At 63.4% G+C, this 55,776-nt stretch carries 54 protein-coding genes, 2 tRNA genes and 1 pseudogene (2 of these 57 running past the window's edge); 30 read left to right on the forward strand and 27 right to left on the reverse strand.

The genetic code is table 11. The features are described 5' to 3' along the window. Positions 1-256: the end of an NADP-specific glutamate dehydrogenase gene (gene gdhA / locus H040_RS19850; protein ID WP_027918257.1), read on the forward strand. The gene continues 1,085 nt to the left of window position 1, outside the view; the window shows 256 of its 1,341 coding nt (coding positions 1,086-1,341); the start codon falls outside the window, past its left edge; it ends in the stop codon at positions 254-256. 122 nt (positions 257-378) lie between these two features. Here the strand turns inward: gdhA and H040_RS19855 are convergent, their stop codons facing one another. From H040_RS19855 to H040_RS19870, 4 genes are all read right to left on the reverse strand, one after another. Beyond that, positions 379-876, reverse strand: coding sequence for a GreA/GreB family elongation factor (locus H040_RS19855; protein ID WP_027918258.1), 498 nt, complete (start codon positions 874-876; stop codon positions 379-381). Positions 877-959: 83 nt separating this feature from the next. Then, positions 960-1,313 carry a hypothetical protein gene (locus tag H040_RS19860; RefSeq protein ID WP_027918259.1) on the reverse strand — a complete coding sequence of 118 codons (354 nt, stop codon included), beginning with the start codon at positions 1,311-1,313 and terminating at the stop codon, positions 960-962. Between the two features lie 139 nt (positions 1,314-1,452). Then, positions 1,453-3,306: an Lnb N-terminal periplasmic domain-containing protein gene (locus H040_RS19865; protein WP_027918260.1), complete on the reverse strand. Its 1,854-nt coding sequence runs from the start codon at positions 3,304-3,306 to the stop codon at positions 1,453-1,455. Positions 3,307-3,377: 71 nt separating this feature from the next. Next, positions 3,378-3,866 carry a DUF3015 domain-containing protein gene (locus tag H040_RS19870; RefSeq protein ID WP_027918261.1) on the reverse strand — a complete coding sequence of 163 codons (489 nt, stop codon included), beginning with the start codon at positions 3,864-3,866 and terminating at the stop codon, positions 3,378-3,380. Between the two features lie 251 nt (positions 3,867-4,117). Here H040_RS19870 and H040_RS19880 point away from each other — a divergent pair, with 251 nt between their 5' ends. The 5 genes from H040_RS19880 (at position 4,118) to H040_RS19900 (ending at position 8,901) form a co-directional block, all read left to right on the forward strand. Next, positions 4,118-6,556 (forward strand): Lon protease family protein, encoded by a 2,439-nt coding sequence (locus tag H040_RS19880; protein ID WP_027918262.1) that lies wholly within the window; start codon positions 4,118-4,120, stop codon positions 6,554-6,556. A 162-nt stretch (positions 6,557-6,718) separates the two neighbouring features. Then, positions 6,719-7,057, forward strand: a complete 339-nt coding sequence (locus H040_RS19885; RefSeq protein ID WP_027918263.1) for a PA4575 family protein — start codon at positions 6,719-6,721, stop codon at positions 7,055-7,057. 108 nt (positions 7,058-7,165) lie between these two features. Further along, entirely contained in the window at positions 7,166-7,654 is a 489-nt protein-coding gene (locus H040_RS19890; RefSeq protein WP_003247486.1) for a TIGR00645 family protein, read from the forward strand. A gap of 238 nt (positions 7,655-7,892) precedes the next feature. After that, positions 7,893-8,198, forward strand: a complete 306-nt coding sequence (locus H040_RS19895; RefSeq protein ID WP_027918264.1) for a DUF6482 family protein — start codon at positions 7,893-7,895, stop codon at positions 8,196-8,198. Between the two features lie 85 nt (positions 8,199-8,283). Then, complete coding sequence (locus tag H040_RS19900) at positions 8,284-8,901, forward strand: FKBP-type peptidyl-prolyl cis-trans isomerase (RefSeq protein ID WP_027918265.1); 618 nt, start codon at positions 8,284-8,286, stop codon at positions 8,899-8,901. A 157-nt stretch (positions 8,902-9,058) separates the two neighbouring features. Here the strand turns inward: H040_RS19900 and H040_RS19905 are convergent, their stop codons facing one another. The 3 genes from H040_RS19905 to H040_RS19920 all read right to left on the reverse strand — a co-directional run bounded on the left by H040_RS19905 (position 9,059) and on the right by H040_RS19920 (position 10,879). After that, complete coding sequence (locus tag H040_RS19905; RefSeq protein WP_027918266.1) at positions 9,059-9,304, reverse strand: PA4570 family protein; 246 nt, start codon at positions 9,302-9,304, stop codon at positions 9,059-9,061. An 81-nt stretch (positions 9,305-9,385) separates the two neighbouring features. Further along, positions 9,386-9,727: a zinc ribbon domain-containing protein YjdM gene (locus tag H040_RS19910; protein ID WP_027918267.1), complete on the reverse strand. Its 342-nt coding sequence runs from the start codon at positions 9,725-9,727 to the stop codon at positions 9,386-9,388. Positions 9,728-9,910: 183 nt separating this feature from the next. Next, a complete protein-coding gene (locus H040_RS19920; RefSeq protein ID WP_027918268.1) occupies positions 9,911-10,879 on the reverse strand; it encodes a polyprenyl synthetase family protein in 969 nt (322 codons plus the stop codon). 244 nt (positions 10,880-11,123) lie between these two features. On the opposite strand from H040_RS19920, the gene rplU reads away from it, so the two are divergent. The 5 genes from rplU to H040_RS19945 all read left to right on the forward strand — a co-directional run bounded on the left by rplU (position 11,124) and on the right by H040_RS19945 (position 14,813). Further along, positions 11,124-11,438, forward strand: coding sequence for a 50S ribosomal protein L21 (gene rplU / locus H040_RS19925; protein ID WP_003247466.1), 315 nt, complete (start codon positions 11,124-11,126; stop codon positions 11,436-11,438). A gap of 37 nt (positions 11,439-11,475) precedes the next feature. Continuing rightward, a complete protein-coding gene (gene rpmA / locus H040_RS19930; RefSeq protein ID WP_003247464.1) occupies positions 11,476-11,733 on the forward strand; it encodes a 50S ribosomal protein L27 in 258 nt (85 codons plus the stop codon). Positions 11,734-11,921: 188 nt separating this feature from the next. Next, a complete protein-coding gene (cgtA, locus tag H040_RS19935) occupies positions 11,922-13,151 on the forward strand; it encodes an Obg family GTPase CgtA (protein WP_027918269.1) in 1,230 nt (409 codons plus the stop codon). Positions 13,152-13,236: 85 nt separating this feature from the next. Continuing rightward, on the forward strand, positions 13,237-14,355 hold the full coding sequence (gene proB / locus H040_RS19940; RefSeq protein WP_027918270.1) for a glutamate 5-kinase: 1,119 nt from the start codon (positions 13,237-13,239) through the stop codon (positions 14,353-14,355). Then, positions 14,352-14,813 carry a CreA family protein gene (locus H040_RS19945; protein ID WP_027918271.1) on the forward strand — a complete coding sequence of 154 codons (462 nt, stop codon included), beginning with the start codon at positions 14,352-14,354 and terminating at the stop codon, positions 14,811-14,813. Before proB ends, H040_RS19945 begins: the two co-directional genes overlap by 4 nt. 141 nt (positions 14,814-14,954) lie before the next feature. Here the strand turns inward: H040_RS19945 and mksF are convergent, their stop codons facing one another. From mksF to mksB, 3 genes are read right to left on the reverse strand one after another with little or no spacing between them, the layout of a single operon-like run. After that, on the reverse strand, positions 14,955-17,786 hold the full coding sequence (gene mksF / locus H040_RS19950; RefSeq protein ID WP_027918272.1) for an Mks condensin complex protein MksF: 2,832 nt from the start codon (positions 17,784-17,786) through the stop codon (positions 14,955-14,957). Beyond that, a complete protein-coding gene (mksE, locus tag H040_RS19955) occupies positions 17,783-18,490 on the reverse strand; it encodes an Mks condensin complex protein MksE (protein WP_027918273.1) in 708 nt (235 codons plus the stop codon). The genes mksF and mksE overlap by 4 nt, the downstream gene beginning before the upstream one ends. Then, positions 18,480-19,757: an Mks condensin complex protein MksB gene (mksB, locus tag H040_RS19960; RefSeq protein ID WP_027918274.1), complete on the reverse strand. Its 1,278-nt coding sequence runs from the start codon at positions 19,755-19,757 to the stop codon at positions 18,480-18,482. The genes mksE and mksB overlap by 11 nt, the downstream gene beginning before the upstream one ends. A 301-nt stretch (positions 19,758-20,058) precedes the next feature. On the opposite strand from mksB, the gene H040_RS19970 reads away from it, so the two are divergent. Together H040_RS19970 and rimI are read left to right on the forward strand one after the other, a co-directional pair. After that, positions 20,059-20,847, forward strand: coding sequence for a hypothetical protein (locus H040_RS19970; RefSeq protein WP_027918275.1), 789 nt, complete (start codon positions 20,059-20,061; stop codon positions 20,845-20,847). Beyond that, positions 20,844-21,299 (forward strand): ribosomal protein S18-alanine N-acetyltransferase, encoded by a 456-nt coding sequence (rimI, locus tag H040_RS19975; RefSeq protein ID WP_025337640.1) that lies wholly within the window; start codon positions 20,844-20,846, stop codon positions 21,297-21,299. The genes H040_RS19970 and rimI overlap by 4 nt, the downstream gene beginning before the upstream one ends. Positions 21,300-21,353: 54 nt before the next feature. Here the strand turns inward: rimI and H040_RS19980 are convergent, their stop codons facing one another. Continuing rightward, positions 21,354-22,511: a hypothetical protein gene (locus H040_RS19980; protein WP_027918276.1), complete on the reverse strand. Its 1,158-nt coding sequence runs from the start codon at positions 22,509-22,511 to the stop codon at positions 21,354-21,356. A 67-nt stretch (positions 22,512-22,578) separates the two neighbouring features. Here H040_RS19980 and H040_RS19985 point away from each other — a divergent pair, with 67 nt between their 5' ends. Beyond that, positions 22,579-23,163: a D-Ala-D-Ala carboxypeptidase family metallohydrolase gene (locus H040_RS19985; RefSeq protein WP_027918277.1), complete on the forward strand. Its 585-nt coding sequence runs from the start codon at positions 22,579-22,581 to the stop codon at positions 23,161-23,163. On the opposite strand, the gene H040_RS19990 is transcribed toward H040_RS19985, so the two are convergent. Beyond that, positions 23,103-24,017: a LysR substrate-binding domain-containing protein gene (locus tag H040_RS19990; RefSeq protein ID WP_027918278.1), complete on the reverse strand. Its 915-nt coding sequence runs from the start codon at positions 24,015-24,017 to the stop codon at positions 23,103-23,105. The two genes, H040_RS19985 and H040_RS19990, sit on opposite strands and share 61 nt — an antisense overlap. Positions 24,018-24,204: 187 nt before the next feature. Here H040_RS19990 and H040_RS19995 point away from each other — a divergent pair, with 187 nt between their 5' ends. After that, the gene (locus H040_RS19995; RefSeq protein WP_027918279.1) at positions 24,205-24,816 is read left to right on the forward strand and encodes a LysE family translocator; all 612 of its coding nucleotides are present in this window, start codon (positions 24,205-24,207) and stop codon (positions 24,814-24,816) included. 64 nt (positions 24,817-24,880) lie between these two features. Here the strand turns inward: H040_RS19995 and H040_RS20000 are convergent. Together H040_RS20000 and H040_RS20005 are read right to left on the reverse strand one after the other, a co-directional pair. Then, positions 24,881-24,957, reverse strand: a tRNA-Met gene (locus tag H040_RS20000). 95 nt (positions 24,958-25,052) lie between these two features. Beyond that, the gene (locus H040_RS20005; RefSeq protein WP_027918280.1) at positions 25,053-25,985 is read right to left on the reverse strand and encodes a FecR family protein; all 933 of its coding nucleotides are present in this window, start codon (positions 25,983-25,985) and stop codon (positions 25,053-25,055) included. 181 nt (positions 25,986-26,166) lie between these two features. Here H040_RS20005 and H040_RS20010 point away from each other — a divergent pair, with 181 nt between their 5' ends. The 6 genes from H040_RS20010 to H040_RS20030 all read left to right on the forward strand — a co-directional run bounded on the left by H040_RS20010 (position 26,167) and on the right by H040_RS20030 (position 33,404). Further along, positions 26,167-27,378 carry an MFS transporter gene (locus tag H040_RS20010; protein WP_027918281.1) on the forward strand — a complete coding sequence of 404 codons (1,212 nt, stop codon included), beginning with the start codon at positions 26,167-26,169 and terminating at the stop codon, positions 27,376-27,378. 189 nt (positions 27,379-27,567) lie between these two features. Continuing rightward, entirely contained in the window at positions 27,568-27,711 is a 144-nt protein-coding gene (locus H040_RS27520) for a hypothetical protein (RefSeq protein ID WP_165837390.1), read from the forward strand. A gap of 86 nt (positions 27,712-27,797) precedes the next feature. Then, positions 27,798-28,958, forward strand: coding sequence for an MFS transporter (locus H040_RS20015; protein ID WP_027918282.1), 1,161 nt, complete (start codon positions 27,798-27,800; stop codon positions 28,956-28,958). Positions 28,959-29,115: 157 nt separating this feature from the next. Continuing rightward, complete coding sequence (locus H040_RS20020) at positions 29,116-29,742, forward strand: DNA-3-methyladenine glycosylase family protein (protein ID WP_027918283.1); 627 nt, start codon at positions 29,116-29,118, stop codon at positions 29,740-29,742. 150 nt (positions 29,743-29,892) lie between these two features. Continuing rightward, positions 29,893-30,945: a bifunctional DNA-binding transcriptional regulator/O6-methylguanine-DNA methyltransferase Ada gene (gene ada, locus H040_RS20025; protein WP_027918284.1), complete on the forward strand. Its 1,053-nt coding sequence runs from the start codon at positions 29,893-29,895 to the stop codon at positions 30,943-30,945. A 56-nt stretch (positions 30,946-31,001) separates the two neighbouring features. Then, on the forward strand, positions 31,002-33,404 hold the full coding sequence (locus tag H040_RS20030) for a DUF3772 domain-containing protein (RefSeq protein WP_027918285.1): 2,403 nt from the start codon (positions 31,002-31,004) through the stop codon (positions 33,402-33,404). Between the two features lie 587 nt (positions 33,405-33,991). Here H040_RS20030 and H040_RS20035 read toward each other — a convergent pair. The 3 genes from H040_RS20035 to H040_RS20045 all read right to left on the reverse strand — a co-directional run bounded on the left by H040_RS20035 (position 33,992) and on the right by H040_RS20045 (position 37,419). After that, the gene (locus H040_RS20035) at positions 33,992-35,422 is read right to left on the reverse strand and encodes an aldehyde dehydrogenase family protein (protein WP_027918286.1); all 1,431 of its coding nucleotides are present in this window, start codon (positions 35,420-35,422) and stop codon (positions 33,992-33,994) included. A gap of 13 nt (positions 35,423-35,435) precedes the next feature. Continuing rightward, a complete protein-coding gene (locus H040_RS20040) occupies positions 35,436-36,935 on the reverse strand; it encodes a purine-cytosine permease family protein (protein WP_027918287.1) in 1,500 nt (499 codons plus the stop codon). A gap of 94 nt (positions 36,936-37,029) precedes the next feature. Next, complete coding sequence (locus H040_RS20045) at positions 37,030-37,419, reverse strand: YybH family protein (protein WP_027918288.1); 390 nt, start codon at positions 37,417-37,419, stop codon at positions 37,030-37,032. 269 nt (positions 37,420-37,688) lie between these two features. Between H040_RS20045 and H040_RS20050 the strand changes: the two are divergent. The 8 genes and pseudogenes from H040_RS20050 to H040_RS20090 all read left to right on the forward strand — a co-directional run. Beyond that, positions 37,689-37,886, forward strand: a pseudogene (locus tag H040_RS20050) (CorA family divalent cation transporter); the annotation flags it as partial. Between the two features lie 200 nt (positions 37,887-38,086). Continuing rightward, a complete protein-coding gene (gene ycaC, locus H040_RS20060) occupies positions 38,087-38,707 on the forward strand; it encodes an isochorismate family cysteine hydrolase YcaC (protein ID WP_010951959.1) in 621 nt (206 codons plus the stop codon). Between the two features lie 94 nt (positions 38,708-38,801). Beyond that, positions 38,802-39,620, forward strand: coding sequence for a polyphosphate kinase 2 (gene ppk2, locus H040_RS20065; RefSeq protein ID WP_027918290.1), 819 nt, complete (start codon positions 38,802-38,804; stop codon positions 39,618-39,620). A 35-nt stretch (positions 39,621-39,655) separates the two neighbouring features. Further along, positions 39,656-40,855 (forward strand): monovalent cation:proton antiporter-2 (CPA2) family protein, encoded by a 1,200-nt coding sequence (locus H040_RS20070; protein WP_027918291.1) that lies wholly within the window; start codon positions 39,656-39,658, stop codon positions 40,853-40,855. Between the two features lie 36 nt (positions 40,856-40,891). After that, positions 40,892-41,989, forward strand: a complete 1,098-nt coding sequence (locus tag H040_RS20075; RefSeq protein ID WP_027918292.1) for an AI-2E family transporter — start codon at positions 40,892-40,894, stop codon at positions 41,987-41,989. 13 nt (positions 41,990-42,002) lie between these two features. Then, positions 42,003-43,517, forward strand: coding sequence for an efflux transporter outer membrane subunit (locus H040_RS20080; RefSeq protein ID WP_027918293.1), 1,515 nt, complete (start codon positions 42,003-42,005; stop codon positions 43,515-43,517). After that, complete coding sequence (locus tag H040_RS20085; RefSeq protein ID WP_027918294.1) at positions 43,514-44,605, forward strand: HlyD family secretion protein; 1,092 nt, start codon at positions 43,514-43,516, stop codon at positions 44,603-44,605. The genes H040_RS20080 and H040_RS20085 overlap by 4 nt, the downstream gene beginning before the upstream one ends. After that, the gene (locus H040_RS20090; protein ID WP_027918295.1) at positions 44,595-45,605 is read left to right on the forward strand and encodes a DUF2955 domain-containing protein; all 1,011 of its coding nucleotides are present in this window, start codon (positions 44,595-44,597) and stop codon (positions 45,603-45,605) included. Before H040_RS20085 ends, H040_RS20090 begins: the two co-directional genes overlap by 11 nt. Before the next feature lie 117 nt (positions 45,606-45,722). On the opposite strand, the gene H040_RS20095 is transcribed toward H040_RS20090, so the two are convergent. Beyond that, complete coding sequence (locus tag H040_RS20095; RefSeq protein WP_027918296.1) at positions 45,723-47,444, reverse strand: SulP family inorganic anion transporter; 1,722 nt, start codon at positions 47,442-47,444, stop codon at positions 45,723-45,725. A gap of 350 nt (positions 47,445-47,794) precedes the next feature. Between H040_RS20095 and H040_RS20100 the strand changes: the two genes are divergently transcribed. Then, the gene (locus H040_RS20100) at positions 47,795-48,085 is read left to right on the forward strand and encodes a hypothetical protein (RefSeq protein ID WP_256208049.1); all 291 of its coding nucleotides are present in this window, start codon (positions 47,795-47,797) and stop codon (positions 48,083-48,085) included. Positions 48,086-48,179: 94 nt separating this feature from the next. Here the strand turns inward: H040_RS20100 and ychF are convergent, their stop codons facing one another. The 9 genes from ychF to H040_RS20150 form a co-directional block, all read right to left on the reverse strand. Then, the gene (ychF, locus tag H040_RS20105; protein ID WP_027918298.1) at positions 48,180-49,280 is read right to left on the reverse strand and encodes a redox-regulated ATPase YchF; all 1,101 of its coding nucleotides are present in this window, start codon (positions 49,278-49,280) and stop codon (positions 48,180-48,182) included. A gap of 22 nt (positions 49,281-49,302) precedes the next feature. Further along, on the reverse strand, positions 49,303-49,887 hold the full coding sequence (pth, locus tag H040_RS20110; protein WP_009686183.1) for an aminoacyl-tRNA hydrolase: 585 nt from the start codon (positions 49,885-49,887) through the stop codon (positions 49,303-49,305). Positions 49,888-49,968: 81 nt separating this feature from the next. Beyond that, the gene (locus tag H040_RS20115; protein ID WP_027918299.1) at positions 49,969-50,568 is read right to left on the reverse strand and encodes a 50S ribosomal protein L25/general stress protein Ctc; all 600 of its coding nucleotides are present in this window, start codon (positions 50,566-50,568) and stop codon (positions 49,969-49,971) included. A gap of 120 nt (positions 50,569-50,688) precedes the next feature. Further along, complete coding sequence (locus H040_RS20120; protein ID WP_003247410.1) at positions 50,689-51,630, reverse strand: ribose-phosphate pyrophosphokinase; 942 nt, start codon at positions 51,628-51,630, stop codon at positions 50,689-50,691. Between the two features lie 48 nt (positions 51,631-51,678). Beyond that, positions 51,679-51,753 (reverse strand) — tRNA-Gln (locus H040_RS20125). A 20-nt stretch (positions 51,754-51,773) separates the two neighbouring features. Further along, on the reverse strand, positions 51,774-52,634 hold the full coding sequence (gene ispE, locus H040_RS20130; protein WP_027918300.1) for a 4-(cytidine 5'-diphospho)-2-C-methyl-D-erythritol kinase: 861 nt from the start codon (positions 52,632-52,634) through the stop codon (positions 51,774-51,776). Positions 52,635-52,638: 4 nt separating this feature from the next. Next, entirely contained in the window at positions 52,639-53,256 is a 618-nt protein-coding gene (lolB, locus tag H040_RS20135; RefSeq protein WP_027918301.1) for a lipoprotein insertase outer membrane protein LolB, read from the reverse strand. A 4-nt stretch (positions 53,257-53,260) separates the two neighbouring features. After that, positions 53,261-54,973: a tetratricopeptide repeat protein gene (locus tag H040_RS20140; protein ID WP_027918302.1), complete on the reverse strand. Its 1,713-nt coding sequence runs from the start codon at positions 54,971-54,973 to the stop codon at positions 53,261-53,263. Positions 54,974-55,501: 528 nt separating this feature from the next. After that, positions 55,502-55,776: the 3' end of a hypothetical protein gene (locus H040_RS20150; protein ID WP_027918303.1), read on the reverse strand. Its footprint extends 700 nt past the window's final position; the window shows 275 of its 975 coding nt (coding positions 701-975); its start codon lies beyond the right edge, outside the window; it ends in the stop codon at positions 55,502-55,504.

Here is a 55,776-nt window from a genome sequence, read left to right on the forward strand (position 1 = left end):
CCTGTACGCCCCGGGCAAGGCATCGAATGCCGGTGGCGTGGCGGTGTCGGGGCTGGAGATGTCGCAGAACGCCATGCGCCTGCTGTGGACTGCCGGTGAAGTGGACACCAAGCTGCACAACATCATGCAGTCGATTCACCATGCTTGCGTGCATTACGGTCAAGAGGCCGATGGCAAGGTCAACTACGTCAAGGGTGCGAACATTGCCGGCTTCGTGAAAGTTGCCGATGCCATGCTGGCTCAGGGCGTGGTCTGATCCGAAGGCCTGGGGGCCGCTTCGCGGCCCATTCGCGACACAAGGCCGCTCCTACAGAAGTACGCGGCCCCTTGTAGGAGCGGCCTTGTGTCGCGAAAGGGCTGCAAAGCAGCCCCAATGGCCTAGACACTACCCCAGATTTCGAGCACTTCGATCATCTGATCCCCCGCCGGCCGCCGCCACAGCACTTCATCCCCAGGCCCGGCGCCAAGCAACGCCCGCCCTAGCGGCGACCCCCAGTTGATCATCCCGCGCCCGGCATCCGCCTCATCCTCGCCCACCAGCTGCACCACCTGCTCCTGGTCATGCTCGTCGACGAACCTGACCCGGCTACCTATCTGCACCTTGCTGCGCGATGTCGCCGCCGGCACCACCTGCGCGCTCTGCACTCGCGCGCTGAAATAGCGTAGGTCCCGCTCGGTATCGGCCAGGCGTTGCTTGTCACCGCGCTCGGCCTGGGCCTGCAACGCGCTGCGCAAGGCATTCAGCTCGCTCACGCGTTGTTGCAGCTGGCGCAGGCCGCTGGCGGTCACGTAATTGGGCTGGTCGCTGACGCGCCGCTCTACCGGCTGATCGGCCTGGGCGGCGGCCTGGTCTTCGTTGACGAATGCTCGGCTCATGCAATGGCCTCCTTGTACAGGAGACCAGCATGGCAGGCTGGCGGTTTCAGTGGATGTCAGTTTGCGACGCAGGCATGTTGGAATCAGCGGCGGTAGGCGCGGGCGGCGCCCAGGTCTTTCTCCTGCTGCCATTCGCGGTCACGCTCGTCCCAGAAGCGCTCGTGGTACTGGCGCTGCTCCTCGCTGTTCTGCATCGCGTGGCATTGGCGGAACCCATCGTCCCAGCCGGTTTCGTACTGGCGATTGTGCAGGTAACGCGGTACGTCTTTCTTGAAGTCGCCAACCATCAGGCCAGCCGCTTGGCGGCCGCTGCTGCAACCATCCTGGTAGCCGTCGGCGTAGGCGGGGGGGTAACCGTGGTTGACCATCTGATCGTGGGTGGTTTCGCAACCCGCCAGCAACAACGCAATGCACAAGCCGAACCAGTACCGCGACATGACCACCTGGACCTTTGGGGAGATACCGCAAAGTCTAGGTGGCGATTTGTCGGCGAGCTGTCAAAACAGTGTCAAAGAGTCGGTTGGTTCACAGTGCTGTTGTTGTGCCGACTTGCCCGCGAAAGGCCGCAAAGCGGCCTCAATAGTGATACCACTTCACTTCGAGCATCACTTCATTCTGCGCTGTCGCCAGGTGGCTGAACTGGCGCGAAGCACTTAACCTCAGCCCCAGGTTCTGGCTGATCTCCCACTGCTGGTTCAGGCTCACACTGCGCCGCACCTCGCCATTGGTGAAGTAATCACCCTTGGCTTCCAGCGTCATGTTGCCCAGGCCGTTGCGCCACAGCAACCCACCGTTGAACCCCGTCGCCGGGGCGATGAACTGGGCGAAGTCGTTGTGGTGTTCGACCCGCAGCGTGCCCAGGGCAAAGCCCAGCAAGCCATCGGCCAGTTGCCAGGTGCCGCCGGCGCCGCCGTTTACATGGCTCACCAGCACCTCGTCGTCGTGTTTGCCAGGCACCCGCTCCAGGCCTCCGGCTACTTGCCAGGACCAAGGCTTGAGCAACGCGTTGCGCGGCGTCAGCGAGCGGATAGTGGCCAGGTCCAGGCGCTGTACCTGCCAGTCGTTGCCTTCGTATTGACGCACCTTGAGCTGCAGAATCTCGATCTGCGCGCCCAGCGGGAAGCCATAGGCGTTGTCGTTGAGGTCGTGGTAGGCCATGCGCAGGCCATATTCGGCGTAGGCGCGGTCTTCACGGGTACCGACGCCCAGCTGCCAGGTGCGCGAGTCATGGCCGTCCTCGGGCAAGCCAGGGCGCTCGATCTGCAACGCTGGCGGCGGGTTGCTGTTGATCGCCCGCAGCAGCTCGAAGCTGCGCTTGGCCTGGCCAGGGTCGCGCTCCTGGCCGTTGGCCCGGTAGCGTTCCAGGCGGTAAGCGGCATCCTGCACCAGCGCCTGGCGCTCGCGGGGCAGGGCTTTGAAATCGGCACTTTGCAATTGCGCGGTATCAGCACTGACGGCCAGTACCTGGCGCTTCTCGTCATGGTCCAGCGGCTCGGCCCGGGCCAGCAACTCGCGTTCGCGTGACGGGCGGTAGGTTTCGCTGGCGACCAGGCCAGACTGCTTCACCGCTTTTACCGTGTCGGTGGGGATGGCGGTGAGCGGGAACTGTGAGGTCAGGTCCAGGCTCGGCCGCGCCACTTGCAACAGCTCCAGCAGCCGGTAGGAGCAGTTTTCGTCGAAGAAGAAATAATCGAACTGGATCTGCTTCAGTTCCCAGACGTGCTCGACCATGCGCCCGGTTTCTTCCGGCGTCAGGTCCAGCTGGTATTCCCACAGGTCGCGGTTTTCCAGGCTGCGGTACTCGGAGAGCTTTTCCTGGTAAGGCATCAGCGCGAACAGGCCTGGGTAGCCACCCATCAGGCCCTTCCAGGCATACAGGATGCTGTTGTCGCTGCCTTCGATGTAGGCGCCAAAGTTGATTGCGTAACTCAGCAGCGTGGTGTCGTCGCTGCGGGTGGTGGACTGGTCGATGCGCAACAGGGTATGGCCGAACATCGATGACGGGCTGTTCAGGTAGGCCGCCGGGAAAATCAGCGCCGCGCTGTGCGGGTCGATCGACTGGTACCAGGTCTTGAATTCCTGGCAGTCCGGCTGCGGCAGGCCTTGCAGGCCGAGCTGTTCACGCAGCCAGCGGGTGCGCGCGGGGAATACGCACTGGGCGTGCTTGTCACCCAGGCTGGCAGGTGCATACAGCGCTTCGACGGTGGCCTTGAGCTCCTGGTCGGGATGGTGCGCACCGTCCTCGGCGAGGAAGAAGGCGTCATCGTCCACATAGCTGCGCCAGCCACCGAGCTTGGCGGTTTCATAGTGGCCCAGGGCAATCCAGTAAGGGGTATTGGCCAGTTGCTGGATACGGCCTGGGTCCAGCACGGGCATGGCATGTACGGGGGCGCAGGCACACAGCGCCAGGGAAGCGAGGCGTTTGAGCATATCGGGCAACTACTTCTTGACGATGCCGAAAAAGGCGAAACCCGCCCCGTGAGGGGCGGGAGCAGCTGCACTCAGGCCTCGGTAGCGTATTTGGCCAGGCGTGGGTCGTTCTTCAGAACAGCCAGGGTGTTGCTGTGGACTGTTTCGGCAGTCACGTCGGCGCTGTTGAAGATCTGGTTGAAGTGCTGGTGGGTGACCGAGGCGAAGTAGCCGCGATCTTCCGGCGCCACACCGAGGACCACGGCGTAGGTGGTCAGGGCTTCGCCCTGGCCCATGGCCATGTCTTCGGACAGCTCGTTCATCATGCCGTTCATGGCGAACCAGGACTTGCCGCCGTAGGTCAGCGAAGCCTTGGTGGAGCAGCCGTTGGTACCGGAGGTCATGCCGAAGGTGGCGTTACCGGAGGTACCGTTGGTGGTGGAAGCCAGGAAGTGGGCCGGCGTACCGCGCTGGCCTTCGAACAGCATGTTGCCCCAGCCGCAGTTCGGGCCGCCCGGCGCTTCAGCGAGGGCGTTGAGCGAGACCACGGTGAACAGAGTACCCAGAAGAATCCGTTTCATAGCATTGTTCTCTTTGTCTTAACCAAGGGTCAGGGTTGTCTGGCAACGTGTTGCCAGGTCGGGAAAGCGTTTCACCCACCCGCGCAGCTTGGAGTTTAGGCATGATCTAAAGGTTGCGTTGTTGATTGCGAAAAATTTGCTTGTCCATGTCAGCGTCGCAGCTGCGACATAAAGTCCCGTGGAGCCTTGCAAGGCGCGCGCGGGCAGCGCCAGAATGCTCCGTATCTGCCCCGCCGAAGTAAGGAAACCCAATGCCCGATCCTGTCGCTGCGCGCCTGCGTCTCGCGCCTGAAGCCCTGACCCGGCGTTTCTCCCCCGAGCAGTTTGCCTTTACCAATACCGACGATCTGGAGCCGTTTCGCGGAGTCCTGGGCCAGGAGCGTGCTGTCGAGGCCCTGCAGTTCGGCGTGGCCATGCCGCGCCCTGGTTACAACGTGTACGTCATGGGCGAGCCAGGCACCGGTCGCTTCTCGTTCGTCAAGCGCTACCTCAAGGCCGAGGGCAAGCGCCAGCAAACCCCGGCCGACTGGCTCTACGTCAACCATTTCGACGACACCCGCGAGCCGCGTGCACTGGAGCTGCCTTCGGGCAGCGCGGCCGAGTTCATCAGCGACATGGGCGGGTTGATCGACAACCTGCTGTCAACCTTCCCGGCGGTGTTCGAGCACCCGTCTTACCAGCAGAAGAAGGGCGCCATCGACCGCGCCTTCAACCAGCGTTACGACCGTGCCCTGGATGTGATCGAGCGCGCCTCGCTGGAAAAGGACGTGGCCCTGTACCGCGATGCCAGCAACGTCGCCTTTACCCCCATGGCCGACGGCAAGGCGCTGGACGAAGCCGAATTCGCCCAGTTGCCAGAAGAAGTCCGCGAGCAGTTCCATGAGGATATCGCCCTGCTCGAAGAGCGCCTCAACGAGGAACTGGCCAGCCTGCCGCAATGGAAGCGCGAGTCGAACAACCAGCTGCGTCAGCTCAACGAAGAAACCATTACCCTGGCCTTGCAGCCATTGCTGGCGCCGCTGTCGGAAAAGTACGCCGAGAACGCGGCGGTCTGCGCCTACCTGCAATCCGTGCAGCTCAACCTGCTGCGTACCGTGGTCGAACAGCTGGTTGAAGACAGCAAGACCGACGCTGCTGCGCGCAAGTTGCTCGAAGAGCAGTACGCGCCGAGCCTGGTGGTCGGCCACCACGCTGACGGTGGTGCGCCAGTGGTGTTCGAGCCGCACCCGACCTACGACAACCTGTTCGGCCGCATCGAATACAGCACCGACCAAGGGGCGCTGTACACTTCCTACCGGCAGTTGCGCCCTGGCGCGTTGCACCGCGCCAATGGCGGCTTCCTGATTCTCGAAGCCGAGAAGATGCTGGGCGAGCCATTCGTCTGGGACGCCCTCAAGCGCGCCCTGCAATCGCGCAAGCTGAAAATGGAGTCGCCGCTGGGCGAGCTGGGGCGTGTCGCCACGGTCAGCCTGACGCCGCAGATGATCCCGCTGAACGTCAAGCTGGTGATCATCGGTTCGCGCCAGCTGTACTACGCGCTGCAGGATCACGATCCGGACTTCCAGGAGATGTTCCGGGTGCTGGTCGACTTCGACGAAGACATGCCGATGGTCGACGAGAACCTCGAGCAGTTTGCCCAGCTGCTGCGCACCCGCACCAATGAAGAAGGCATGGCACCGCTGACCAGCGATGCGGTGGCGCGCCTGGCCACCTACAGCGCACGCCTGGCGGAAAACCAGTCGCGCCTTTCGGCACGCATCGGTGACCTGTTCCAGCTGGTCAGCGAGGCCGATTTCATCCGCCAGCTGGCCAGTGACGAGATGACCGACGCCGGTCACATCGAGCGTGCGCTCAAGGCCAAGGCCACTCGCACCGGGCGTGTCTCGCAGCGCGTGCTCGATGACATGCTCGCCGGCATCATCCTGATCGACAGCGAAGGCGCGGCCATTGGCAAGTGCAACGGCCTGACCGTGCTGGAAGTCGGCGATTCGGCGTTCGGCATGCCAGCGCGCATTTCCGCCACCGTCTACCCGGGCGGCAGCGGCATCGTCGACATCGAACGCGAAGTCAACCTCGGCCAGCCGATCCACTCCAAGGGGGTGATGATCCTCACCGGGTACCTGGGCAGCCGCTATGCCCAGGAATTCCCCTTGGCGATTTCCGCGAGCATCGCCCTGGAGCAGTCCTACGGCTATGTCGATGGCGACAGTGCCTCGCTGGGCGAAGCGTGCACGCTGATCTCGGCGTTGTCGCGCACGCCGCTCAAGCAGTGCTTCGCCATTACCGGTTCGATCAACCAGTTTGGTGAAGTGCAGGCGGTGGGTGGGGTCAACGAGAAGATCGAAGGCTTCTTCCGCCTCTGCGAGGCACGCGGCCTGACGGGCGAGCAGGGGGTGATCATTCCGCGCGCCAACGTCGCCACGCTGATGCTTGACGAGCGCGTGCTGCAGGCAGTGGAAAACGGCATGTTCCATGTCTATGCCGTAAGCCAGGCTGACGAGGCGCTGAGCCTGCTGGTGGGCGAGGAGGCCGGGGTGCTGGACGACAAAGGCCAGTTCACCGAGGGCAGCGTCAATGCCAGGGTGGTCGAGCGCCTGCGTGAGATTGCCGAAATGATCGGCGAGGAAGAAATCGAGAAGGCAGAAAAGGAACGCCTGGAAGAGGTGATTGCCCAGGCCAAACCGGCCTGAGTCAATAAAACGGCGCTGGCGGCCATGTGCTACCGTTCAGCGCCGGTTTTCCATCTTTTTGTGCTGTTCTTCTATGCTGGAACTTAAGGACGGTATCAGGGTTCAGGATGGAAACAGCCTGGTTTTCAGGCTGAACAGGGCTTATTGGAGGGGGACGCGGCCATGCGCAACCTCAGCCTTACTCGCCAGTGCCTGGGCCTGGTGACCCGTATCGAATGCAGCATCCGCCCACTGGCCGGCGACAATGGCATGTGGACCTTGCTGTTTGCCGCCGGCATGGCCGGTGAACAACCATCGGCGATCAAGGCCCAAGGGCCGTTCCATGGGCCGATGGTTGCCGAGTCCGTGCTCAGTGCCATCGTCGACAGCCTGACCCTGCATGGGTACCAGGTAGCCGATGATCCACAGATCTGGTGCCTGCACTTGCAGGCTCAGTTGCGCCGGATCAACGGCGAGCGTTGTCGGAACCTGGGGGATTACCAGTTCCACCCTGAAACCTGAATACACATTCCTGGCGGTGCGGCATCCAGCCGCAGGCTTTTGCTGTCACAGGTGGCTGGCTATACTCGCGGCCGATTTTCCAGTCACCTGACGAGTCCAAAACCCTCCATGGAACGTATTCTCGAAAACGCGATGTATGCTTCGCGCTGGCTGCTCGCTCCCATCTACTTCGGTCTGTCCCTGGGCCTGCTGGCCCTGGCGCTGAAGTTCTTCCAGGAAGTTGTCCACGTCCTGCCCAACGTCTTCGCCCTGAGCGAGGCCGATCTGATCCTGGTCATCCTGTCGCTGATCGACATGTCGCTGGTTGGCGGCCTGCTGGTCATGGTGATGATTTCCGGCTACGAGAACTTCGTGTCGCAGCTGGACATCGACGAGAGCAAGGAGAAGCTCAACTGGCTGGGCAAGATGGACTCTTCGTCGCTGAAGATGAAGGTAGCCGCTTCGATCGTGGCGATTTCTTCCATCCATCTGCTGCGGGTGTTCATGGATGCGCAGAACATCTCCACCGATTACCTGATGTGGTACGTGATCATCCACATGACCTTCGTGGTCTCGGCCTTCTGCATGGGCTACCTGGACAAGCTGACCAAGCACTGACGGCTGGCGCACTCCTTGTAGGAGCGGCCTTGCGTCGCGAAAGGGCCGCAGTGCGGCCCCGGCTATCTGTTGCGAAGTTGAAAAACCGGGCTGCTGCGCAGCGTTCGCGACACAAGGCCGCTCCTACAGGGCGTGCGCAACGTCGAACTGACGAGCGGCGTCAGGAATGCCTTGTGCAATTTCTGCATCCGTACAAAAAATGAGCACTCATGCGTGGTTCCCAAAGCGAGGTGCTCTCATGAACCTGCATCAGCTCAATACCGAGGCCAGGGCCGGCCATGTCGACGAAGTGAACCTGATCGCCATCGAAGGCGGCGACTACCTCCTGGAGGCCCGGGTCAAAGGCCATCCCCATCCCCTGTCCGATACCCGCGGTGAACGCTTGCGCGTGCACTCGGTGGAGGATGCGCGCAAGCTGCTGCAGACCATCCCGATGGTGTCGATGAACCTCGTGCACTGGTCGGTGCAGGACGAGATGTGCGGCATGGGCACGCACCCGCAAGAAGACCTGAAGGTGCCGATTTCCCAGCGTTCGGCCTGGTAGCTGCTCGCGGCGCCCCAGTGTGCTAGGCTGCTCGCCCTTTTCATCAAGGGCGCGGCTGCACTGCGCCCTGCAGTGGAGCACGATAATGTCCGAACTCAACCTGTCTACCGACGAAACTCGCGTCAGCTACGGCATCGGCCGTCAGCTGGGCGGCCAGCTGCGTGACAACCCGCCACCAGGTGTAAACCTGGAAGCCATCCTGGCCGGCCTGACCGACGCCTTCAACGGCGCCGACAGCCGCGTCAGCGAAGCCGACCTGTCGGCCAGCTTCAAGGTCATCCGCGACCTGATGCAAGCCGAAGCTGCCGCCAAGGCTGAAGCCGCTGCTGCCGCTGGCAAGGAATTCCTGGCCGAGAACGCCAAGCGTGACGGCATCACCACCCTGGCTTCGGGCCTGCAGTTCGAAGTGCTGACCGCAGGTGAAGGCGCCAAGCCGACCCGCGAAAGCAACGTGCGTACCCACTACCACGGCACGCTGATCGACGGCACCGTGTTCGACAGCTCCTACGACCGTGGTCAGCCGGCTGAATTCCCGGTTGGTGGCGTGATCGCTGGCTGGACCGAAGCCCTGCAGTTGATGAACGCCGGCAGCAAATGGCGCCTGTACGTGCCAAGCGAGCTGGCCTACGGCGCTCAAGGCGTAGGTAGCATCCCGCCGCACAGCGTGCTGGTGTTCGACGTCGAGCTGCTCGACGTTCTGTAATACCGCTGGGGCCGCTTTGCGGCCCATTCGCGGGCAAGTCGGGGCGCCGAACCGCCGCTCCCACAGGTATCGCACAAGGCCTGAATCCTCTGTGATACCTGTGGGAGCGGCGGCTCGGCGCCCCGACTTGCCCGCGAAGAGGCCGGCGCTGCCAGCCTCAATTCCAGTCTGATCCCCCAGGGCGCAACGCCCGCGCATAGCAGAACAGAAACAAATTCCGCACCAGCTCCTTGAGCACCACTGGCTCACTCGAATTCAGCCCGTCCAGATCCAGGTCTCCCTGGTCGCGCAGCTCGTCCAGTGCTTCTTCTTCGAGCACCGCGCACACCTCACCGGTTTCCCGGTGGAGGATGCGCAGGTAAGGGTGGGGGCGGTCCAGCCAGGCGTCGATCAGATAAGTCATGGCTATTCTCCTTGGAAAGCGGTTCCAATGAGAATAATTCTTATTATCAGAATAGCAAGCGCCAATTGGCGGATTTTGTAATCAGACCTTACGCACGAATTCCGACTTCAGCTTCATGGCGCCGATGCCGTCGATCTTACAGTCGATGTCGTGGTCGCCGTCGCACAGGCGGATGTTCTTGACCTTGGTGCCGACCTTGACCACCAGGGACGAGCCCTTGACCTTGAGGTCCTTGATCACGGTAACGGTATCGCCATCCTCCAGGACGTTGCCGACCGAATCCTTCTTCACCACGTCATCGCTGGCGGCTTCGGCTTCGCCATTGGCCGACCACTCGTGGGCGCACTCCGGGCAGATGAGCTGGGTGCCATCCTCGTAGGTGTATTCGGAGTTGCATTTTGGGCAGGGAGGCAGAGTGCTCACTTCGGATCCTTAAAACAGACGGGCGGTTAAAAGCCCACATTGTATGAGGTTTTGCGCTCGAAGTGTTTTTGTCCGGACAAAAGCTTCGCGGGCAAGCCCGCTCCCACAGAATCTGCGCGGCCATCGAGGCTTGTGCAGTGCCTGTGGGAGCGGGCTTGCCCGCGAATAAGGCGATTCGGTCTGTCAGTGAGTACGCGCGACGGCAAACTCGCTCAGCTCGACCAGCGCATCCCGGTATTCGCTGGCTGGCAGCACTTCCAGGCAAGCGATGGCACGCTTGACGTAGTCACGCGCCAGCTCGGCGGTGTACTTCAGGGCGCCCGAAGCCTCGACGGCTTCGCGAATCTGCTCCAGGTCCTCCAGGCCACCTTTCTGAATCGCCTTGCGCACCAGTGCAGCCTGTTCAGGCGTGCCTTCACGCATGGTGTAGATCAGTGGCAGGGTAGGCTTGCCTTCGGCCAGGTCATCGCCGACATTCTTGCCCAGGGCTTCAGCATCGCCTTCGTAGTCGAGCAGGTCGTCGACCAGCTGGAAGGCCACGCCCAGGTGGTCGCCAAAGGTGCGCAGGGCTTCGCGCTGCTCTTCGCTGGCTTCGGCCAGCGCTGCGGCGCTGTGGGTCGAGGCCTCGAACAGCATCGCCGTCTTGCCGCGGATGACGTCCATGTAGACCTCTTCGGTGGTGCTGGCATCGCGTACCCGCGACAGCTGCAGCACTTCGCCCTCGGCGATTACCCGGGTGGCCTTGGAGAGGATCTGCATGACCGGCATCGAGCCCAGTTCGACCATCATCTCGAACGAGCGCGAATAGAGGAAGTCGCCTACCAGCACGCTTGGCGCGTTGCCCCACAGCGCATTGGCGGTGGAACGGCCACGGCGCATGCCAGACATGTCGACCACATCGTCGTGCAGCAGGGTGGCGGTGTGCAGGAATTCGATGGTCGCGGCCAGCAGGCGCAGGTCGGCGCCCTCGCGGCCCAGGGCCTTGCCGCACAGCAGGACCAGCAGCGGACGCAGGCGCTTGCCCCCGGCAGAGGTGATATAGTCGCCGATCTTCGATACCAGCGGCACGCGCGAGGTCAGCTGCTTCTTGATGATCTCGTCGACGGCGCTGAAATCTTCAGCTACCGCGCGGTAGAAGGTTTGGGGTTGCATCGGCTGCTCCAGTGAGGTTGCGCGGCATGCTAGGTCGCGGGTTCCGGTGTGTCAAGGCGCGGTGCCGGCCGCCCGGGGCCGGGACTTGCAAGCAAAACCTGGGTTGCGTACAATCGCGCACCCTAACTTCCTGGGCAGCACCTGCCTTACGCAATTGCACAGGGCCGTTCCAGCCCCATGCAGCCATGCCAGCCAATACTCATCATATAAAGCGCTGGGTGAGCAGGATTATCGGAGAAATACCATGTCTTACGCAGTAATCGTTACCGGCGGCAAGCAGTACAAAGTCGCTGAAGGTGAATTCCTCAAGATCGAAAAACTGGAAGTCGCCACTGGCGAATCCGTGACCTTCGATCGCGTTCTGCTGGTTGCCAACGGTGAAGAAGTCACCATCGGCGCACCAGTCGTCGCCGGCGCTAAAGTGGTTGCCGAAGTCGTTTCGCAAGGCCGTCACGACAAGGTTCGCATCATCAAGTTCCGTCGTCGTAAGCACCACATGAAGCGTATGGGCCACCGCCAGTGGTTCACCGAGATCAAAATCACCGGTATCCAGGCTTAATCGCCCGGTTCCCCTGAATTTATTTGGAGATTGAACCATGGCTCACAAGAAGGCTGGTGGTAGTACTCGTAACGGTCGCGACTCAGAATCGAAACGCCTTGGCGTGAAGATGTATGGCGGCCAGGTTATCAAACCAGGCAACATCATCGTCCGTCAGCGCGGCACCGAATTCCACGCTGGCTACGGCGTTGGCATGGGCAAGGATCACACCTTGTTCGCCAAGATCGAAGGCGTGATCAAGTTCGAGAAGAAAGGCGAGTTCATGCGCCGTTACGTGAGCATCGTCGCCGCTTAATCGCGACGTCGCTCCAGAAGCCCCGTCATGCGACGGGGCTTTTTCGTTTGTGGTGAGCCTCTTGCAAAGCTGTTTGTATGGGCTGCCGGCGTGGGTTTCTTCGGTCGTACGGGGCCGCCGCGCTCATTTTTGCAAGAGCCTCAGGTTTTTCAGTATTCAACTCGCCCGCAGGCGAGAGGCGGTTTCCAATGAAGTTTGTTGACGAAGTATCCATTCGGGTCAAAGCCGGTGACGGCGGTAACGGTTGCATGAGCTTCCGCCGCGAGAAGTTCATCGAGAACGGCGGCCCCAACGGCGGCGACGGTGGTGACGGTGGCTCGGTGTACATGGTGGCCGACGAAAACCTCAACACCCTGGTCGACTATCGCTACACCCGTCACCACGAAGCCCAGCGCGGCTCCAATGGCGGCAGCACCGACTGCACCGGCAAGAAGGGCGATGACCTGTTCCTGCGCGTACCGGTCGGCACCACGGTGATCGACGCCTCGACCCAGGAAGTGATCGGTGACCTGATCACCCACGGGCAGAAGCTGATGGTCGCCCAAGGTGGCTGGCACGGCCTGGGCAACACCCGTTTCAAGTCCAGCACCAACCGTGCGCCGCGCCAGACCACGCCAGGCAAGCCGGGTGACCAGCGCGACCTGAAGATGGAAATGAAGGTATTGGCCGACGTTGGCCTGCTGGGCCTGCCAAACGCCGGCAAGAGCACCTTCATCCGTTCGGTTTCGGCGGCCAAGCCGAAAGTGGCCGACTACCCGTTCACTACCCTGGTGCCAAACCTGGGCGTAGTCAGCGTCGACCGCTGGAAGAGCTTCGTCATCGCCGACATCCCTGGCCTGATCGAAGGCGCTTCCGACGGTGCCGGCCTGGGCATCCGCTTCCTCAAGCACCTGGCGCGTACCCGCGTGCTGCTGCACCTGGTGGACATCGCCCCGCTGGACGAAAGCAGCCCGGCCGATGCCGCTGAAGTGATCGTCAACGAGCTGACCCGCTTCAGCCCGTCGCTGGCCGAGCGTGAGCGTTGGCTGGTGCTGAACAAGGCGGACATGGTCATGGACGACGAGCGTGATGAGCGTGTTCAGGAAGTGATCGATCGCCTGGAGTGGGAAGGCCCGGTCTACGTGATCTCGGCTATCTCCAAACAGGGCACCGACAAGCTCAGCCACGACCTGATGCGCTACCTCGAAGACCGCGCCGACCGCCTGGCCAATGACCCGGCCTACGCTGAAGAGCTGGCCGACCTCGACCGGCGCATCGAAGACGAAGCCCGTGCCCAGCTGCAGGCCCTGGACGACGCCCGTACCCTGCGTCGCACGGGTGTCAAGAGCGTGCACGACATTGGCGACGACGACGATGCCTGGGACGATGATTTCGAGGACGACGAAGACGGCCCGGAAATCATTTACGTGCGCGACTGATCGGTTGCAGTACACTAAACGCCGCTCTCAGGAGCGGCGTTTTTGTATCCACGGTATCTACAGATTCGACATAGGTTGGAAGAAGATGCGAAGCAAGGTGACGGGCGCCAAGCGCTGGGTCGTGAAGATTGGCAGTGCCCTGCTGACCGCCGATGGCAAGGGCCTCGACCGCAGCGCCATGGCCGTATGGGTCGAGCAGATGGTCGCGCTGCGTGAAGCAGGCGTGGAGTTGGTACTGGTCTCCTCCGGGGCCGTGGCTGCCGGCATGAGCCAGCTGGGCTGGACTTCGCGACCGAGTGCGATGAACGAGCTGCAGGCGGCGGCCTCGATTGGCCAGATGCGCCTGGTGCAGGCCTGGGAATCGAGCTTCGGCGAGCATGGCAAGCACACCGCGCAGATCCTCCTGACCCACGATGACCTGTCCGACCGCAAGCGTTACCTGAACGCCCGCAGCACCCTGCGTACCTTGGTCGACCTGGGGGTGGTGCCGGTGATCAACGAAAACGACACCGTGGTCACCGACGAGATTCGTTTCGGCGATAACGATACCTTGGCCGCGCTGGTGGCCAACCTGGTGGAAGCCGACCTGTTGGTGATCCTCACCGACCGCGACGGCATGTTCGATGCCGACCCGCGCAACAACCCAGAAGCCCAGCTGATCTACGAAGCCCGCGCCGACGACCCGTCACTCGATGCCGTGGCCGGTGGTACCGGTGGTGCACTGGGCCGTGGCGGCATGCAGACCAAGCTGCGCGCCGCGCGCCTGGCAGCTCGTTCCGGTGCTCACACGATCATCATCGGTGGTCGCATCGAGCGCGTGCTGGATCGCCTGAAGGCCGGCGAGCGCCTGGGCACGCTGCTGTCGCCCGAGCGCGGCATGCTGGCGGCACGCAAGCAGTGGCTGGCAGGCCACCTGCAAACCCGCGGCACCCTGGTGCTCGACGCCGGTGCCGTGCAGGCGCTGCGCGAAGCGCACAAAAGCCTGCTGCCGGTCGGCGTGAAGACCGTGCAGGGCAGCTTCCGCCGTGGCGAGATGGTGGTTTGCGTCGGCCCGGATGGCGTCGAGGTAGCCCGTGGCCTGGCCAACTACAGCGCGCTGGAAGCGCAGAAGATCATCGGCCAGCCGTCCGATCAGATCGAGGCTGTGCTGGGCTACATCGCCGAGCCGGAGCTGGTGCATCGCGACAATCTGGTGCTGGTATGAGCCTGCTCAAGCGGGCGCTCGCCCTGGCAGTATTTGCCCTGCCGATGCTGGCTGGGGCCGAGGAGATCGGCCAGGTTTCCACTGTGTTCAAGTTCCTTGGGCCGAACGACCGCATTGTGGTCGAGGCCTTCGACGACCCCAAGGTCGAGGGTGTGACCTGCTACCTGTCGCGGGCCAAGACCGGCGGCGTGAAGGGTGGTTTGGGGTTGGCGGAAGATCGCGCGGAGGCTTCGATTGCCTGCCGTCAGGTCGGGCCGATCAGCTTCAAGGGTGATTTGAAGGACGGCGAGGAGGTGTTCAAGGAGCGCACCTCGCTGGTGTTCAAGACCATGCAGGTAGTGCGTTTCCTGGACAAGAAACGCAATACCCTGGTGTACCTGGTGTACAGCGACCGCATGATCGAGGGCAGCCCGCAGAATGCGGTGACGGCTATTCCGATTTTGCCGTGGGCTCACTGAGAGCCTGGTAGATTGCCGGGAGGCCTTCGGCCTCCGTCGCGACACAAGGCCGCTCCTACAGGGAAACGCATACCCCTCTAGGGGCAGCTTTGCCGGGGCGCCGGGCCGGTCGGAGAGGGCCGCAGAGCGGCCCCAGGTTCCTCAGGCCAGCTCCTCGGCCTGATCCTCCCGCACAACCGCTTTCACCTCATCCAGCCGGCTGATGTACTTCCAGTCCGCCTCGTCGATGTAGATGCCGTTCGGCCCGCTGCCCCCTTCCAGGTCGATCGCCACGCGCGCCGATACCTGCGGCTTCACACTCGCCAGAATCGGCACGAAGCCCAGCTGCAGGCTGGTCTCCAGCAGTGCCGCCTGGTTGCGTTCATCGATGTCCGCTGCCTCGTCGAGGTAGTACGGCAGGCGAATGCGCCCGGCCAGGTCACGGTCCATCAAGTGCAGCAACAGGTACATGTTGGTCAGCGCCTTGATGGTCATGGTGGTGCCATTGGACGCCGCGCCGTCGATGTCGGCGTGGATGATCGGCTGGCCATTGACCTTGGTGATCTCGAACGCCAGTTCGAACAGGTCCTTCAGGCCCAGCTGGTTGTGGTTGGCCGCCACCAGCCGCGCCAGGTACTCCTTGGCCTCTTCGTTCTTGTTGTCCTGCTCGGCGCTCTGGGTCAGGTCGAACACCGACAGGGTTTCGCCTTCCTCGTACTGGCCAGCGCTGTGGATGATCTGGTCGATGTGCTTGAGCGCTTCCTTGTTCGGTGCGAGTACCACGCGGAAGCTTTCCAGGTTGGACACCTGGCGCTTGTTGATCTCGCGGTTGAACAGGGCCAACTGGTGCTCGAGGCTGTCGTAGTCGCTGCGGATGTTGCGCAAGGTCCGGGCAATGTCGGTGACCGCGGCGCGGCGCGCCTTGGCCAGGGTCAGGGCCTCGTCGGTGCGGTGCGCGTAAGCATTCACCAGCAGTTGCAGGCGGCGCTCCATGTCGTCTTCGCTGTCGAACTTGGCCACGCCCTTGAGGCGCACCTGGGCGTACAGCGCCTCGATCTGGTTGTCGACGCGTTGCAGGGCCTGCCAGCTGTCCTGGTAGTCGTTGAGCATCGGCAGCAGGTTGTCCATGGAATCGTCGACCGCTTCCATGAACGGCGTGCCGTATGGCAGGTCAGCCGGCAGCAGCTGACGGCGGCGCAGGGCGTCTTCCAGGGTACGTTGCTTGGATTCCAGGTCGCCGATCTGGCGGCCGACCAGCTGCAGCTTGGCCGACAGCTGCTGGACGCGTTCGGTGAAGGCGTCGCTGGAGCGCTTGAGTTCATCCTGGGCGGCTTCCAGCTGCGCCAGTTGCTCCATCTTCTCCGGCTCTTCGGCGCTCAGGGTTTCGCTGCGGCGGTAGTCTTCCAGGGCCTTCTGGGCGTCCAGAACTTCCTGGTACAGCGCTTCGGTCTGAGCCTTGGAGGCGGTGCGGTCGGCGGCGACCTGCTGCTGGGTCTTGAGCTGCTTGAGCTCTTTTTCAAGGCGCTCTTTCTGGTCGCGCAGTGCAGCGCGGTCAGCCAGGGCCTGCAGCGCCGGTGGGTCGATATTGGAGAGGTCGATGGACAGGCCGGGGGCTTCGAAGCGCTCGCCCTTGAAGCCGTCGAGCACGGCCTCCAGGGATTTTACCCACAGGTCGCTGTCGTCCAGTTCGATACCGCGCTCGCCCAGCGGCAGGCTGAACAGCGCGCCGTTGAACAGGCGCATCAGGCGATCGACGTCTTGCTGCGAGAACTCTTCGCGCAGGCGGGCGTAGCTGTTGTTGTCGGCATGGTCGAGCTGCTGCTTGACCTGCTTCAGGCGTTTTTCCAGGTCGCGCACGCGCTCGTCGAGGTCTTCGGCGCTGAATTGGCGCGACTGCGCCAGGGCGCCGGCCAGTTCGTCGTGGGCGTCCTTGGCGGCCAGCAGTTGCTGTTCCAGAACCTTGACGTCATCGACCAGGGCGAAGCGGTGCTTGAGCACCGACAGCTCGCCGAGCCAGCGCTGGATGCCGGTGATTTCACGCTCCAGGCGCATCAGCTCCTGGGTGCCGCCACGCTGGTCGTTCTGCAGGCGGTCCTGCTCTCCACGGAAGTGCTCGGCCTGGATCACCAGCTCTTCCTTGCGCGCCATGGCGTATTCCTGCCAGGTACCCAGCAGGTTGTCGAGCAGTGGCGAAAGGCGGTGCAGCTTGCCGCGCAAGATGTCGCGCTGGGCCACGCCGCCGGCCAGTGCCTCGACCAGCGGGCCGGCCGCGACCAGGGCGTTGTAGTCCTGCTCCATGCGGCGCACGTCGCGGAAGGCTTCTTCGCAGGCGGCGATGTAGTCGACGCTACCCGAGCGCAGGCTGTGCTCGAAGGCGTCGAGGAACAGTTGCTTGAGCTTGGCGGCGGTGATTTCGCGCATGTGCAGCAGGTTGATGAACAGCGCGCGGAAGGTTTTCAGGCTCTGCTCGCTGGTCGAGCGCAGCGGGATCAGGGTCAGGTCCAGCGGGCACGAGGTGTGGCCGCCGACCAGCAGCCGGCGCAGTTCATCGGGCTTGAGCTCATAGGCCTTCAGGCCCAGGCGCTCAAGGTTGGTGAACAGCTCTTTCTGGCGCAGGCAGGTGTCGTTCTTCTGGTAGTGGGCCAGGTCCAGCTCGCCCTTGTAGGCGAAGAACTGGTGGCCGAAACCGCCGCCCGGGCCGCGGCCGACTACGCCGATCACGTGCGGGCCGTGGGGCAGGTTCAGTTCGCAGAGAATGTACGAGGTGTCGCTGGCGAAATAGAAGCGGCGCGACTGCTCCAGGCTGTACTTGCCGAAGCTCATGTCGGACATGCGCGCCAGGATCGGGAACTGCAGGGCGTTGATCGACGCCGATTTACCCAGGTTGTTGGCACCGTAGACCGACAGCGGGTGCTCCAGCGGGAACAGGCCAAGGCTGTAGCCGGCGGTGTTGAGCAGTGCGAAGCGGCGGATGCCGTAGCGTTCCTGGCTCATGCGTCAATCTCCTGTTGCTCTTCGCGGATGGCCCGGGCCAGGGCGTCCTCTTCGCTTTCCTCGCCGTCGAACGGGGTGAGGTCGAGCGGGTCGTCGGTGCGGTTGAGTTGTTCCGGGCTTTCTTCTTCCACCAGTACCGGGGTCGGCAGCGGCAGGTCGCTGTGCAGGCTGGCGGCCAGGTCGCGGTCCTGCTGCACCGACAGGCACACGTCGAGGAAGCGGTGCATCGGTGGCAGGAAGCGGTAGATGCCGCCTTCTTCATGGGCAAAGCCGAGCTGGGTCATGCGGCGCATGATCTTTTCTTCCAGCTCGTCGACAGTCTGCACTTCGGCCTGCAGGAACAGGTCGCGGTACTTGTCCAGCAGCGATGGCAGCTCGTCGCGGCCGATGCTGCCGCCGTCAAGCACGGCCATCGGGTCGCGGCCCTGGTCGGCCAGATGCTCGACGATGATGAAGGTGAACAGCGAGAGGCGCTGGGCGGTTTTGTTGACCTGCGCGGCGGCCTGCTCGGGGACGAAGTAGTAGAACCCGCGGGTGTCGCACACCAGCTCGAAGCCCAGGGCCTTGAACAGGGTGCGGTACTGGTCCTGGAAGTTCGACAGCTGGGCGTACATTTCCGGGTCGCGGCGGCTGACGTGGAAGCCCTTGAACAGCTCGCGGAAGATCGGCGCGAGCTGGGACAGTTCGGAAAGATCAAGATGCATTGGCTGGGCTCGCGTTGGTTTCAGGTTGCGCTTCGCGGCTGGACGTCAGGGCGAACGAGCGCAGGCTGACCAGGTGTTCGTGGGTGGTGTACTCGCGCCGTTCCAGGCGTTCACGCTTGAAGCGCTTTTCCCGCGACAGGCGCGAGAACCAGTACAGCAGTTCGTCGGTGGCGCCTTCGGGCTCCTGGTCCAGCAGCCAGACCATCAGGTCTGGCAGCGGCAGGGCGTCTTCGCAGCGCTCGAGCATCTCTTTGACCGTGCGCGGGGCACGCGGCAGCGGGCCTTTCTGGGTCTTGTGCGCCTTGGGGAACTTGGCCGGCTTCGGCTCGAAGCGGGCCAGGGCATAGACGTAGGCCTCGACCTGGCTGGCGCTGCCGAGGAAGGTGCTTTGCGGGCGGGTGAACAGCGGCATGGCTGCTTGCGGCACGGCGTCGATGCCCTTGCGGCGGATCACCGACAGCGCCAGCGCGGCGCCGCGGGTCACGGCGTTGTGCCGGCGCGCTTCTTCACGCAGCGGCAGCAAAAGTTCGCGGGCGTGGCGCAGGGTCAGCTGGGCGCTGGTCTGCATTTCCAGAATGCGCGCGTGGGTGCGCAGCAGCATGTCATCATCGACCAGGTGGCCGAGGCGCGCCTGCTCGCCGAGCAGCTTCAGCAGCACGGTTTCGACCTTGCGCACGCCTTGTTCGAAGGCGCCGTCGGCGTTCACCAGCTGAATCATCGGCTCGACGTACTCGTCCCAGGTCGCCAGCACTTCAGCGTAGCGCTGGCGCAGCGGGATCTGGCGGTTGCTGGTCTTGGCCCGTTCGGCCACGGCGACCAGCGCCTGCTCGTCGTTGTCGAGCTTTTTCAGCACGTCGCGCACGCGCATGTCGAGCAAGCGCAGCTGGCGCGCCAGGTCGTCGCTGTCGCGGTTGTCGAAGGCATCCTGGATGTGCCCGGCCAGGCGCTCCAGGTGGCGCAGGTAGGCCTCGATCTCCAGGCACAGGCCCAGCCGGTGCTCGCGGCGCAGGTAGGCGAGGAAGTCGTGGATCTGGGCGTTGAGCTCGAAACGGTTCGGGCTCTTGGCCACCGGCACCAGGATATCCAGGCGGATCCACACGTCGAGCAGCTGGGTGATGTCCTGCGGCGTGCTTTCCACCTGCTGGCGGCCCAGTTGCTGGCGCAGTTCCACCAGGCTCAGGGTGCCCTGGTCGAAACGCTCGCACAGCGGCTCGATCAGGGCCCAGTGTTCGGCTAGGGCGCGCAGGACGCGCTTGGGTTCGATCATTGGCGTCTACTCGTTGCCAAGTAAAAAGGGGGCGATTGTACTTCATCCGGGGGGGAGGATTTCACCCCTTGGTCTGTAATGAGGGATAACCTTGGTCCTTGTGCGAGATTTGCTGGCCTCTTCGCGGGTAAACCCGCTCCCACAGGCTCTCTACAGGTTTCGAATACTGTGCAGTACTTGTGGGAGCGGGTTTACCCGCGAAGAGATCGGCCCGGTCAGCAAATTTCCGCCGACCAGTTGCAGCACAGCCCGGCCAACAACGTTAGAATGTGCGACGTTTCAAACCCCGGATCCCCGAGCCTTGCTGACCGAACCCCGCCGCCGCGCCTACCTTTCCGCCATGCAAGTGGTGCATTGGCTGCCGCGCGCCGAACTGCCGTTCGCCGCACCTTCGCGCCCCGAGCTGCTGTTGCCGCCAGTGCCGGTGAAGGAAGCCGATTTCGACAGCCGGCCATCCGTGCCGGCGGCCAGCGAGGCGCCAGCCACGCCCCAGGCCCGTTCCGGCGAGCGCCCGAAAATCGAGATTCCTCGCCCTGGCAGCACGCCGAAGGCAGTTGCCAAGCCGGTCGAAGCCGAGCAAGAGGCGCCGGCGCCACGTCCGGCACCGGTACCGCCGCCGCGTTTCTCGTTGCAACTGCTGCGCGCCGGCAACTGCCTGTTGCTGGTTGAGCTGGCCACGGGGCAGCCTTTCCAGAGTCGGGATCCCTCCTATCTGCTGCTCAAGGACATGCTGCGTGCCGCCGGCTTGCCCGATGCGCCGCAGATCATCGGCGAGCCGGTGCGCTGGCCGCTGCTGGTGCGTGGCAACATGGACCAGGGCCCGGATGCAGCGCGTGATTTCGTCCAGGGCTTTATCCAGGCGCGCCTTGAACAGGCCCCCTGCAGCGTGCTGTGGCTGATCGGCCTGCCGGCCATGCGCTATGCCGCCAGCGCAGACGCTGAAGCCTATTACCAAGTACTGAAGGTCGACGGCCTGGGCGATGCCTGGGTTTTGCCGGGCCTTGAACTGTTGATGGACGAGCCGCAGCGCAAGGCGGACGTCTGGCAAGCGATGCGCCAGCTGATGGCGCGCTGGAAGAGCGTTGAATGAGTGACTCGATCAGTTTCCGCCCGATGACCGAGGCGGATCTGGATGCCGTGCTTAAGATCGAATATGCCGCGTTCAGTCATCCCTGGACTCGGGGCATCTTTCAGGATGCGCTCAAATCCTACGAAGTGTGGTTGATGTTCGATGGCCAGCAGCAGGTGGGCCATGGGGTGATCAATGTGATCATCGATGAGGCGCACCTGCTGAACATCACGGTAAAGCCGGAGAATCAGGGCTGCGGTCTTGGTCTGCGTTTGCTTGAGCACCTCATGGCGCGGGCCTATCAGCTCAACGGGCGTGAGTGCTTCCTCGAGGTGCGGGCCAGCAACCAGTCGGCTTATCGCCTGTATGAGCGTTATGGCTTCAACGAGATCGGCCGCCGCCGTGACTACTACCCGGTCGCCGGCGGGCGTGAAGATGCCCTGGTGATGGCCTGTACTCTGCTTGAGGACTGAGTAACCAGTACTGGCCTCTTCGCAGGCAAGCCCGCGATGAGGCCATCGAGTCGATCACAGCTCCCGCGGCACAACCTCGACCGGCTTGCGCAGGTCCCGCAGGCTTCGGGTCATCTCCCCGGTATTGCACTTGGCCGCCGCCTGCTCCGGCGTGTACTTGCGTATCGTGCGGAAGAACAGCTCGCAGGTCTGCTTCTTCTGCGTCACTTGCCATTTGCTCGAACAGGCATCCAGGGTCATCTTCGGCTCGGCCCCCGGGTTACGCCCCATCCCCGCCTGCCAGCAGGCTGCGGTCAGGTCCTGCCCCATCATCTTCAAGCCTGCCGCATCCGCTGCATCCTGATCGCCTCCATGGCTGTCCTTATCCGCCGCGTACCAGATGGCGCTGGGATGGTTGGAACCGAGCACCGGCACCTGCGCCCCCGGTTGCGGGCTGATGCTGACCAGGCCCAACACGCTCACCTGCGGCCCGTACTGTTGCTGGATCCAGCTGCGCACCGGTGCGCCAAAGGCGACCATCGGCAGGGGTTTGGTGGCGCTTTGCAGGGTCATCTCGCGGACCATGCGCAGTTGGTAGTCCTTGAAATAGCCGTAGGTGCCTGTCAGGGCATCACCCGCGCTGGCCGGGGCGGCAATCGGGGCGATGTCGATGATCGTCTGGAAGGCCGGGGTCTGGCTGGCGTCGATGCCATTGAAGGTCAGCAGTTCGGCCCAGCGGTCGGTGGTGTTGGAGCGCAGGTAGTCCTGGGCTTGAGTCAACGAATAGTCCGGCGGGAAGTGCAGCAGTTCGATGCTGCGGCGGTTCTGCAGGGCCATGCCCAGCGGCAGGAACAGGTACCAGTCGTAGGACCATTTGCCGTCCTTGTTCAGCTGGGTGGCACCGTCATAGGCCAGCTCGCCACTGTCGAGCAGCCTGCGCAGGGGCTCGGCATAGTTAGCGGGTACGTCGCTGATGGTGGCATGCAACCGGCCGTTGTCGCGGCCGACGTGTACCCGAGCCTTGGCATGGCCGTCGCGGCGTACGCTCTGGGTCAGGTAGTGCTCCACGGTCTGCTCCAGCGTCCAGTCGCGGTAACAGATCACGTGGCAGTTGTTGGGGAAGGCGAACAGGCGGGTGACGCGCTGGGCATCGCCCAGGTCGATGCGTGCATCCGCCATGGCCAGGCCGCTGAAGGCGAGGGCGGCGAGGCTCGTTGCGGCAGTCTTGTGCATGCTTAACTCCTTGTAAGTGGCCGCCCGGGGTGGCGGCCGCACTCATACTGGAGCAGGGAGCGTGGGGATGAGAAGAGCAAGCGGGATGCTGCTGGCTGCAGGTGTGCTGTGGAGCACAGTGGCGCTGGCCGACGAGCGTGACCTGTGGATGTTCGCGCAGTGGGCAGGTGACCATCAGACCCGGCCGTTTCGCGAGATGCTGGTGGATGCTCGTCTTTATGGTGTGGTGCCCATCCATCAGCTGCTGCGTTCGGCCTCGGACTGGAAGCTGTGCCATGCCTCGCCGTTCGCGGTGCCGCCTGCCAGTAACTGGCCGGCAGTGCGCTCCACCCTTTCGCTGATCAAGACCCTCGATGAGCAGAACATGCTGCGCCAGTTCGAAGTGGTCTCCGCCTATCGGGATCCCGATCTCAATCGTTGTGCCGGTGGCGCCGTGGGCAGCGCCCATACCCGCGCTTTCGCGGTGGATATCCTGCTGCCGGCCTGGGCCGATCCCAATCCGCTGTGCCGCTTCTGGCAGCAGTACGGCCAGGCTTGGAGCATGGGGTTGGGGCGTTATCCGAGCGGGCGTATCCACATCGATACCGCTGGTTATCGCACCTGGGGTGGTGATGGCAGCGCAGCCTCGTCATTCTGCAGCAAGCCCAGGTGAGTGAGGCAGGCGTGGCTTTCACGCTTCACCCATTCGGCAAAGCGCTGGCGCTTGCCGCCATCGCTCAGTGGTTGGGGGCTGAGCAGGTGATAGGCAGAGCCATCGCGCAGGAAACCGAATGGGGCCTGCAATGGGCCGCTGTCGAGCTCGTCGCGCACCATCAATGCCGAGGCGATGGCCAGGCCCAGGCCGGCGCTGGCGGCTTGTAGCGACAGGTAGAAGTGTTCGAAGTCGCTGCGTTCGTCGTGTATTGCCTGCCGCCCGCTCAGGCGCAGCCAGGTAGGCCATGCGCTGGGGCGAGTGCTGCTGTGCAACAGGCGTTGGCCGTCGAGGTTGTCGCTGCGCGCGCGGCTGACAGGGCCTATCCACTCGTCGCAGATCTTCATGCTGTGCAGCGTCGGCGGCCAGTGGAAATCGTCGCGCCGTAGCGCCAGGTCGACCCCGCCGCGGGCAAAGTCCACCGGGCCTCCGGCAGCCACCAGGTGCAAGTGCAGGTCCGGGTGTGTGGCGTGAAAACGCGGCAGGCGCGGGATCAGCCAGCGCATGGCGATGGTCGGCTCGCAAGACAGCACCAGCACATTGTTGCGTTCCTGCTGCTGCAGGCGCTGCACGGTGCCTTCGAGCTGTTCGAAGATCGCCTGAGTTGTGCCATGCAGTTCTCGGCCGGCGGGGGTGAGGAAGATCGCCCGGTTGCGCCGTTCGAACAGTTCAATGCCCAGGCTTTCTTCGAGCAGGCGTACCTGGCGGCTGACCGCGCCGTGGGTGACATGCAGGCGCTCGGCGGCGCGCACGAAGCTTTCGGTTTCGGCAGCGATATCGAAGTAGCGCAAGGCGGTGAGTGGCGGCAGTTTCATGGCATTCCTTTCAGCCTGACATGACCTGTGGGAGCGGGCTTGACCGCGAAGCGGCCCTGTCAGGCTGTACTTATCTGTCAGGAAAGCTATCAGATATGCTGCACTATAAATCGTTTTTACCGCCTCATCACGCCGTCGATAATCAGCGCATCCGTGCATTTTCATCGATTATCGAAGGCCCTTTCCAATGACCGAACTCATCGCTGTCGCCCTGTTCACCCTGCTTGCCGTCGTCAGCCCCGGCGCCGACTTCGCCATGGTCACCCGCAGCAGTTACGCCCAAGGTCGCAAGGCTGGCCTGGCTGCGGCAGTGGGTATCGCCCTGGGTGTGCAGGTGCATGTGCTGTATACGGTGTTCGGCGTTGCGGTGATCATCAGCCAGAGCCCGGGTCTTTTCCTTGGCATGAAGGTGCTGGGCGCTGGTTACCTGATCTACCTGGGCTACCAGTCGCTGACCAATACGTCCCGCATCGACTTGGAGGGGGGAGGGCAGCAATCAGGTTGGCTGTCGGCACTGCGTACCGGTTTCCTGACCAACGCCCTCAACCCCAAGACCATGCTCTTCGTGATCAGCGCCTACACCCAAGTGGTGCAACCGGGTACAGCGCTGACGCTGGATTTCGCCTACGGCGCATTCATGTCGTTCGCCCACTGGGCCTGGTTCAGCCTGGTGGCGGTGTTCTTTTCCAGTGCGCGATTGCGTGCGTTGATGATCGCAAGGCAGCGCCTGGTCGACCGGGTGATCGGTCTTGCGCTGATCAGCCTGGGGCTGGCCGTGGCGGTCGCCGGGGTGCGCTGAGAGGGAGGGATTTTTTTACAGGCAAAAGAAAAGGGCTTACCTTGCGGTAAGCCCTTTTCAGGTTTGGTGGCTACACAGGGACTTGAACCCCGGACCCCAGCATTATGAATGCTATGCTCTAACCAACTGAGCTATGTAGCCGATGGCGCGCATTATTCCCTTGTGATGGACCTGTGTCAACACTCTTTTTCAAAAAAATTTGCACGCTTTCAAAAACTTAGCGGCCGAGCCCGGTTTCAGCGAACGATCAGCCACTGCCCGAGCACGTCGTAGAGCTGCAAATGCTGCTCGGCAGCCAGCGCGTCCAGGGTCTGGACGGGGTGGTCGAGGTTGAAGTCGCCGTTGACGCGTCGATAAGCGTTCTGCTCATCCATTAGCCAGACCCTTCGGCCTTGGGCGCTGGCCAAGCGTTCGATGACCTGGCCCAGGGGCATTTCGCTGGCATGCAGTTGGCCCGTGCGCCAGGCATCGGCAGTTTTCATATCGGCTTTCTGCACCGGGTTGATTCGCGCCTCGGTGAAGGTCACTCGCTCACCCGCCGACACCATGCGCTGGTCGCCACCCTGGATGACCATGGCCTTGCCATTGAGCACCAGCAGTTCGTCATGATCGCCATGCCGCGCCACCATCAGGCGTGTTCCGAACACCTGGATACGGGCATCGTCCACCTGAACCTCCATGGCGCGCCCGTCGAGCACTACATCCAGGTACACCTGGCCTTGTACCAGGTGCAATTGGCGTGTGCGCCCGCGCAGGTCGACATTCATCGCGCTGGCGCTGCCCAGGTGCAAGGTCGAACCGTCGGCCAGGCGTGTACTGCGGCGCTCGCCGATATCGGTGTGCAGTTCGCTGGCCAGGCGCTGCATCAGCGGCCAATACAGGCAAGCCAGAGCGCCAAGCACAAGCAGGAAAAGTGCGGCCAGCACTTTACTGAAGTAGCTGCGGCGGACCTTGAGCAAGCGCGGCCGAGGACGGGGCGGGGGCACCTGAAGTTGCTGCCAGCAAGCTTCCAGTTCGGCATAGGCGTGTGCATTGAGCGGATCCTGGCACCAACGGCCGAATGCCTGGCGTTCGCCTTCATCGCAGCCGGGCTGGCGCAAGCGGGAAAACCACGCCAGCGCTTCCTGCTGAGGATCGGCTTGAATCGGCGTGGCGGGCATCGGGCTCATGGGTCGGTGTGCTCGCATGAGGGCGGTTTCGCCCAACGATTACGGAGAATTCAGGCCAGAGATGCTAAATATATTGAGAACCATTTACAAGTGCGTGATGTCCGCCAAATAAAAAAGGTAGCTATGTATCTATTTGTTTCCTGATAATCGGATCCCAAACCTGCGGACGGAATTCAAGCCCATGGCCATCAGCAGCACCCCTACCGCCAGCACAGGTTCGGCGAACCAAGCCAATCCGCTGGTAATGCGCATCATCGCCTTCTGCGCCCTGGCGCACCTGATCAACGACCTTATCCAGTCGGTGCTGCCGGCGATCTATCCGATGCTCAAGGCCAATTACGACCTGAGTTTCGCCCAGATCGGCATGATCACGCTGACCTTCCAGATCACTGCCTCGCTGTTGCAGCCTTGGGTCGGTTTCTTCACCGACCGCAGACCGACGCCCAACCTGTTGCCGCTGGGCACCCTGTGCACCCTGGTGGGGATCGTCATGCTGGCGTTCGTCGGCAGCTTCCCGATGATTCTGCTGGCGTCTGCGCTGGTCGGCATCGGTTCGTCGACCTTCCATCCAGAGACCTCGCGTATCGCCCGGCTGGCCTCGGGTGGCCGATTCGGCCTGGCGCAGTCGACCTTCCAGGTTGGCGGCAACACCGGTTCTGCCTTTGGCCCACTGCTGGCGGCGGCTATCGTCATCCCGTTCGGCCAGACCCACGTGGCCTGGTTCGGCGTGGCGGCGCTGTTCTTCTTTGCCGTGACCCTGATGCTGCGCCGCTGGTACAAGGAACACCTGAACCAGGCCAAGGCGCGCAAGGCGGTGCAGGCCACCCACGGTATTTCGCGCGGGCGGGTGATCGCGGCGCTGATCGTGCTCGGGCTGCTGGTGTTCTCCAAGTACTTCTACATGGCCAGCTTCACCAGCTATTTCACCTTCTACCTGATCGAAAAGTTCGACCTGTCGGTGGCCAGCTCGCAGCTGCATCTGTTCCTGTTCCTCGGCGCGGTGGCGGCGGGTACCTTCTTTGGCGGGCCGATCGGCGACCGTATCGGGCGCAAGGCGGTGATCTGGTTCTCGATCCTTGGCGTGGCGCCGTTCACCCTGGTGCTGCCGTATGCCGACCTGTTCTGGACTACCGTGCTCAGCGTGGTGATCGGTTTCATCCTGGCCTCGGCGTTTTCGGCAATCGTGGTCTATGCCCAGGAGCTGGTGCCGGGCAGCGTGGGCATGATTGCCGGGGTCTTCTTCGGGCTGATGTTCGGCTTTGGTGGGATTGGTGCGGCGCTGCTGGGGTACCTGGCTGATTTGCGCGGTATCGAGTACGTCTACGGGTTGTGCTCGTTCCTGCCGTTGTTCGGCTTGTTGGCGGTGTTTCTGCCAAATACCGGTAAGCGCTGATATCGCGGGGGCTGCTGTGCAGCCCTTTCGCGACGCAAGGCCGCTCCTGCATGGGGGCGGGTGCTTGTGTAGGAGCGGCCTTGTGTCGCGATAGGGCCTCGCAGAGGCCCCTGGGCAATTGACGACTCCGCCTGCCTTCGCCTAGAGTGCCGCCTCTCTTTTCAACTCACCTGCGTAGTAGCCACAGCAATGCGCCGTACCCAATCCCTCCCACACGCCCGCCAGCCTGCTCTTCAGGCCATGCGTCGTGCGTGGCCGAGCGATACGGTGCTCAAGCGTCGCCGCAGCGTGCTGTTCGCCTTCACCTTCTCGCCACACCAAGCCCTGAACTGACCCCGCGCCCTTGCGTCGCCCGCCTTCCCGGTGTGCGTGTGGGCGCCTGTATCTGCGCGTCTTTTCAGTTTTGCCTGGAGTGGTACATGAACATGCGTTTGCTGGCGGGCCTTCTGTTCGCCGTATCGGTAGTGGGCTTCAGCCTGGGGGCCAGCCTGCCGCTGGTGTCGTTGCGCTTGCACGAGGCCGGTGCCGGCACCCTTGAAATCGGCATCATCTCGGCTATTCCTGCTGCGGGCATGATGCTCTCGGCGTTCATGGTCGATGCCTGCTGCCGGCACCTGACCCGGCGCACCATCTACCTGCTGTGCTTCAGCCTGTGCACCGTGAGCATCGCCCTGCTCGATTCGGCGTTCGATTCGCTGTGGATGCTGGCCGTGCTGCGCCTGGGCCTGGGTATCGGCATGGGCATCGCGATCATCCTCGGCGAATCATGGGTCAACGCACTGTGCCCGGACCACAACCGCGGCAAGATCATGGCCCTGTACGCCACCAGCTTTACTGGCTTCCAGGTGCTCGGCCCGGCACTGATCGCGCTGATTGGCGCCGATAGCCCGTGGATCGTCGGTGTGGTCACCATCGGTTATGGCCTGGCCCTGTTGTGCATCCTGCTGACCGTGCCCAACGACCCTGTCGAGCATGGTGATGAAGGCGAGAAAAGCTTCGGCCTGGCGGGCTTCTTCCGCGTGGCGCCGGCGCTTTGTGTGGCGGTGCTGTTCTTCTCGTTCTTCGATGCCGTGGTGCTGTCGCTGCTGCCGGTATATGCCAGCAGCCATGGGTTTGCCGTGGCCGTTGCAGCACTGATGGTGACCGTGGTGTTCGCTGGCGACATGGTGTTCCAGCTCCCTCTGGGCTGGCTGGCCGACCGCGTCGAGCGCACCGGGCTGCACCTGGTGTGCGGGCTGGTGGCGATGGCCATCGGCATCGCCCTGCCGTGGCTGCTGCAGGTGACCTGGCTGCTGTGGCCGATGCTGGTGCTGCTGGGCGCGGTGGCAGGCGGTATCTACACCCTGGCGCTGGTGCTGATCGGTCAGCGCTTCAAAGGGCAGGACCTGGTCACGGCGAATGCCAGCGTGGGCCTGCTGTGGGGTGTCGGCAGCCTGGTCGGGCCGCTGGTGAGCGGGGCGGCGATGGATGTCGCACCGCATGGTTTGCCGATGGCGCTGGCGCTGACGGCGGGGCTGTTCGTGTGCTTTGCCCGGCAGTCGTATCGGCGGGTGGGTAAGTTGCCGGCGGTTGCTGACTGAGTTATCTGGTTTTTCCTGTACCGGCCCTTTCGCGGGCAAGCCTGCTGCCATAGGGGCGCAGGCAAGGCATACCAGAAATTAGCCGCGCAAGATCCGGGGTTTGCCCGATCAGCGGCTGGGCTAAGCTGGACCTGCCTCGCACCTACAGGAGCTACGGATGATCCTCGCCGACCTTTCGCCTGACGCCTTGCGCGCAGCCACTGGCCATCTGGCTGCGCTGGACCCGGACTGGGCGCGGCATATCGAGGCGACCGGGCCGTGCCTGCATCAGGCGACGCCTGGGCGTGAACCCTATGAAGCGCTGGTCCGGGCCATTGCCTATCAACAGCTGCATGCTCGGGCGGCCGAAGCGATCCTTGGGCGGTTGCTGGCGCTGTTCCCCGAGCAGGCATTTCCAAGCCCGGAGCAACTGCTGGCGGTCAGCCCCGAGGTAATGCGCGGGTGTGGCTTTTCGGCAAGCAAGCTGGCGACCATATACGGCATCGCCCAGGCCAGCCTGGAGGGCGTGGTGCCGTGCCGGGAAGAGGCGCTGAGGCTTGCCGATGATGCCTTGATAGAGCGGCTGGTGGCGCTGCGCGGCGTCGGGCGCTGGACGGTGGAGATGTTGTTGATCTACAGCCTGGAGCGCTCGGATATCCTGCCGGTGGACGATTTTGGCGTACGCGAGGGATATCGTCGGTTGAAAGGGTTGGACAAGGCACCGACGCCGGCGCAGATGCGCTCGCTGGGTGGTGGCTGGAGCCCCTACAGGACTGTGGCTGCCTGGTACTTGTGGCGGGCCTGACATTTTTGCATTGGCTTTGCCGGCCTCTTCGCGGGTGAACCCGCTCCCACAGGGGCAGAACCAACCTTGAGCATGGTGCGATCCCTGTGGGAGCGGGTTTACCCGCGAAAGGGCCGGAACAGGCGAAACAGACAGTCGAGGCTAACCGCGATGAAAGCATTCACAACTGACCCCAAACGCTGGCAAGCCGTCGAGTCCCGTGACACGTCTGCTGCCGGCCATTTCGTCTACGCCGTGCGCACCACCGGTGTGTACTGCACTCCCGGCTGCAAATCGCGCATGGCCAAGCGCGAAAACGTCGAGTTCTTCAACGACGCCGCCAGCGCCGAAGCTGCCGGCTACCGCGCCTGCCGCCGCTGCACGGCCAAAACCGGCGAAAACCGCCGCTCCGACCTGGTTGCCCGCGCCTGTCGCTTGCTGGAAAGCAGCGACACCCCACCCAGCCTCGGCCAGCTCGGTGCGCAACTGTCTGTCAGCCCCTTCCACCTGCACCGTCTGTTCAAGGCCGAAACCGGCCTCACACCCAAGGGTTACGCCAGCGCTTTTCGCGCCCGGCGCCTGCGCGAGCGGCTGGGCGATGGGCAAAGCTCGGTGACCGATGCCATCTACGATGCCGGCTACAACTCCAACAGCCGCTTCTACGAAAGCGCCGACCAACGCCTGGGCATGCGCCCCCGCGAGTTCCGGGCAGGCGGCGCCGGCGCGAGCATTCACTTCGCCATCGGCCAGTGCTCCCTGGGTGCGATTCTGGTGGCCCAGAGCGAGAAGGGCATCTGCGCGATCTTGCTCGGCGATGATCCCGAGGTGTTGCTCGAACAGTTGCAGGATCAGTTCCCCAAAGCGCACCTGATCGGCGGCGATGCCGGTTACGAGCGGCTGGTTGCCGAGGTTGTAGGCTTTGTCGAGGCGCCGGCACTGGGGCTGGCCCTGCCGCTGGATGTCCAGGGCACCGCCTTCCAGGAGCGGGTGTGGCAGGCTTTGCGCGAGGTGCCAGTGGGCAGCCGAGTCAGCTATACCGACATCGCCGAGCGCATCGGCGCACCGAGGGCTGTGCGCGCTGTGGCCATGGCCTGCGCGGCCAACCCCATCGCCGTGGCCATCCCTTGCCACCGAGTGGTGCGCCGTGACGGCGACATCAGCGGCTACCGCTGGGGTGTGGAACGCAAACGGCAACTGCTGGCGCGAGAAACGGCACTCTCCTGATTGCCTGAAGCCGCGTAGAATCCCCCGCCAGATCGATGTCTAAAGAGGAACATTCGATGAGGCGAGTCAGCCTTGCCCGATTTTGCCTGGGCTTTCTAGCCCTGATGTGGGTGGCGGCCACGCCCGCCTGGTCTGCTCCAGCTACCCCCGTTTCCAGCCTGACCGCTGGCGAACTGCCGGCGCTGGACGAAAATGCCAATTACGAGCAATTGAACGACCGGCTGGACCAGATCCGTCAGGGCGTGACCAGCAACGCCAACGATGACCTGCTGTCGCAGCTGCGCATGGCCGCCGTCCAGGTCCAGCGCCAGGCCGATGCACTGAGTGCCTTGCGCACTGCCGACGTGGAAAAACTCGACGACAAGCTCAAGGTGCTTGGCCCTGTGCAACCCAACGAGGGCGCGAGCATCACCCAGCAGCGCAAGCAGCTCGATGCCGAGAAAAAGGCACTGGTCACCCAGCAGGAGCAAGCCACCAAGCTGACCCAGTCGGCCCGCGACCTGTCCACGCAGATCGTCAACCTGCGCCGCAGCCAGTTCAACTCGCAAATCCTCAGCCGCGCCGCCACGCCGTTGAGCCCGGCGTTCTGGTCGAGCCTCATTCGCCCTACCGATGACGACGTGGCGCGCTTGCGCGACCTGCGCGGCGAAGCCAGCGATGCGCTGAGCAGTGCCTTCAGTGCCGACCATCGCTGGTTCTTCATCGCAAGCGTGATGGCCGCATTCCTGGTCTGGATCTGGGTGCGGCGGATGATCGAGCGTCTGCTGGCCAACGCCATGGTGCGCTGGCTGCCTGAGGGCCGCCTGCGCCGCAGTGCCTTGGCGCTGAGCGTGAGCCTGGCCACCTTGGCCACCATCGCAGGCTCGGTGTCGTTGCTGCGCTGGGGCCTGGAAAGCAGCGCCGAACTGGGCTCGGACATCGCCAGCCTGACCAATCACTTCCTGACCCTGGTGGTGTTCAGCGCCTTCATCACCGGCCTGGGCCGCGCCATGCTGATGTTGCAGCGGCCGTCCTGGCGCCTGCCGCCGATTCCCGACGAAGTGGCCACTGCTCTGGGCTGGTTCCCCAAGCTGTTGGCCCTGGCGCTGATGGTCATGCTGACCATGGAGCGCATCAACAGCGTGATTGGCACCAGCCTGGCACTGACCGTGGCCACCAACGGCCTGACAGCGCTGGTGGTGGCCGTGATCTTCACGCTGGCGTTGCTGCGTTATCGCCGCACCCTGCGCAAGCACGAACTGGAGCGCCCGACCGGGTTGGCCGGGCTGATTCCGTTCGTGACCGTGGTGTGGGTGGGCTTGATCTTGCTGGCCCTGTTGGCCGGTTACCTGACCTTGGCCTACTTCCTCACGGCCAAGCTGCTGTGGATCAGCGTGGTGGCCGTGTGCGCCTACCTGCTCACCACGTTCCTTGCCGACCTCTGCGAGACCCTGCTGTCGCCACGCCAGCCGGGCGGCCTGGCCTTGGCCTCGACTCTGGGCCTGGCGCCTCGCCACCAGGCCCAGGCCAGCACGATCCTGGTCGGCATCAGCCGTACGGTGCTGCTGTTCCTGGCGGTGCTGCTGGCACTGATGCCGTCCGGCACCAGCCCTGGCGAGCTGCTGCTGAGCCTGGGCGACTGGGACGGCACTGGCGGCAAGGTGCTGGGTAACCTCAATATCGTGCCGCAGGACATTCTGCTGGCCTTGGCGATGTTCCTCGGCGGCCTGTTCGGCATCCGCGTGGTCAAGCGCTGGCTGAGCGAGCGGCTGCTGCCGGAAACCGACATGGATGCGGGCATGCGGGCCTCGCTGGTGACCCTGGTCGGTTACCTCGGCTTCCTGTTCCTGGCCATGCTGGTGATGTCGACCCTGCGCATCAACCTGACCAGTCTGACCTGGGTGGTCAGTGCACTGTCGGTCGGTATCGGTTTTGGCTTGCAGCAGATCGTGCAGAACTTCATCTCCGGCCTGATCCTGCTCACCGAGCGCCCGGTCAAGGTGGGCGACTGGGTGAGCCTGGCAGGGGTCGAGGGTGACATCCGCCGGATCAACGTGCGCGCCACCGAGATCCAGATGTCCGACCGCTCCACGGTGATCGTGCCGAACTCGCAGTTCATTTCGCAGAACGTGCGCAACGTGACCATGGGCAATGCCCTGGGCGTGGTGGGTATTACCTTGACCCTGCCCCTGGAGACCGATGCCAACCATGTGCGTGAATTGCTGCTGGCGGCCTATCACGAGCATGAAGCGATTCTTGACGCACCGGCTTGCTCGGTGACGTTCAAGGACCTGACCTCAGCGGGCATGGTCATGGGTGTGAGTGGTTATGTGGCAGGGCCGCGGCAGGTGTCGGGCACCCGCAGCGACTTGCTGTTCACCATTCTGGGGCGCTTGCGCGATGAGGGTATTGCCCTGTCTTCGCCGCAGAGCATGGTGCTGGTGCAGGAAGGGGCGCGTTCGGCTGACGAGTCAGCGTGATGCCAATCGCCGACAAGCCGGCTTTCATGGAGCAACACATAACGCTCTGATTTAGCAGAGGTCTTGTGGGCGCAACACTTGCTGAGGCTTTGTTCTCTGCGCGACAGCGCAGCCCAAAAGGCTGGGTGATCTCCCACAGGGACAGCGCCGTCGTCAGGCCTGTGATATCCCTGTGGGAGCTGGCTTGCCGGCGATTGGGCTGCACAGCAGCCCCGCTACATTCTCCAGCGGAGCCTCAGCGCCAGCACCCTGTGATTGCTCCGGCATCCCGGCCCAGGACCCGCTCATTCAGCGCCCTGGCCATTTGCAGGGTGTGCACGGTGTTCACCAACATCCCGATGCCAGGCTCGCCAGCATTGCCGCAGATGTATTCGTCCAGCGTGTCTTCGATGCCGCGCAGTCACTGGGAAACGTACAGCAGGGCGTCGGGCGAGGGCTCGCTTAGGCTGGCTTGGGCTGGCTTGGGATTGGGTGAGGGCCATCATGTGTTCGCCGTGAGAGATCCAGCGCCTATGAGATCGACCGCCGCGCGGGTGGCGCTCGATCTCATTGGCGCCAAAGACGACGCGCCTCACACCCCTAGGCCATCATCCCAAACACCGGGTCACATGCTTCACCGACTGGTAAGCCGACAACCCCCAAGGCCCTAGCTCACGGCCAATCCCGCTGCCCTTGGTGCCGCCCCACGAAGTCTCGACGAACACCGCCTGCACCGAGTTGATCCACACATGCCCGACCTCAAGCGCATCGGCCACGCGCTCGGCGCGCTCCAGGTCGGCGGAGCATACCGTGGCGATCAGCCCGAAACGGCTGTCGTTGGCCTCGGCAATTGCCTGCGCTTCGGTGCTGAAGCGACGTGCGCACAGCACCGGGCCAAAGATTTCCTCGGTCCACAGGCGGCTGTTCTTGGGCACATCGGCATACAGCGTCGGGCTCACGAACCAGCCCTCACGATCCAGCGCCTGCCCGCCCGCCAGGCACTGCAGGCCTTCTTCGCGAGCCGTCGCGAAGTAGCTGGCAACCTTCAACCACTGCGCCTGGCTGGTCAGCGGCCCCATGTCGACCTCTTCGGTCAGCGGGTTACCGACCCGCAGCTTTTCCAGTGCCGCCTGCAAGCGCGGCAGCAGCGCATCGGCGATGCCGTCCTGCACCAGCAGGCGCGAGGTGGCCGAGCACATCTGTCCGGCGTTCCAGCTGATACCGGCAACGATCCATTCCACCGCCTGGTCCGGGTCGCAATCGTCGAACACCACGATCGCCGATTTGCCACCAAGCTCCAGGGTCACCGGCCGGCACTGTGCCGACGCACTGCGCATTACCTGGCTGCCGACGTTGTTGCTGCCAGTGAACGACAGTTTGTCGAGGCCGTTGTGGCTGCTCAACGCGGCGCCCGTTTCAGCCTTGCCGTTGACGATGTTCAGCACGCCAGCCGGCAGGCCCAGGGTGTCGGCGATCTGGCCGTAGGTCTGCTCGATCAGCGGGGTCACTTCCGACGGTTTGAGCACCACGGTGCAACCGGCCGCCAGCGCCGGGGCCAGCTTCCAGGCGCTGGTCACCAGCGGGAAGTTCCAGGGCACGATCAGGCCGACCACACCCACCGGCTCCAGGCGGGTGCGCGCAGTGAAACCGGGCGCAGCCAATGGTACGTCGCGGTTTTTCGACGGCAGTTGTTCGGCCAGGTCGGCGTAGTAGGCGAAGGTGGCGATCGCGTCATCCAGGTCGATTTCGGCCTCGTGACGCGGCTTGCCGTTGTTGCGCATCTGCAGCGTGATCAAGGCTTCACGGCGTTGACCGAGCTGTTCGGCAAAGCCGCGCAGGAAGGCTGCGCGAGTGCTGGCGCTGACCTGTTTCCAGGTTGGCAGGGCTTCGCGAGCAGCGGCCACAGCCTGGTCGACCTGGGCCACGCTGGCGGCCATCAGTTCGGCGAAGGGCAGGCCCAGCGCAGGTTCGCTGACGCTGATGCAGTCGCTGCCCTGGCCTTCGACCCAGCGGCCGGCAATGTAGTGGGAAGTGGTCATGGTCGGTATCCAGTCAAGCCAATTCGGCGGTGGTCACCGGCGTGCGTGGGGCGCTTTTGCAGCGCACCCAGCGCGGGCCATTGGGGCCATACACGCCAGCAGGTTCAGGGAAAAGGTTGAGCAGCAGCAGGTACAGCACGCCGGCCAGGCCCAGGGTTACCGGCAGGCTCAGGTCGATGCCGCCGGCCAGGTCGCCCAGCGGGCCGACGAACTGCCCCGGCAGGTTGACGAAGCACAGGCCGACCATCGCGCTGGGGATCCACGCGCCCATGCCGCGCCAGTTCCAGCCATGCAGGAACCAGTAGTGGCCGCCACGCTGGCCGCGGGTGAACACCTGCAGGTCGTCGGCGTGGTAGAAGCCGCGACGGGTGATCAGGCCGAGGATCATGATCACCATCCATGGGCTGGTGCAGGTGATGATCAGCACGGCGAAGGTCGACACGCTCTGCACCAGGTTGAAGGTGAAGCGGCCGATGAAGATGAAGCCGATCGCCAGCACGCCGATCAGCAAGGTTGCGCCTGCGCGGCTGAGCAGGCGCGGGAACACGCTGGACATGTCCAGGCCGGTGCCATACAGCGCGGTAGTGCCGGTGGACATGCCGCCGATCACCGCAATCAGGCACACCGGCAGGAAGAACCAGCTCGGCGCTACTGCCAGCAGGCCGCCGACATAGTTGTTGGCGGCGATGTAGTCGGGTGCCTGGGTGGCCACCAGGGTGGCGGTGCACAGGCCGAACAGGAACGGGATCAGCGTGGCCACCTGGGCGGCGATCACCGCCAGCATGATGCGCGACTTCGGCGTTTGCCGCGGAATGTAGCGCGACCAGTCGCCGAGGAAGGCACCGAACGACACCGGGTTGCTCATGGCCAGGATCGCGGCGCCGACGAATGCCGCCCAGAAGCCTGGCTGGCTCAGGTTGACGCTACCGGCGAAGCCCGCATCGAACGGCCCGGCGAAGGCGAAGATACCCAGCAGGAACAGCAGGCTCGACGCCCACACGGCGATCTTGTTGACCCACAGCATGAAGCGGAAGCCGAAGATGCACACCACCAGCACCAGCACCGCGAACAGGCCGTAGGCCAGGCCCAGGGTCAGGTCGGTTTCCGGCAGCCCGGCCAAGCGCTTGGCGCCGCCGACCAGGGCATCACCCGAGCTCCACACCGACAGCGAAAAGAACGCCACGGCAGTGAGCAACGACAGGAACGAGCCGACGATGCGCCCGTGCACGCCAAAATGCGCGCCTGACGACACCGCGTTGTTGGTGCCGTTGAGCGCGCCGAACAGGCCCATCGGTGCGAGGATCAGTGCGCCCACGCCGACGCCAAGCAGGATCGCCCAGACCCCGGCCTGGAACGACAGCCCGAACAGCACCGGGAAGCTGCCCAGCACGGCAGTGGCGAAGGTATTGGCACCGCCGAAGATCAGGCGGAACAGGTCAAGGGGGGAGGCGTCGCGTTGATCGTCGGGGATCTGTTCGACGCCATTGGTCTCGATACCGGTCGAGTGGCTCATGGTGATGCTCCAGCGCGGTTGTTGTAGGCCCGGCGCGGTGCGCGAGCCCTCTTGTGGGTGCGATGGCAGTGCGGCAAGGCCGCGTAAGTTCGGATCAGGCTGCGGTGACGACCGACAGGTGCTCGTGGCACGCCAGCCATTGTTCACCGTGGCGGCGGAAGACGATGGTCTCGCGCTCGGCCAGTTGGTGCTCCTCGCCGGCAATACGGATATGCGTGGCCACGTCATGCATGAAGATCGCCACGTCATCCTGCAGGCTCACCTGCCCGTTGCTGGACTCACAGCCGAGCACGGCAAAGCCTTCGGCCTGCCATTGGGCCCAGAGGTCTTCATAGGCACGGCGGGACAGCAGGGGTTGCGGCAAGGTGTGGAAAAGGAAGGTGGCGTCTTCGCTGAAGCAGGCGAAGTAGCGGGCGGTGTCGTTGCTGGCAAAGGCGGCGACGAGATCGGCGGCGGCCTGCCGTACCTGGAGTGTCTGGTCCACGGGAGTGGCCTCACGGTTATTGTGATTGTGGTGAAGCGATTCTGGAGGGGGAGGGCAAGGGAAAAAATCGCAGGCGGAAAATAATTAGTTCAGAAATCTCTGAAGTGAATCCCAGAACACAAGACAGGCAACCACGGCCTGACAGGTTTGGCACGTTGCAAAAAATGCAGGAGCGGATTTATCCGCGATGCGCCGCGCGGGCGGCGCTCGATCTCACAGGCGCAACAAGGCCCAAGGCGAGCCCAAGTATCATCGAACTGCAACTTGTATCCCGCACCCTGCTCACCCTGACCGTGGTCACCGTGTTGGCGCTACCGATCAACATCATCGCTGGCTTCTTCTGCATGAACGTCGGCGGCGTGCCGCTCTCGGGCGACCCGAACGGCTTCTGGCTGCTGGTGGCGCTGGTGGCGACCTTCACCTTCCTGGCGGGGCGCTGGGCGTTCAGCAAGCGGCGCGAGTATTGAGCCTGTGCTGGCCTCTTCGCGGGTAAACCCGCTCCCACAAGTACTGCACCATACTCAAGCCCGGTGAAACTCCTGTGGGAGCGGGTTTACCCGCGAAAAGGCCAGCACAGGCTTGCCCAGCCAAACCGACTGACGGTCCCATCAGCCCCTGATACTTGCCTACGCTGAAGCTCCCAACCTTTGTTGCAAGGAGATTCGGCATGGCCTTCCAATACAAGCGACTGGACAAGAACAACGCCGCCGTCCTGCTGGTCGATCACCAGACCGGCCTGCTTTCACTGGTCCGCGACATCGACCCGGACCGTTTCAAGAACAACGTCCTGGCGCTCTCTGACCTGGCCAAATACTTCAAGCTGCCGACCATCCTCACCACCAGCTTCGAGACCGGCCCCAACGGCCCACTGGTACCGGAGCTCAAGGAGCAGTTCCCCGACGCCCCCTACATCGCCCGCCCTGGCAACATCAACGCCTGGGACAACGAGGACTTCGTGAAGGCAGTGAAGGCCACCGGCAAGAAGCAGTTGCTGATCGCCGGGGTGGTCACCGAGGTCTGCGTGGCCTTCCCGGCATTGTCTGCGCTGGAGGAGGGCTTCGAGGTGTTCGTGGTCACCGACGCTTCCGGCACCTTCAACGAACTGACCCGCGATTCGGCCTGGCGACGCATGGAGGCAGCCGGTGCCCAGCTGATGACCTGGTTCGGCGTGGCCTGCGAGCTGCACCGTGACTGGCGCAACGATATCGAAGGCCTGGGCACACTGTTCTCCAACCACATCCCGGACTATCGCAACCTGATGACCAGCTACAACAAGCTGGCGAAGTAAGGGCGTCAGGGCGCGGCAACTTGCCTAACAGGCGAAACGGCAAATTGTCATGGATCGACCATACTGACTTTTCATTCGCCCCCAGGAGAGCGCCATGGCCAAGCCGTCCAAGAAGAAGGATTCGAAGGAGCAGCCAGAAAAGCTGGGCGGCAAAACGTATGAGCACGCGCTCAGGAAGCTGCACGTGGAGCTCGTGAAGCTGCGGGAGTGGGTCGTGGCCAAAGGCCTGAAGGTCTGCGTCGTGTTCGAAGGCCGCGATGGTGCCGGCAAGGGCGGCACCATCAAGGCCATCACCGAGCGGGTCAGCCCACGGGTGTTCCGCGTGGTGGCGCTGCCGGCACCGACCGAGCGGGAAAAGACCCAGATGTACGTGCAACGCTACCTGCGCCACCTGCCTGCCGCGGGCGAAGTGGTGATCTTCGACCGCAGCTGGTACAACCGCGCCGGTGTCGAGCGGGTGATGGGCTTCTGCAGCGAAGAGCAGAGCGCCAAGTTCCTCGCCGTGGTGCCGCTGTTCGAGAAGATGATGGTCGAGTCGGGGATCATCCTCATCAAGTACTGGCTGGAAGTCAGCGCCGAAGAGCAGACCCGGCGCCTGCAGGACCGTATCAGCGACGGGCGCAAGCTGTGGAAGCTGTCGCCCATGGACCTCAAGTCATACACCCGCTGGGATGACTACACCCGCGCCCGCGACGACATGTTCGCCGCCTCGGATTCGTCCTGGGCGCCGTGGTTCATGGCGCATTCCAACGACAAGCGGCGCGCCCGGCTGAATATCGTCAGCCACATGCTGTCGCGCATCCCCTACAAGGACATCACCCGCGAACAGGTAGTGAAGCTGCCCAAGCGCGGCAAGATCGGCAAATACAAGGCTGTGGCCTATCCCTTCAAAGTGATCGAAGAACGCTTCTGATCCCTTCCGGCGGTGCGTAGCAAGGGTGCGAACTTATGCCTCATGACGGCAGCCTGCTGCAGGCCACGGTAGTGTTCCTGCTGGCCGTGGTGCTTCTGGTGCCACTGGCGCAACGTTTGAAAATGGGCGCGGTGCCCGGCTATCTGCTGGCTGGCATCCTGATCGGGCCGTCGGTGCTGGGCCTGCTGGGCAACCCCGACAACGTTGCCCGCCTGTCGGAAATGGGCGTGGTCATGCTCCTGTTCGTCATCGGCCTGGAGCTGTCGCCACGGCGGCTGTGGACCATGCGCAGGGCGCTGTTCGGCGTGGGGTCGTTGCAGGTGGGGCTGACTGCCGTGGTACTGAGCCTGTTGGCCTCCTTTCTGTTTGGCCAGTCGAAAGCGGCAGCCATCGTGCTTGGCCTTGGGCTGGCGCTGTCATCGACGGCTTTTGGCCTGCAGGTGCTGGCCGAGCGCAAGGACCTGGGCAAGCCGCACGGTCGCCTGGCCATCGCCCTCCTGTTGTTCCAGGACATTGCCGCCATTCCGCTGATTGCCGTGGTGCCGTTGCTCGGTGGCGATGTGAGCACCGCCGACGAAGGCTCCTGGCCGCTGCTGGCAGTGGCGGGCGGTATTGGTGTGGTGATTGTCTTTGGCCGCTATCTGTTGACCCCGGTTTTCAAATGGACGGTCGGCTCGGGCTTGCCCGAGCTGTCTACCGCCACGGCCTTGCTGGTGGTGCTGGGCACTGCCTGGTTGATGGAGCACGTGGGGGTGTCCATGGCACTGGGGGCCTTCCTTGCCGGTGTGCTGATGGCCGATTCGCCCTTTCGTCATGAACTGGAAACCCAGATCGAACCGATCAAGGGCCTGCTCCTTGGGCTGTTTTTCGTTGGCGTCGGCATGAGCGCCGACTTGCAGTTGCTGTTCGGCATGCCCTTGATCGTGCTGGGGCTGACGTTGCTGCTGGTGGTGGTCAAGCTGCCGCTGCTGCTGGTGCTCGGGCGTACGGTGGGTGGCCTTGACCACGCCCAGGCACTGTGCCTGGCGGTGGTGCTGGCGTCCGGCGGTGAATTTGCCTTCGTGGTGTTCAAGCTGGCGCTGGGGCATCAGGTGCTGACCCAGCAGGTGCACGACCTGCTGGTGCTCGCCATCACCCTGTCGATGGCTGTGGTGCCATTGGTGATGATGGCATTGGCGCGGCAATTGAGAGATGGCAACAGCCCGCAGCCGACACCTGGAGCAGGCACCGATTAGCGCCATGAGGGCGCGCCTAACGTTCGGAGGTGAAACATGCAGCCGGGTTTGAAGCTGGACAGCGTCCTGTCGCGGGGCCTGCTCGACGTGCTGATCAAGGCGGGCCTGGTGGCCGCTTTGGTGGTTTTCTCCTTCCAGGTTTTCCAGCCGTTCCTGGAGCTGATGCTGTGGTCGGTGATTCTGGCGGTGACCCTGTATCCGTTGTACTTGCGGATCAAGCGCGGCACTGGCATCAAAGACGGTTATGCGGCAACCCTGGTGGTGCTGTTGGTGCTGATCGTATTGCTGGTACCGATCTACCTGGTGGTGATGTCCATTGGTGAGTCGGTGGACAGCATGGTGACCTTGCTCAAGAGCGGCGCCTGGAGTGTGCCGGCACCGCCCGAGTCGGTGGCGGCCTGGCCGCTGATCGGGCCCAAGGTCTATGCGCTGTGGCTATCGGCCTCGGAAAACATGGCACATGTGCTCAACCAGTGGATGCCCCAGCTGAAGGGTGCCGGGCGCACCGTGCTGGGCGCTGCGGCCAGTGCCGGTGGTGCGTTCCTGCTGTTTGTCGGGGCGATTATCGTCTCGGGCATCATCATGGCGTTTGGTGAGCGTGGCGAGGTCGCCGCGCAGCGCATTGCCATGCGGGTCTCCGGCGAAGAGCGTGGCAAACCGCTTGCAAGGCTGTGCACCGCGACCATTCGCGCCGTTGCCCAAGGGGTGATCGGCATCGCCTTCATCCAGATGCTGCTGATCGGTGTCGGTTTCGTGGTCAAGGGTGTGCCAGGTGCCGGCATGCTGGCCATCGTCATCCTCATGCTGGGGATTGCCCAGGCCCCGGCGACCTTGGTCACGCTGCCGGTGATCATCTACGTGTTCAATGTCGAGGGCTTCACCGTGGCGACCATCGTCTTCGCCATCTACACCTTCGTCGGCGGGCTTGCCGACAACGTGCTCAAGCCACTGCTGCTGGGGCGCGGGGTGGATGTACCGATGCCGGTGGTGCTGATCGGGGCGTTGGGGGGCATGGTGGTCAAGGGCATCATCGGGCTGTTCATCGGCCCGGTGATCCTCGGCGTGACCTACGTGCTGTTCTGGCAATGGGTCGCGCTGCAGGTGCCGGAGCAGCCGGCACCACCTGCCACCTGAGCCAGGGCCCGCCATGCCCAATCGTTGCTATGGCCTGGGGTTGCTGATGGTCCTGGCCGGCTGCACCCAGGTCGGCCCGGACTTCAAGAAGCCTCAGGAGCCATGGCTGGACAGCTGGAGCACGCCAGTGCTTGAGCAGGCCGGGCGCTCCGCCCCGGCACCGGACCTGCGCCAGTGGTGGCTGATCTTCGCCGACCCGACGCTCGAAGGGCTGATCGCCGAAGCCGATGCCAACAACACCAACCTGCGCGTGGCCGGCCTGCGCATCGCCGAGGCCAGGGCGCAGCTGGCCATCGTGCAGACCGGGCGTTACCCACAGCTGCAGCAGCTGCGTGCGCAGAGTCTGTACCTGAAGCAGGACCAGTCTGGCACGTCCACTGCCCGGGACTCGGTGTTCTGGCAATCCAGTGCAGGCTTCGATATCGGCTGGGAAATCGACTTCTGGGGCCGTTTCAGCCGCGCCATCGAAAGCGCCGATGCGGTCTACTTCGCCTCCCAGGCCAACTACGCCGATGCGATGCTGCTGCTGCGTGCGCAGGTGGCTGATACCTACTTCGCCCTGCGCACGGCTGAGGCGCGGCTGGATATTGCGCAAGACAACGCCAAGCGCCAGGCGCGCAGCCTGGAGATCACCGAGCGGCTGTTCCGTCACGGCGAGAACGACGAACTCGACTGGCAGCAGGCGCGTACCCAGTACCTGGCGACCCTGGCCACCATCCCCGAGTTCGAGAACCAGCTCAATGCCTTGCGCAACGTGCTCTGTTCGCTGCTTGGCAGGCCGCCGGGGCCGCTGCCCGAGCTTGCGGCGCGCCACGGGCAGTTGCCGCTGCCGGACCGCGCAGTGTTGCAGGACGTGCCTGCCAGCCTGTTGCAACGTCGCCCGGACATCCGCGCCGCCGAGCAGGCGGTGGCGGCGCAATCGGCGCTGGTAGGGGTGGCCGAGGCAGACCTTTATCCACAGTTGAGCCTGCTCGGCAGCATCGGCTGGACGTTCTTGTCGGCCAATCATCTGCCCAACACCTTCGACCTGGCTGCCGGGCCGAGCCTGATCTGGAACCCGTTCGACTATGGCCGGCGCAAGAACGCCGTGCGGGTCGAGGACGCCCGCCTGCAGCAACTGATCGAGCTGTATCAGCAAAGCGTGCGCGAAGCCGCACACGAGGCCGACGACGCTGCCAGCGGCCTGGTGCGTTCGCTGCAGAGCGCAAGCATTCGCCAGGATGCTTCGCAGGCCGCCCAGCGTTCGCTGGCCCTGGCCAGTTCGCAGTACCAGGAAGGCTTTGCCGACTTCCAGCGTGTGCTCGACGCCCAGCAGCTGCTGTTGCAGCAGCAGGACGGCTACCTGGTCAGCCGTGGCAATGCGGTGAGCAGCCTGGTGAGCTTGTACAAGGCGCTGGGCGGCGGCTGGGACAACCAGCGCAAACCGATCGACCGCGCCACCCGCCAGCAGATGCAAAACAGAACCGATTGGGGCGACCTGCTCGACGAGCCGGCCCCCGCCGACCCCGCACAAGGTGAGCCGAAATGAGTGACGCCGCAGACACGCCGTCAGCCCCCGACCGCGGCATGCGCTGGGTGTTGATCCTGATCGTCGTCAGCCTGGTCTGGTACCTGCTGGCTGACCGTTTCACGCCCTACACCCAACAAGCCCGGCTACAGGCCTACGTGGTGCCGGTGGCCGCCGAAGTGGCCGGGCAGATCAAGCGCGTGGCCGTGGGCAACAACCAGGAAGTGCGCCAGGGCGATGTGCTGTTCGAGCTCGACCAGGAGCAGTACCGTATTGCCCTGGCCCGCGCCGAAGCCGACCTGGATACCGTGCGCCGGCAGATCGGCGCCAGTACCGCAGGCATCGACTCGGCCCAGGCCGCGCTGGTGGCAGCGCAGGCCCACGAACGCAAGGCGCGCCAGGATGCCGAACGGCTCAAGCGGCTGATCGACGAGGACCCGGGCACGGTATCGGTCCGCCGCCTGGAAGGGGCGCAGGCCACCCGTGATCAGGCCATCAGCCAGGTGGCGGCCGCCCGCGCCGAAGTGGTACGAGCCCGCGAGCAGCAGGGCGGTGCCGATGCCGACAACGCGCAACTGCGCAGCGCGGCAGCCAACGTGGAAAAAGCCCGTCTGGACCTGGCGCGTACCGTGGTGCGCGCCGATGCCAACGGCTTGATTACCGATCTGCGCACCGACGTAGGCCACTACGTGGGTGCAGGTAGCCCGATGATGACCCTGATCACTATCCACGACGTGTGGATAAGTGCCGACATGACCGAGAACAACCTCGGCCGCCTGCGCCCCGGTGCGCCGGTGCTGGTGGTGCTCGACGCCATGCCCGGCACCGTGCTCAAAGGGCAGGTCCGCAGCATCGGCTATGGCGTGAGCGTCGGCCAGCCCGCGCCGCCAGGCAGCCTGCCGACCGTGCAGAACAGCCGCGACTGGCTGCGCTCGGCGCAGCGCTTCCCGGTGATCGTCGAGCTCGAGCGTGATCAGCTGGCCGACACCTCCGGCTTGCGCGTGGGTGGCCAGGCCGAAGTCATGGCCCTGCCCGACGAAGGCAACCCGTTGAACCTGCTGGGCCGCGTGTTCATGTGGCTGATGAGCTGGCTGTCGTATGCCTATTGAGCTGCGTCGCCTGCGCGCGCTGCGCCTGGCCTGGGGCGTGGCGCTGTGCCTGGCGAGCAGTTTCGGCCTGGGCCTGCCGGTGCCGATCCTGGCGCCGGTGTTCGCGGTGCTGCTGCTGGCCATGCGCAGCCAGCCGCTGCCAGTCAAGGCGGCGCCTGCACTGGCGATTCTGGTATTGCTCTGCTGCGGCAGCGGCCTGCTGCTGATTCCGCTGTTGCGCCATGCCCCGGTGAGCGGGGTACTGCTGGTCGGCGTGGGGGTATTCCTGGTCTTGCGCTATGCGCTCAAGGGCGGCAATGGCTTGCTGGCCAACCTGCTGGTGATCGGCCTGACCATGATCGCGGCAGCCGGCACCAGCGATTTCAGCCTGGCGCTGTCGGTGGTCGAGGCCCTGGCCAAGGGCATGCTGCTGGCGGTGCTGGGCACGGCGCTGGCCCATGTGCTGTTTCCGGAACCTGCCGGCGCGCCGGTACAGCCTTCGCCACCTCTGCCCGACAGCGCGGATGTCGGTTGGGTTGCCCTGCGCGCCACGCTCATCGTCATGCCGGCGTTTCTGCTGGCGCTGATCGCCCCGGATCAGTTCATGCCGCTGATCATGAAGGCGGTGAGCCTGGGGCAGCAGGCGGGGGAGACACGGGCGCGGCATGCCAGCCGTGAACTGATTGGCTCGACCTTGCTGGCCGGGGTGCTGGCGATGCTGTTGTGGGGGGCGTTGAGCCTGTTCGTGCACCTGTGGATGTTCTTCCTCTGGGTGCTGCTGTTCGTCCTCTGGCAGGCGCGCAGGCTCTACCGTGCAGTGGACACGAAGCAAAGCCCGGCGTATTGGGTGAGCTGCCTGACGACCCTGCTGATCCTGCTCGGGCAGTCGGTGCAGGACAGTGCCGGCGGGCAGGATGTGTACAAGGCCTTTGCCGTGCGTATGGCACTGTTCGTGGCAGTGTCGCTCTACGCCAGCGCCATGCTCATCTGGATCGACCGGCGTCGGGTTCGGGCGGCCTAGCACTCCTGCACCGGCCCTTTCGCGGGTAAACCCGCTCCCACAGGTACAGCGTCGCCCAAGGGGTCACCCTATCCCTGTGGGAGCGGGTTTACCCGCGAAGAGGCCAGCACTGGCTACTCAAGGCTTCCAGTCAACCCCGGTATCCGCCAGATAGGCATCCACCGCAGCACCGACTGTTGGGTGGAATGCCTTCTCGCCCAAAGGCTCGAACAGCTCGAAGCGCTTCATCTTGTCCTTCACCGGGTCCTTCATCTCGGCAAACTGCAGCTCCACCCCACGCGCCTCCAGCGCCCGATCCAGCTCGGCGAGCATGTCCGCCGATGTGATATCGATGCTGGTGACCGGTTCCGCCGCAATCACCAGCCGCTGCACTGGCGTCGGTGATTCGTCCACTGCCGCCAGCACCGTGCCCTGGAACTGCTCGGCATTGGCGAAAAACAGCGGCGCATCCCAGCGCAGCAGCACCAGCCCGGGAATCCGCCGTGCCTGTGGGTAACGTTTCACGTCATGGTAACCACGGGTACCGTCGACCCGCCCGAGTACCGCGTAGTGCGGCCGCCAGCCATCCCACAGGAATTCGATCACCGACACTGCCACGGCAATGCAGATACCCGGGATGGCGCCGAACACCGCGACGCCGACGAAGCAGGTGAACGACAGCCAGAACTCCCATTGCTGCATGCGGAAGATGCGCTTGAGGTCGGCGAACTCGAACAGCCCCAGGGCTGCAGCGATCACTACAGCAGCCAGCGCGCTGTTGGGCAGGTGCTGCATCAGGTTGGGGGCGACCAGCAGCAGCAGGGTCACCGCCAGCGCGCCAATGATGCCGGTCAATTGGGTTTTCGAGCCGGCCGCCTCGGCCACCGGCGTGCGCGACGAGCTGCTGCTGATCGGGATGCCCTGGAACAAGCCGGAGGCCAGGTTGGCCACACCCAAACCGAACATCTCCTGGTTGGGGTTGACGGGTGTTTTCAGCCGCGCGGCATAGGAGCGTGACAGCACACTGGTGTCGGCGAACGACACCAGCGCCACGGCGATCCCGCCCAGTACCACTTCGACCAGGTCGATGTCGGTGACCCACGGCAAGGCGAAGCTGGGCAGGCCCTGGGGCAACTGGCCGAGCACTTTGACGCCCATCTGGTCGAGGTTGAACAGGCTCACCGCCAAGGTTGCCAGCACCACGGCGATCAGGATGCCGGGGATGCGCTTGAAGGGTTTGAGCAGCAGGATCAGCACCAGGCTGCTGGCCCCGACGATGAAGCTTGGCCAGTGCCCATGGCCTGCGAACAGTGCCTGTCCAAGGTGCCAGAGGTCACGCAAGGGCCCCTGGCTGTCGACCTTGAGGCCGAACAGCTTGGGCAGCTGGCTGATCAGCACAGTGAGGGCGATGCCGTTCATGTAGCCGTAGCGGATCGGTTTGGACAACAGCTCGGTGATGAAGCCCAGGCGCAGCAGCCCGGCGATCACGCAGAAGGCGCCGGCCACCAGGGCCATGAGGCTTGCGATGGCAATCGCGCGCTGCGGGTCGCTGGCGGCGTATTGCACCACGACTGCCAGGATGGGTGCGGCCAGTGCCGAGTCCGGGCCGAGTACCAGGATGCGGCTGGGGCCGAACAGGGCATAGGCCAGCAGCGGAATGATGGTGGCATACAGGCCATAGATGCCCGGTACCCCGGACGCTTCGGCGTAGGCGATGCCGACTGGCACCAGCATGGTGGTGAGCACCAGGCCGGCCGCGATGTCCTTAGGCAGCCAGGCGGGCTGGTAGTGCAGCAGGGTGGCCAGGCCGGGGAGCCAGCGTTGCCAGTCGAAGCATCGGCGCGGCGGGAGTTCGTGCATGGTGCGGGCTCCAGAGCCAGGGGGCTGCAACGCAGCCCCGGCAATCCCTCAGGTGTAAGACAATTCCGAACTTGAAACCAAATGCTTCTGTTGAAGATAGCTTGGGAATTATCCTACGCACGCCGCTGCCGTTTCTCTGTTGTCGATGTTGAGCATCAGGGCTAATTTCCCCGGGTCGTCGAAGTTTGACGACCGGGTGTGAGAGCCCGCTCACAAGCAAGAGATTGTCGTCATGGTAGCTGTGCGCGGGCAGGCCCCGTGCCTGGCCGGTTTTCGCTCTTGTTTGGCCGGTCTCTCACCCCGCGTACAGCTGCCACCTAATCCTGTGAGAGGGAAAGGGAAGGCAGCCCATGCAAACAAACGAGAGAGAAATCATGAAAAAACTTGTTCCAGATCCACCCGCCAAAGTTACATCCCAGCCGTTCTACACCATCAACAAAGACATGCCTTCACCCGAGGCATTGCTCTATGTCATTCAGTTGTTACGCGGAATTGAAGACACCCTCGACGAATACATCTGCGGCAATGCCGGCGAGCCGGGCATCGGCATGCTGGTGAATAGCGTGCATAACGTGCAGATGGGGAGGGCGTTGGCAGATTTGGTACTGAGCCGGGAAGCGGGGGAGATCACCTGGCATTGATGCCCGAGATTGTGGAAAGGCATGTGTGCCCCATAAAACAAAACCCCTTGAAGCCATAGGCATCAAGGGGTTTGTCAGTACTGTGAACTGCCGCTTAGACGTTGAAGCGGAAGTGCATCACATCACCGTCTTTGACGATGTAGTCCTTGCCTTCCAGGCGCCATTTACCGGCTTCCTTGGCACCGCCTTCACCCTTGAACTGGATGAAGTCGTCATAGGCCACCACTTCAGCGCGGATGAAGCCTTTTTCGAAGTCGGTGTGGATAACGCCGGCCGCCTGCGGGGCGGTGGCGCCGACGCGTACGGTCCAGGCGCGCACTTCCTGCACGCCGGCAGTGAAGTAGGTCTGCAGGTTGAGCAGCTCGTAACCGGCACGGATCACGCGGTTCAGGCCAGGCTCTTCCAGGCCAAGGGCCTCGAGGAACATGTCCTTCTCTTCGCCGTCATCCAGCTCGGCGATTTCTGCTTCGATCTTGTTGCACACCGGCACCACGACCGCGCCCTCTTCCTCGGCGATGGCCTTGACCACGTCCAGGTGCGGGTTATTTTCGAAGCCGTCTTCGGCGACGTTGGCGATGTACATCACCGGCTTGCTGGTCAGCAGGTGGAAGCCACGGATGACGGCCTTTTCGTCGTCTGCCATGTTCTTCATCAGGCTGCGCGCAGGCTTGCCTTCGGTGAAGTGCGGAATCAGCTTTTCCAGGATCGCCTTCTGCGCCAGGGCGTCCTTGTCGCCGCCCTTGGCGTTGCGGGCAACCTTCTGCAGTTGCTTCTCGCAGCTGTCGAGGTCGGCGAAGATCAGCTCAAGGTCGATGATCTCGATGTCACGCTTGGGGTCGACGCTGTTGGAAACGTGGATCACGTTCTCGTCTTCGAAGCAGCGCACCACGTGGGCGATGGCGTCGGTCTCGCGGATGTTGGCGAGGAACTTGTTGCCCAGGCCTTCGCCTTTCGACGCACCGGCCACCAGGCCTGCGATGTCGACGAATTCCATGGTGGTCGGCAGGATGCGGTTAGGCTTGACGATTTCCGCCAGCGCCGCCAGGCGCGCATCGGGCATCGGCACGATGCCGCTGTTCGGCTCGATGGTGCAGAAAGGGAAGTTCTCCGCCGCGATGCCGGACTTGGTCAGGGCGTTGAACAGGGTGGACTTGCCGACGTTGGGCAGGCCGACGATGCCGCAATTGAAACCCATGGGTATTCCCCTCTCTAGGAAATCAGGCCTTCTGGCTGTGCAGCTCGCGCATGGCCTTGGCGAAGTCGCCGGCCAGTACGTCCGGCAGCACGCCGAGGGCAAAATCGATGCTGGCGTCGAGCTTCTCCTGCTCGGCGCGCGGCGCGCGGCCCAGGACGAAGTTGGAGACCAGTTTGGCGTCACCCGGGTGGCCGATGCCAAGCCGCAGGCGGTGGAAGTCGTTCTGGTTGCCGAGCTGCGCGATGATGTCGCGCAGGCCGTTGTGCCCCCCATGGCCGCCGCCGCGCTTGAGCTTGGCAACGCCCGGAGGCAGGTCGAGTTCGTCGTGCGCCACCAAAATCGCTTCCGGCTTGATGCGGAAGAAATTGGCCAATGCCGCCACGGCCTGGCCGCTACGGTTCATGTAGGTGGTGGGGATCAACAAACGAACGTCGTTGCCCTGATGGCTGAACTTAGCCGTCAGGCCGAAATATTTTTTGTCAGCGGTCAGCGATACACGCTGGGCGCTGGCAATGCGTTCAACGAAAAGAGCCCCTGCGTTATGCCGGGTCTGTTCGTATTCGGGGCCGGGGTTACCCAGGCCAACGATCAACTGGATGGCGGTCACGTCAGGGGCTCTTCCTTGGAGTTGGTGGGTTACAGGGCGCGGGGCGCACTGTAACCCGATCAACACCGGCGTGCGAGTGGATTACTCGGCAGCGCCTTCTTCAGCAGCTTCGGCGGAAACGCGCGGAGCGTGAACGTTGGCAACAGCTTTGTCATCACCGTGGGCCAGAGCGACGAACTCTACGCCTTTCGGAGCTTTCAGGTCCGACAGGTGGATGATGGTGCCGATTTCGGCGTTGGCCAGGTCGACTTCGATGAACTCAGGCAGGTCTTTGGCTTCGCAGGAAACTTCGATCTGCGATTCAACGTGCGAGATCTCGCCGCCTTTCTTGACCGGTGCTTCTTCGTTGATGAAGTGCACTGGAACAACAGCGGTCAGCTTCTGGCCAGCAACGACGCGAACGAAGTCGGCGTGCATGATGAAGCCTTTGGCTGGGTGACGCTGCATGGCCTTGACCACGACGTTCTGCTTGGCGCCGTCGACGTTCAGCTCGATAACGTGGCTGAAGGCAGCTTCGTTTTCGAACAGCTTGGCGATTTCCTTGGCCACGATGGTCAGGGATTGGGCTTCTTTATCGCCACCGTATACAACGGCTGGGATGTTGGCGGAGTGACGCAGGCGGCGGCTCGCACCTTTCCCCAGGTCAGTACGCACTTGGGCGTTCAGGATGAAATCAGTCATTTTGCTTCTCCAAAATAGCCTCCCGAAAGGCGTTTGCGACCAGCGCCAGACGGGGATGGCAAAAAAGCCCCGCCCCAACAAATGCTGGGGCGGGGCGCTTCACATCAACACGCGTTCCGCTTAGCGGAACATCGCGCTGATCGATTCTTCGTTGCTGATGCGGCGGACCGCTTCAGCGACAACCGGTGCGATATCCAGCTGGCGGATACGGTCACAGGCTTGAGCAGCGGCGGACAGCGGAACGGTGTTGGTCACTACCAGCTCGTCCAGTACCGACTTCTCGATGTTCTCGATCGCACGGCCCGACAGGACAGGGTGCGTGCAATAGGCGTAAACCTTGGCAGCGCCGTGTTCTTTCAGGGCTTTGGCCGCGTGGCACAGGGTGCCGGCGGTGTCGACCATGTCGTCTACCAGGATGCAGGTGCGCCCTTCGACGTCGCCGATGATGTGCATAACCTCGGAGTGGTTAGCCTTTTCGCGGCGTTTGTCGATGATACCGAGATCGACGCCCAGGGACTTGGCAACGGCGCGTGCGCGCACAACGCCACCGATGTCCGGGGAAACGATCATCAGGTTCTCGAAACGCTGGTCTTCGATGTCATCGACCAGTACGGGCGAGCCGTAGATGTTGTCGACTGGAATATCGAAGAAGCCTTGGATCTGGTCAGCGTGCAGGTCGACGGTGAGAACACGGTCGATACCCACGACAGTGAGCATGTCAGCGACGACTTTGGCGCTGATGGCTACACGTGCCGAACGCGGACGGCGGTCCTGGCGGGCATATCCGAAGTAGGGAATCACGGCGGTGATTCGGGATGCTGAGGAGCGGCGGAAGGCATCGGCCATCACTACCAGTTCCATCAGGTTATCGTTGGTCGGGGCACAGGTCGGCTGAATAATGAAAACGTCTTTACCGCGGACATTTTCATTGATCTCAGTACTGATCTCACCGTCGGAGAATTTACCGACAGAGACGTCACCGAGAGGGATATGCAGCTGACGTACGACACGCCGAGCCAGATCGGGGTTAGCGTTCCCCGTAAAGACCATCATCTTGGACACGCGCAGTACCTGAAGGCTGAGGGTATACCTGGATGAGTATAAGGAAAATGGCAGGGGCGGCTGGATTCGAACCAACGCATGGCAGGATCAAAACCTGCTGCCTTACCGCTTGGCGACGCCCCTGTATCTGTTGCTGCGAACACTTATGTGCTCGACTTCTTGACCAGACTTTGCAGCTTGCGATGCAACATCGAAACATTGCTTCCTTTCGCCACAAACCCTGTTTGGGTCACTGAAAGAAGGGCCAGAACTTTATCAGCTTCGGCTTTGCTTGGGAAGGCCCCAAACACACAACTTCCAGTACCGGTAAGTCGAGCCTCTGTGAATTTACCCAATGAATTCAGCGCGTTGCGAACTTCTGGGTAACTCTGCTCTACCACCGGTTGGCAGTCATTTCGACTGTTTCCCTCGGGAACGGGGCGCATCTTAAGGGGGAGCGAATCACGTGTCAACTGTGGATGTGAAAAAATTTCTACTGTGCTGACAGACACTTGCGGCACCAGCACGACATACCAAGGTTCGTCGGGGGAGACCGGGGTCAGTTGCTCGCCCACACCCTGGGCAAATGCCGCGTGGCCACGGACGAACACCGGCACGTCGGCACCCAGGCTCAGGCCAAGCGCGGCCAGGCGGTCCTCGTCCCAGTCCAGCTGCCACAGGTGCGCCAGTGCCAGCAGGGTGGTCGCCGCATCGGAGCTGCCGCCGCCGATGCCGCCACCCATGGGCAGCACCTTGGTCAGCCAGATATCGGCGCCCAGTTGCGTGCCGGACTGTTCCTGCAATTTACGCGCAGCGCGTACGATCAGGTTGCTGTCGTGGGGCACCGCTTCGATTTCAGTGTGCAGGCGGATCACGCCGTCCTCGCGCAGGGCGAAGCTCAGTTCGTCGCCATGGTCGAGAAACTGGAACACGGTTTCCAGCTCGTGGTAGCCGTCGGGGCGGCGGCCGATGATGTGCAGCCACAGGTTGAGCTTGGCCGGGGCGGGCAGGGTGAGCGTGTGCATGGGATCAGTGCCCCAGCTGGCGCGGCTGCCAGTCCTTGACCACCAGGGTCACGTCGAGATCCTTGCCATGCAGTTTCAGGCGTTCGGGTAGCCAGTAGCCGTTCTGCTCGGTGTAGCTCAGGTACTGCACCTGCCAGCCGTCCTGCTCGAGGCTGGCCAGGCGGCTGTCGCCGTCCAGGGTCAGCTTGCTCTTGCTGTCGGGGGCGGGCAGGCCGCGCACCCACCAGACCAGGTGCGAGACCGGCAGCTGCCAGCCGAGCTGTTCTTCCAGCAGGGCTTCGGGGCTTGCGGCTTCATAGCGGCCCTGGTTGGCCACTTCCAGCACCACGCCACCGGGGCGGCCGGTCAGGCGAGCAGCGCCGCGGCCGAGCGGGCCGGCCAGGCGGATGTCGTAATAATCCTGGCGTTGCAGCCAGAACAGCGTGCCGCTGCCGGAATCGCGCGGGGCACGGATGCCGACCTTGCCGTTGATCTGCCAGCCGTCGAGGCTGCTCAACTGCTCTTTATGGGCGCGCCACTGCTGCGGGTCGCCGTGGCCCTGCAGGGCTTCGCGGCTCCCGAAGCCGGCGCAACCGGCCAGCAGGGCGATCAGGGTAAAGGTGATGCAATGGCGCAGGAACATGGCGTTAAAGAGTCTCGGATCCGGTCAGGCGCAGGAGGGTCTTGCGCAGGATAGGGCTGTCGGCCTGGGCTTCGAAGCCCTTGGCCCAGACTTGTCGGGCCTCGCGGCGCTTGCCGTTGGCCCACAGGACTTCGCCCAGGTGGGCAGCCACTTCATGGTCGGGGAAGCGGGCAAAGGCTTGGCGCAGGTAGTTTTCAGCCTCGGCGAGGTTGCCAAGCCGGTAGTTGATCCAGCCCATGCTGTCGAGTACGGCCGGGTCGTCCGGGGTCAGCTGGTGGGCTTTGTCGATCAGGACCTTGGCTTCGCTGTAGCGGGTGGTGCGATCGGCCAGCGTGTAGCCGAGGGCGTTCAGCGCCATGGCGTTTTCGGGCTCGCGGGCGATGATGGCGCGCAAGTCTTTTTCCATCAGCGGCAGGTCATCGCGCTTTTCGGCCAGCATGGCGCGGGTATAAAGCAGGTTGAGGTCGTCCGGGTAATGCTTGAGGGCTTGTTGCAGCACCTGGTCAGCCTGGGCGTCCTTGTTATTGTTGCTGTAGCTTTCCGATTCGATCAGGTACAGCTGCACGGCCAGGTCCGGCTGCGTTTCGCGGGCTTCGGCGAGCAGGCGCGATGCTTCGGCGCCGCGGCCGTTGGCAATGAGGATGTCAGCCTGGCGCAATTGGGCCGGCAGGTAGTCCGGGCCAGTGCCGACCAGGGCATATTCGCGCAGGGCACCTGCCGGGTCGTGGCGTTCTTCGGCGATGCGGCCCAGGTTCAGGTGGGCGGCGTCGACGTTGCTGTCGCGCTCGATCAGCTCGCGCAGGTAGACCTCGGCTTCGTCCCAGTCTTTCATCTCCAGGCACACCAGGGCCAGGGAGTAACGCGACTCATCGTCATCCGGGTACTGCTGAACCAGGCTGAGGAATTCGGCCTTGGCATCGGCCATGCGGTCCTGTTCGACCAAGGTGCGCGCATAGGTCAGGCGCAGGCGCTTGTCATCCGGGTTGTCACGGATCGCCCCACGCAGCAGCGGCAGCGCCTCAGGGCCGCGGTCCAGGGCCTGGAGCAGGCGGGCGCGCAACAGGATCGGGGCGATTTCGCCATTCTGCGCCGGGTGCGCCTCGAGCAGGTCGAGGGCTTCCTGGGACTTGCCGTCCTGATTCAGCAGCAGCGCCTTGCCGAACACCAGCTGGCTGTTGTCCGGGTATTTGACCAGCAGGCGGTCGAAGCTCTGCATCAGGCCGTCGCGCGTGCTCTGGTCGGTTTCGGCGGCCGACAAGGCGAGGAAGTCGAAGTGGGTGTCACCCTGGCCCTGCAACACCTTCTCCATATAGGTCATGGAGTCGTCGTAGCGACCGGCTCGGGCCAGCTGGATGGCGGCGGCGCGCTGGGCGTCGAGGTTCTCCGGGTCGTTCTTGGCCCAGATCAGGGCGCTGTCGAGGGCCGGCTCGTCGGCGCCGAGGTACTCGGCAATCCGGTAGGCGCGCTCGGAGACGCCCGGGTCCTGGGTCTTCTCGGCCTGGTCGGCGTAGTTGGCCAGGGCGATGTCGAAGCGGTTGCGCTGGCCGGCCAGCTCGGCCACCAGCAGGCTATAAAGGGTGTCCTGCGTGAACGACCCATACACCTCGGGCTTCTTTGCCTCGGCCTCGGCGGCAGGAGGCTCGGCCTTTTGCGGGGCCAGGCTCTGGCAGCCCTGGAGCAGGGCGAAGGCAAGCAGCAATGCGTAGGGTCTGTTCATAGAGAGGCTTAAAAAGACTAACCGGCGGTCGGAGCATGATGACACAAGCGCGGGGGCAAACCCACCTGCGAAGGTCGTGGTTTACAGCTTGGTGGTGCTAGGTCGGACAGCGGGGTAGGTAAGAGGTTCGGTGGTGTAGATCGCCCCGTGGATTCGGTCATTGAGCTGGAAACAGGAAGTGGGAAAGTACAAGCGCTGATAGTAGCGTCATATGCAGGGCCAGCAGACAAAGAAGAATGCGTCGGTGCTTTGCGGGGAAAGCCTTGATCTCCTCCGCGTTAACGAGTCCTCGCCATATGAAAAGTTTGGGGATTGCCAATACTACCGATATGGAACCAGTGCGTATTAATTTTCCTGGCAGGCCGGCGTGCTTGTAGATGTTTCTGTTATCTATGATGTATTTGCAGTTTGGTAAGGATGACTCAAAAATCTCTGTGTATTTATGAGCAGCGTAGCACTGGGCTATGAATGTGAGTGCCATGGGGGTAATTATTAAAAATCCTACTATTCCCGGATCCATGGCGGCGTTCACTTCAGGCTTTCTCGATATAGAAAATCACCGAAGGATTTGCCCTTTTCTCCGCCGTACTCACCTGCATATTTTCCTCCTATGGCACCTCCAACAACCGCACAAGCAAGTGCACCTGTCCCGGCACTGGCAATGCCCAGAGCTGCGCACACCGCAGGGCCCATATATGCACCAGCATAACCTCCAGCGCTAGCGCCTACTAAACCACCAACCAAAGATGTAGTCTCGACGAACTGCGCTCTGCTGCATTCGTCCTCTCTCCCCAAGGTACAGG

Source organism: Pseudomonas sp. URMO17WK12:I7, assembly GCF_003269045.1.
Taxonomy (GTDB): Bacteria; Pseudomonadota; Gammaproteobacteria; order Pseudomonadales; family Pseudomonadaceae; genus Aquipseudomonas; species Aquipseudomonas putida_J.

Coding starts and splice junctions, on each gene's coding strand:
- H040_RS19990 (WP_027918278.1), bottom strand. CDS start 24,017: ATGAAACTGCCGCCACTCACCGCCTTGCGCTACTTCGATATCGCTGCC.
- ycaC (WP_010951959.1), top strand. CDS start 38,087: ATGGCCTTCCAATACAAGCGACTGGACAAGAACAACGCCGCCGTCCTG.
- H040_RS19890 (WP_003247486.1), top strand. CDS start 7,166: ATGGAACGTATTCTCGAAAACGCGATGTATGCTTCGCGCTGGCTGCTC.
- H040_RS20030 (WP_027918285.1), top strand. CDS start 31,002: ATGAGGCGAGTCAGCCTTGCCCGATTTTGCCTGGGCTTTCTAGCCCTG.
- mksB (WP_027918274.1), bottom strand. CDS start 19,757: ATGATCGAACCCAAGCGCGTCCTGCGCGCCCTAGCCGAACACTGGGCC.
- ispE (WP_027918300.1), bottom strand. CDS start 52,634: ATGCACACGCTCACCCTGCCCGCCCCGGCCAAGCTCAACCTGTGGCTG.
- H040_RS20115 (WP_027918299.1), bottom strand. CDS start 50,568: ATGACTGATTTCATCCTGAACGCCCAAGTGCGTACTGACCTGGGGAAA.
- H040_RS19920 (WP_027918268.1), bottom strand. CDS start 10,879: ATGCAACCCCAAACCTTCTACCGCGCGGTAGCTGAAGATTTCAGCGCC.
- H040_RS19865 (WP_027918260.1), bottom strand. CDS start 3,306: ATGCTCAAACGCCTCGCTTCCCTGGCGCTGTGTGCCTGCGCCCCCGTA.
- H040_RS19980 (WP_027918276.1), bottom strand. CDS start 22,511: ATGCACAAGACTGCCGCAACGAGCCTCGCCGCCCTCGCCTTCAGCGGC.
- H040_RS19860 (WP_027918259.1), bottom strand. CDS start 1,313: ATGTCGCGGTACTGGTTCGGCTTGTGCATTGCGTTGTTGCTGGCGGGT.
- ada (WP_027918284.1), top strand. CDS start 29,893: ATGAAAGCATTCACAACTGACCCCAAACGCTGGCAAGCCGTCGAGTCC.
- ychF (WP_027918298.1), bottom strand. CDS start 49,280: ATGGGTTTCAATTGCGGCATCGTCGGCCTGCCCAACGTCGGCAAGTCC.
- H040_RS20070 (WP_027918291.1), top strand. CDS start 39,656: ATGCCTCATGACGGCAGCCTGCTGCAGGCCACGGTAGTGTTCCTGCTG.
- H040_RS19900 (WP_027918265.1), top strand. CDS start 8,284: ATGTCCGAACTCAACCTGTCTACCGACGAAACTCGCGTCAGCTACGGC.
- rplU (WP_003247466.1), top strand. CDS start 11,124: ATGTCTTACGCAGTAATCGTTACCGGCGGCAAGCAGTACAAAGTCGCT.
- H040_RS20015 (WP_027918282.1), top strand. CDS start 27,798: ATGAACATGCGTTTGCTGGCGGGCCTTCTGTTCGCCGTATCGGTAGTG.
- mksF (WP_027918272.1), bottom strand. CDS start 17,786: ATGAGCCAGGAACGCTACGGCATCCGCCGCTTCGCACTGCTCAACACC.
- H040_RS20100 (WP_256208049.1), top strand. CDS start 47,795: ATGCAAACAAACGAGAGAGAAATCATGAAAAAACTTGTTCCAGATCCA.
- H040_RS20080 (WP_027918293.1), top strand. CDS start 42,003: ATGCCCAATCGTTGCTATGGCCTGGGGTTGCTGATGGTCCTGGCCGGC.
- cgtA (WP_027918269.1), top strand. CDS start 11,922: ATGAAGTTTGTTGACGAAGTATCCATTCGGGTCAAAGCCGGTGACGGC.
- H040_RS20010 (WP_027918281.1), top strand. CDS start 26,167: ATGGCCATCAGCAGCACCCCTACCGCCAGCACAGGTTCGGCGAACCAA.
- H040_RS19945 (WP_027918271.1), top strand. CDS start 14,352: ATGAGCCTGCTCAAGCGGGCGCTCGCCCTGGCAGTATTTGCCCTGCCG.
- H040_RS20140 (WP_027918302.1), bottom strand. CDS start 54,973: ATGAACAGACCCTACGCATTGCTGCTTGCCTTCGCCCTGCTCCAGGGC.
- H040_RS20040 (WP_027918287.1), bottom strand. CDS start 36,935: ATGAGCCACTCGACCGGTATCGAGACCAATGGCGTCGAACAGATCCCC.
- H040_RS19870 (WP_027918261.1), bottom strand. CDS start 3,866: ATGAAACGGATTCTTCTGGGTACTCTGTTCACCGTGGTCTCGCTCAAC.
- H040_RS20075 (WP_027918292.1), top strand. CDS start 40,892: ATGCAGCCGGGTTTGAAGCTGGACAGCGTCCTGTCGCGGGGCCTGCTC.
- H040_RS27520 (WP_165837390.1), top strand. CDS start 27,568: ATGCGCCGTACCCAATCCCTCCCACACGCCCGCCAGCCTGCTCTTCAG.
- H040_RS19985 (WP_027918277.1), top strand. CDS start 22,579: ATGAGAAGAGCAAGCGGGATGCTGCTGGCTGCAGGTGTGCTGTGGAGC.
- H040_RS19995 (WP_027918279.1), top strand. CDS start 24,205: ATGACCGAACTCATCGCTGTCGCCCTGTTCACCCTGCTTGCCGTCGTC.
- H040_RS20035 (WP_027918286.1), bottom strand. CDS start 35,422: ATGACCACTTCCCACTACATTGCCGGCCGCTGGGTCGAAGGCCAGGGC.
- H040_RS19880 (WP_027918262.1), top strand. CDS start 4,118: ATGCCCGATCCTGTCGCTGCGCGCCTGCGTCTCGCGCCTGAAGCCCTG.
- rpmA (WP_003247464.1), top strand. CDS start 11,476: ATGGCTCACAAGAAGGCTGGTGGTAGTACTCGTAACGGTCGCGACTCA.
- mksE (WP_027918273.1), bottom strand. CDS start 18,490: ATGCATCTTGATCTTTCCGAACTGTCCCAGCTCGCGCCGATCTTCCGC.
- lolB (WP_027918301.1), bottom strand. CDS start 53,256: ATGTTCCTGCGCCATTGCATCACCTTTACCCTGATCGCCCTGCTGGCC.
- H040_RS19855 (WP_027918258.1), bottom strand. CDS start 876: ATGAGCCGAGCATTCGTCAACGAAGACCAGGCCGCCGCCCAGGCCGAT.
- H040_RS20020 (WP_027918283.1), top strand. CDS start 29,116: ATGATCCTCGCCGACCTTTCGCCTGACGCCTTGCGCGCAGCCACTGGC.
- H040_RS20085 (WP_027918294.1), top strand. CDS start 43,514: ATGAGTGACGCCGCAGACACGCCGTCAGCCCCCGACCGCGGCATGCGC.
- H040_RS19895 (WP_027918264.1), top strand. CDS start 7,893: ATGAACCTGCATCAGCTCAATACCGAGGCCAGGGCCGGCCATGTCGAC.
- H040_RS20090 (WP_027918295.1), top strand. CDS start 44,595: ATGCCTATTGAGCTGCGTCGCCTGCGCGCGCTGCGCCTGGCCTGGGGC.
- H040_RS19885 (WP_027918263.1), top strand. CDS start 6,719: ATGCGCAACCTCAGCCTTACTCGCCAGTGCCTGGGCCTGGTGACCCGT.
- H040_RS20005 (WP_027918280.1), bottom strand. CDS start 25,985: ATGAGCCCGATGCCCGCCACGCCGATTCAAGCCGATCCTCAGCAGGAA.
- proB (WP_027918270.1), top strand. CDS start 13,237: ATGCGAAGCAAGGTGACGGGCGCCAAGCGCTGGGTCGTGAAGATTGGC.
- rimI (WP_025337640.1), top strand. CDS start 20,844: ATGAGTGACTCGATCAGTTTCCGCCCGATGACCGAGGCGGATCTGGAT.
- H040_RS19905 (WP_027918266.1), bottom strand. CDS start 9,304: ATGACTTATCTGATCGACGCCTGGCTGGACCGCCCCCACCCTTACCTG.
- ppk2 (WP_027918290.1), top strand. CDS start 38,802: ATGGCCAAGCCGTCCAAGAAGAAGGATTCGAAGGAGCAGCCAGAAAAG.
- H040_RS20095 (WP_027918296.1), bottom strand. CDS start 47,444: ATGCACGAACTCCCGCCGCGCCGATGCTTCGACTGGCAACGCTGGCTC.